General features: G+C 38.5%; 55 protein-coding genes, 1 pseudogene and 1 other annotated feature (1 of these 57 running past the window's edge). Of the genes and pseudogenes, 8 read left to right on the top strand and 48 right to left on the bottom strand.

Annotated features, from left to right (window positions below; all coding sequences use genetic code 11):
- The 23 genes from O3670_RS01110 to pepV all read right to left on the bottom strand — a co-directional run.
- Positions 1 to 511, bottom strand: partial view of a polymerase gene (locus tag O3670_RS01110; protein WP_070577192.1) — the 5' portion only. 656 nt of this gene lie to the left of the window's left edge; the window shows 511 of its 1167 coding nt (coding positions 1-511); the start codon lies at positions 509 to 511; the stop codon falls past the left edge of the window.
- Positions 512 to 542: 31 nt separating this feature from the next.
- On the bottom strand, positions 543 to 1532 hold the full coding sequence (locus O3670_RS01105) for a glycosyltransferase family 2 protein (RefSeq protein WP_070577191.1): 990 nt from the start codon (positions 1530 to 1532) through the stop codon (positions 543 to 545).
- Positions 1533 to 1551: 19 nt separating this feature from the next.
- On the bottom strand, positions 1552 to 2526 hold the full coding sequence (locus O3670_RS01100; RefSeq protein ID WP_371482049.1) for a glycosyltransferase: 975 nt from the start codon (positions 2524 to 2526) through the stop codon (positions 1552 to 1554).
- Between the two features lie 24 nt (positions 2527 to 2550).
- Positions 2551 to 3186, bottom strand: a complete 636-nt coding sequence (locus tag O3670_RS01095; protein ID WP_371595694.1) for a DUF1919 domain-containing protein — start codon at positions 3184 to 3186, stop codon at positions 2551 to 2553.
- A gap of 1 nt (position 3187) precedes the next feature.
- Positions 3188 to 4336 (bottom strand): glycosyltransferase family 4 protein, encoded by a 1149-nt coding sequence (locus O3670_RS01090; RefSeq protein WP_073950425.1) that lies wholly within the window; start codon positions 4334 to 4336, stop codon positions 3188 to 3190.
- 2 nt (positions 4337 to 4338) lie between these two features.
- Entirely contained in the window at positions 4339 to 5511 is a 1173-nt protein-coding gene (gene cps2T / locus O3670_RS01085) for a beta 1-4 rhamnosyltransferase Cps2T (protein WP_371595693.1), read from the bottom strand.
- Positions 5512 to 5543: 32 nt separating this feature from the next.
- Complete coding sequence (locus O3670_RS01080) at positions 5544 to 6911, bottom strand: sugar transferase (RefSeq protein ID WP_195950578.1); 1368 nt, start codon at positions 6909 to 6911, stop codon at positions 5544 to 5546.
- A 56-nt stretch (positions 6912 to 6967) separates the two neighbouring features.
- Positions 6968 to 7708 carry a tyrosine-protein kinase gene (locus O3670_RS01075; RefSeq protein WP_002890888.1) on the bottom strand — a complete coding sequence of 247 codons (741 nt, stop codon included), beginning with the start codon at positions 7706 to 7708 and terminating at the stop codon, positions 6968 to 6970.
- Between the two features lie 9 nt (positions 7709 to 7717).
- Positions 7718 to 8410 (bottom strand): capsular polysaccharide biosynthesis protein, encoded by a 693-nt coding sequence (locus O3670_RS01070; protein WP_048790943.1) that lies wholly within the window; start codon positions 8408 to 8410, stop codon positions 7718 to 7720.
- An 8-nt stretch (positions 8411 to 8418) separates the two neighbouring features.
- Positions 8419 to 9150, bottom strand: a complete 732-nt coding sequence (cps4B, locus tag O3670_RS01065) for a capsular polysaccharide biosynthesis protein Cps4B (protein ID WP_048790944.1) — start codon at positions 9148 to 9150, stop codon at positions 8419 to 8421.
- Complete coding sequence (cpsA, locus tag O3670_RS01060; protein WP_073685935.1) at positions 9151 to 10611, bottom strand: LCP family glycopolymer transferase CpsA; 1461 nt, start codon at positions 10609 to 10611, stop codon at positions 9151 to 9153.
- Between the two features lie 340 nt (positions 10612 to 10951).
- Positions 10952 to 11662, bottom strand: a complete 711-nt coding sequence (gene deoD / locus O3670_RS01055; protein WP_014634439.1) for a purine-nucleoside phosphorylase — start codon at positions 11660 to 11662, stop codon at positions 10952 to 10954.
- Between the two features lie 398 nt (positions 11663 to 12060).
- Complete coding sequence (locus O3670_RS01050; RefSeq protein WP_037601325.1) at positions 12061 to 12774, bottom strand: type 1 glutamine amidotransferase; 714 nt, start codon at positions 12772 to 12774, stop codon at positions 12061 to 12063.
- Entirely contained in the window at positions 12771 to 14018 is a 1248-nt protein-coding gene (locus O3670_RS01045; RefSeq protein WP_371595692.1) for a chloride channel protein, read from the bottom strand. The genes O3670_RS01050 and O3670_RS01045 overlap by 4 nt, the downstream gene beginning before the upstream one ends.
- Positions 14019 to 14200: 182 nt before the next feature.
- Complete coding sequence (locus O3670_RS01040) at positions 14201 to 14914, bottom strand: LemA family protein (protein WP_049545878.1); 714 nt, start codon at positions 14912 to 14914, stop codon at positions 14201 to 14203.
- Between the two features lie 13 nt (positions 14915 to 14927).
- Positions 14928 to 15737 carry a purine-nucleoside phosphorylase gene (locus tag O3670_RS01035; protein ID WP_037601228.1) on the bottom strand — a complete coding sequence of 270 codons (810 nt, stop codon included), beginning with the start codon at positions 15735 to 15737 and terminating at the stop codon, positions 14928 to 14930.
- Positions 15738 to 15755: 18 nt separating this feature from the next.
- The gene (locus O3670_RS01030) at positions 15756 to 16301 is read right to left on the bottom strand and encodes a DUF1697 domain-containing protein (protein ID WP_155123987.1); all 546 of its coding nucleotides are present in this window, start codon (positions 16299 to 16301) and stop codon (positions 15756 to 15758) included.
- Between the two features lies 1 nt (position 16302).
- Positions 16303 to 17514 (bottom strand): phosphopentomutase, encoded by a 1212-nt coding sequence (locus O3670_RS01025; RefSeq protein WP_155123988.1) that lies wholly within the window; start codon positions 17512 to 17514, stop codon positions 16303 to 16305.
- A gap of 121 nt (positions 17515 to 17635) precedes the next feature.
- The gene (gene rpiA / locus O3670_RS01020) at positions 17636 to 18316 is read right to left on the bottom strand and encodes a ribose-5-phosphate isomerase RpiA (protein WP_014634433.1); all 681 of its coding nucleotides are present in this window, start codon (positions 18314 to 18316) and stop codon (positions 17636 to 17638) included.
- A 159-nt stretch (positions 18317 to 18475) separates the two neighbouring features.
- A complete protein-coding gene (locus O3670_RS01015) occupies positions 18476 to 21586 on the bottom strand; it encodes an LPXTG cell wall anchor domain-containing protein (protein ID WP_371595691.1) in 3111 nt (1036 codons plus the stop codon).
- Positions 21587 to 22045: 459 nt separating this feature from the next.
- Positions 22046 to 25834, bottom strand: coding sequence for a GbpC/Spa domain-containing protein (locus O3670_RS01010; protein WP_371595690.1), 3789 nt, complete (start codon positions 25832 to 25834; stop codon positions 22046 to 22048).
- A 374-nt stretch (positions 25835 to 26208) separates the two neighbouring features.
- The gene (locus O3670_RS01005; RefSeq protein WP_371595689.1) at positions 26209 to 26793 is read right to left on the bottom strand and encodes a uracil-DNA glycosylase family protein; all 585 of its coding nucleotides are present in this window, start codon (positions 26791 to 26793) and stop codon (positions 26209 to 26211) included.
- 40 nt (positions 26794 to 26833) lie between these two features.
- Positions 26834 to 28240, bottom strand: coding sequence for a dipeptidase PepV (gene pepV, locus O3670_RS01000; protein ID WP_371595688.1), 1407 nt, complete (start codon positions 28238 to 28240; stop codon positions 26834 to 26836).
- Between the two features lie 228 nt (positions 28241 to 28468).
- On the opposite strand from pepV, the gene O3670_RS00995 reads away from it, so the two are divergent.
- The gene (locus tag O3670_RS00995; protein WP_002950885.1) at positions 28469 to 28654 is read left to right on the top strand and encodes a 4-oxalocrotonate tautomerase; all 186 of its coding nucleotides are present in this window, start codon (positions 28469 to 28471) and stop codon (positions 28652 to 28654) included.
- 76 nt (positions 28655 to 28730) lie between these two features.
- On the opposite strand, the gene O3670_RS00990 is transcribed toward O3670_RS00995, so the two are convergent.
- From O3670_RS00990 to O3670_RS00965, 6 genes are all read right to left on the bottom strand, one after another.
- Positions 28731 to 29204 carry a GNAT family N-acetyltransferase gene (locus O3670_RS00990; RefSeq protein WP_175057577.1) on the bottom strand — a complete coding sequence of 158 codons (474 nt, stop codon included), beginning with the start codon at positions 29202 to 29204 and terminating at the stop codon, positions 28731 to 28733.
- Positions 29205 to 29247: 43 nt separating this feature from the next.
- The gene (gene rplT / locus O3670_RS00985; RefSeq protein WP_002885090.1) at positions 29248 to 29607 is read right to left on the bottom strand and encodes a 50S ribosomal protein L20; all 360 of its coding nucleotides are present in this window, start codon (positions 29605 to 29607) and stop codon (positions 29248 to 29250) included.
- Positions 29608 to 29663: 56 nt separating this feature from the next.
- Positions 29664 to 29864, bottom strand: coding sequence for a 50S ribosomal protein L35 (gene rpmI / locus O3670_RS00980; protein WP_002885093.1), 201 nt, complete (start codon positions 29862 to 29864; stop codon positions 29664 to 29666).
- A 38-nt stretch (positions 29865 to 29902) separates the two neighbouring features.
- Positions 29903 to 30433 (bottom strand): translation initiation factor IF-3, encoded by a 531-nt coding sequence (infC, locus tag O3670_RS00975; protein ID WP_002885108.1) that lies wholly within the window; start codon positions 30431 to 30433, stop codon positions 29903 to 29905.
- Between the two features lie 13 nt (positions 30434 to 30446).
- Positions 30447 to 30569 (bottom strand) — a sequence feature (ribosomal protein L20 leader region).
- Between the two features lie 23 nt (positions 30570 to 30592).
- On the bottom strand, positions 30593 to 31273 hold the full coding sequence (gene cmk / locus O3670_RS00970) for a (d)CMP kinase (RefSeq protein ID WP_022496338.1): 681 nt from the start codon (positions 31271 to 31273) through the stop codon (positions 30593 to 30595).
- Positions 31274 to 31294: 21 nt separating this feature from the next.
- Entirely contained in the window at positions 31295 to 31945 is a 651-nt protein-coding gene (locus tag O3670_RS00965) for an SAG1386/EF1546 family surface-associated protein (protein ID WP_002885112.1), read from the bottom strand.
- A gap of 45 nt (positions 31946 to 31990) precedes the next feature.
- Here O3670_RS00965 and O3670_RS00960 point away from each other — a divergent pair, with 45 nt between their 5' ends.
- Entirely contained in the window at positions 31991 to 32188 is a 198-nt protein-coding gene (locus O3670_RS00960) for a ferredoxin (RefSeq protein ID WP_002884882.1), read from the top strand.
- Here the strand turns inward: O3670_RS00960 and O3670_RS00955 are convergent.
- From O3670_RS00955 to queG, 11 genes are all read right to left on the bottom strand, one after another.
- On the bottom strand, positions 32172 to 32672 hold the full coding sequence (locus O3670_RS00955; RefSeq protein ID WP_002884906.1) for an EbsA family protein: 501 nt from the start codon (positions 32670 to 32672) through the stop codon (positions 32172 to 32174). The two genes, O3670_RS00960 and O3670_RS00955, sit on opposite strands and share 17 nt — an antisense overlap.
- Before the next feature lie 56 nt (positions 32673 to 32728).
- Complete coding sequence (gene pepT / locus O3670_RS00950) at positions 32729 to 33952, bottom strand: peptidase T (protein ID WP_371595687.1); 1224 nt, start codon at positions 33950 to 33952, stop codon at positions 32729 to 32731.
- Between the two features lie 79 nt (positions 33953 to 34031).
- A complete protein-coding gene (locus O3670_RS00945) occupies positions 34032 to 36158 on the bottom strand; it encodes an N-acetylmuramoyl-L-alanine amidase (RefSeq protein ID WP_371595686.1) in 2127 nt (708 codons plus the stop codon).
- A gap of 158 nt (positions 36159 to 36316) precedes the next feature.
- The gene (gene lepB / locus O3670_RS00940; RefSeq protein ID WP_002884860.1) at positions 36317 to 36874 is read right to left on the bottom strand and encodes a signal peptidase I; all 558 of its coding nucleotides are present in this window, start codon (positions 36872 to 36874) and stop codon (positions 36317 to 36319) included.
- A 121-nt stretch (positions 36875 to 36995) separates the two neighbouring features.
- On the bottom strand, positions 36996 to 38225 hold the full coding sequence (locus O3670_RS00935; RefSeq protein WP_371595685.1) for a tetratricopeptide repeat protein: 1230 nt from the start codon (positions 38223 to 38225) through the stop codon (positions 36996 to 36998).
- Positions 38215 to 39393, bottom strand: coding sequence for an AI-2E family transporter (locus tag O3670_RS00930; RefSeq protein ID WP_270316865.1), 1179 nt, complete (start codon positions 39391 to 39393; stop codon positions 38215 to 38217). Before O3670_RS00930 ends, O3670_RS00935 begins: the two co-directional genes overlap by 11 nt.
- Before the next feature lie 9 nt (positions 39394 to 39402).
- A complete protein-coding gene (locus O3670_RS00925; protein WP_270316864.1) occupies positions 39403 to 39885 on the bottom strand; it encodes an NUDIX hydrolase in 483 nt (160 codons plus the stop codon).
- Positions 39886 to 40039: 154 nt separating this feature from the next.
- Positions 40040 to 40969 (bottom strand): permease-like cell division protein FtsX, encoded by a 930-nt coding sequence (gene ftsX / locus O3670_RS00920; protein WP_003092823.1) that lies wholly within the window; start codon positions 40967 to 40969, stop codon positions 40040 to 40042.
- Positions 40962 to 41654, bottom strand: a complete 693-nt coding sequence (gene ftsE, locus O3670_RS00915) for a cell division ATP-binding protein FtsE (protein WP_013990672.1) — start codon at positions 41652 to 41654, stop codon at positions 40962 to 40964. The genes ftsX and ftsE overlap by 8 nt, the downstream gene beginning before the upstream one ends.
- Before the next feature lie 86 nt (positions 41655 to 41740).
- Positions 41741 to 42839, bottom strand: a protein-coding gene (prfB, locus tag O3670_RS00910) for a peptide chain release factor 2 (RefSeq protein WP_371595684.1) whose coding sequence is annotated in 2 segments (ribosomal slippage) — positions 41741 to 42766 and positions 42768 to 42839 — 1098 coding nt in all. Because the reading frame shifts where the segments join, the coding sequence is not laid out codon by codon here.
- 52 nt (positions 42840 to 42891) lie between these two features.
- The gene (gene queG / locus O3670_RS00905; protein WP_371595683.1) at positions 42892 to 44010 is read right to left on the bottom strand and encodes a tRNA epoxyqueuosine(34) reductase QueG; all 1119 of its coding nucleotides are present in this window, start codon (positions 44008 to 44010) and stop codon (positions 42892 to 42894) included.
- A gap of 93 nt (positions 44011 to 44103) precedes the next feature.
- On the opposite strand from queG, the gene O3670_RS00900 reads away from it, so the two are divergent.
- Positions 44104 to 44961, top strand: coding sequence for a metallophosphoesterase (locus O3670_RS00900; protein ID WP_371595682.1), 858 nt, complete (start codon positions 44104 to 44106; stop codon positions 44959 to 44961).
- 25 nt (positions 44962 to 44986) lie between these two features.
- Here O3670_RS00900 and O3670_RS00895 read toward each other — a convergent pair whose 3' ends face one another.
- The 4 genes from O3670_RS00895 to O3670_RS00880 all read right to left on the bottom strand — a co-directional run bounded on the left by O3670_RS00895 (position 44987) and on the right by O3670_RS00880 (position 50127).
- Entirely contained in the window at positions 44987 to 45733 is a 747-nt protein-coding gene (locus tag O3670_RS00895) for an NADPH-dependent oxidoreductase (protein WP_048675063.1), read from the bottom strand.
- A 109-nt stretch (positions 45734 to 45842) separates the two neighbouring features.
- Complete coding sequence (locus O3670_RS00890) at positions 45843 to 48527, bottom strand: cation-translocating P-type ATPase (protein ID WP_371595681.1); 2685 nt, start codon at positions 48525 to 48527, stop codon at positions 45843 to 45845.
- 264 nt (positions 48528 to 48791) lie between these two features.
- On the bottom strand, positions 48792 to 49178 hold the full coding sequence (locus O3670_RS00885; protein ID WP_037600507.1) for a YwiB family protein: 387 nt from the start codon (positions 49176 to 49178) through the stop codon (positions 48792 to 48794).
- An 82-nt stretch (positions 49179 to 49260) separates the two neighbouring features.
- Positions 49261 to 50127, bottom strand: coding sequence for a GNAT family N-acetyltransferase (locus O3670_RS00880; protein ID WP_038675894.1), 867 nt, complete (start codon positions 50125 to 50127; stop codon positions 49261 to 49263).
- Between the two features lie 177 nt (positions 50128 to 50304).
- Between O3670_RS00880 and yidA the strand changes: the two genes are divergently transcribed.
- Complete coding sequence (yidA, locus tag O3670_RS00875; protein ID WP_371595680.1) at positions 50305 to 51114, top strand: sugar-phosphatase; 810 nt, start codon at positions 50305 to 50307, stop codon at positions 51112 to 51114.
- A 1-nt stretch (position 51115) separates the two neighbouring features.
- Positions 51116 to 52330, top strand: coding sequence for an aminoacyltransferase (locus O3670_RS00870; protein WP_371595679.1), 1215 nt, complete (start codon positions 51116 to 51118; stop codon positions 52328 to 52330).
- 51 nt (positions 52331 to 52381) lie between these two features.
- Here O3670_RS00870 and O3670_RS00865 read toward each other — a convergent pair whose 3' ends face one another.
- The 4 genes from O3670_RS00865 to vicR are packed head-to-tail and all read right to left on the bottom strand — an operon-like array spanning position 52382 to position 55658.
- Positions 52382 to 52741, bottom strand: coding sequence for a YbaN family protein (locus O3670_RS00865; RefSeq protein ID WP_371595678.1), 360 nt, complete (start codon positions 52739 to 52741; stop codon positions 52382 to 52384).
- 58 nt (positions 52742 to 52799) lie between these two features.
- Positions 52800 to 53612: an exodeoxyribonuclease WalJ gene (gene walJ, locus O3670_RS00860; RefSeq protein WP_371595677.1), complete on the bottom strand. Its 813-nt coding sequence runs from the start codon at positions 53610 to 53612 to the stop codon at positions 52800 to 52802.
- A gap of 5 nt (positions 53613 to 53617) precedes the next feature.
- On the bottom strand, positions 53618 to 54958 hold the full coding sequence (vicK, locus tag O3670_RS00855; protein ID WP_002885062.1) for a cell wall metabolism sensor histidine kinase VicK: 1341 nt from the start codon (positions 54956 to 54958) through the stop codon (positions 53618 to 53620).
- The gene (gene vicR / locus O3670_RS00850) at positions 54951 to 55658 is read right to left on the bottom strand and encodes a cell wall metabolism response regulator VicR (RefSeq protein WP_002884978.1); all 708 of its coding nucleotides are present in this window, start codon (positions 55656 to 55658) and stop codon (positions 54951 to 54953) included. The genes vicK and vicR overlap by 8 nt, the downstream gene beginning before the upstream one ends.
- Before the next feature lie 284 nt (positions 55659 to 55942).
- On the opposite strand from vicR, the gene O3670_RS00845 reads away from it, so the two are divergent.
- The 3 genes and pseudogenes from O3670_RS00845 to O3670_RS00835 form a co-directional block, all read left to right on the top strand.
- The gene (locus O3670_RS00845) at positions 55943 to 56710 is read left to right on the top strand and encodes an amino acid ABC transporter ATP-binding protein (RefSeq protein WP_002885036.1); all 768 of its coding nucleotides are present in this window, start codon (positions 55943 to 55945) and stop codon (positions 56708 to 56710) included.
- Positions 56711 to 56719: 9 nt separating this feature from the next.
- Positions 56720 to 57553 (top strand): transporter substrate-binding domain-containing protein, encoded by an 834-nt coding sequence (locus O3670_RS00840; RefSeq protein ID WP_037611665.1) that lies wholly within the window; start codon positions 56720 to 56722, stop codon positions 57551 to 57553.
- Positions 57554 to 57570: 17 nt separating this feature from the next.
- Positions 57571 to 57671: pseudogene (locus O3670_RS00835) on the top strand (amino acid ABC transporter permease); the annotation flags it as partial.

Raw genomic sequence — 57671 nt, 5'->3', positions numbered from 1 at the left:
TACATAGGGCAAAAAACATACGTTGAGAAGCAAAGGAAACATAGTTAAATCCTAAACTATAACGATAACCACTATCAGCACTCATCAACATATTAGAAATAATGCCCATCTTACTAGCTAGAATAGTTACAAACAGCACTAAAAAGGTGGCGAAGGAGAAAGTCCCTAATAACTTCTTGAACTCTATATCCCTAGCTGAAAAAACCAACAGCAAAACGTTAATATCAGGAAGACCATCTCGATTTTTTGACACAATTAACATGGTCAAGGTAAATAATAGGAAAATTATTAATTCCTTCAAGTGGTATCTGAAATAATTTATGGTATCAGGAAGATTAATGAGTTCCTTTATCGTAATCATAACTATTGTAAAATATAACAAGATACGATAGAGGGACAAAAGACCATCCACCCTTACAAAATAAGTTGTAGTTACCAGAGATGCAAATAATACCCAAATAAAAAGAGTAAATAAATAGATTTTCTCTGAGATAAAGCGACTGCTATTCACAAGTACTTTCCATACCTTTCAATTATTCTTATTAATGTTGTAATATCATCTGCATTTTTTTGAGGTAAATCAAAAAAATATACATTCGACATCTTAACAACATTTTTATGAGGGGATTTAATATTGAAGAATCATTCCTAATAAAATCTGCCATATCTTTACTTTTACAAATTTCTTTAACGAGCTTAACTTTTTTTGTAACTAGTAATTTTTGCTTAGAAATATTGTAAATATTGCCCATCAATATTCTTGCCTTAACAGTATTATCAAGATTTGAACTATCTATATGCCAATCCTTTAGTAAGCTATCAACCAACTTCAACTCTTGAAGCTGATACTGAAGACGCTTAGGGTTATATCCCGACATAGCAGAACCTTTCCTGCCGATAACATAAACATAGTAGGAATCTTGAGAAAGATAAACCTTGTTCACATTACGATAAACATTGAGATTGAAGCGCACATCTTCACCCAACTCATACTTCTCAAAAGAAATATTAGTTTTGATAAGAAATTCTCTCCGATAAAACTTATTCCAAACAGTATAAAGCATATCCGATAAGAATAAGTCTGTAAATATCTTGATAAAATCATTTTTATCGTATAGCCCACTATAAGGAAGACACTTTTTTGTACGATTCCTCTCAGTCAGTTCCTGTTCAAAAGAATTATAGTAGCTAAATACAAGTAAATCTAAATCAGGCACAAGCTTATCTTCAAACTCAGCAAAGAGATTACCAACAAGATAATCATCACTATCAACGAAGTAGATAAACTCTCCCCTGGCTTTGGATAAGCCAAAATTACGGGCCGAACCAACACCATGGTTTTCGATATGATAGACAGAGATATTTGCGTACTCATTAGCATAAATATCACAAATACTACCACTACGATCTGTAGAACCGTTATCTATCAATATAATTTCCAAGTCATTATAACGCTGAGAAAGAATACTTTTTACACAACGATTTATGTACTTTTCAACGTTATAGACTGGAATAATAACAGAGTATTTCAAATTAAACTCCTAAATCATTTCAGAAAATGTTTTGAATACTGAAGGCTAGTCTTAATACTTTAAGTCTAAACAGTATATATTTTAACTTATTTGGTTGGTCTTTCATTTGAGAAAGAGAAACACTATTCTTAACTAATTCTTGTTTTACTTGATTAGTAATGTCTATATATTTTTTATCTAATTTAGATTTATATAAACTTGCCAAGATATGAGTCAAGCCATTCACATAATATAGCTGTAAAATTTGTATTTCTTCTTGATTCAATTGAGAACGAACAAAATCAGAATAGAAAATATCTTTATAAAATCCAAACATATCACTAAACTTCTGCTCATTCCAAGACTGTGTAATGGAATCAGGATTATCAATTAAATAGTGATAATACTTTTGATTGGTAGCAAAGACATTTTTGGCTGAAAGAAAAAGCTTGTAATTCGTTCCCAAATCTTCATAATATTTTCCTTTTGGAAAAGAAATATTATTATCAATAAATAGAGACTTTTTATATATTTTGTCGTTGGCAAAACCTGTGATATAACTATGCTTGAGCATTTGGACAAAAGCATCTTTACCTTCAAACACTTGAGTTACTAATGGATCTGAAACTATAGCATCTTCTTCACCCTTCACAAACTCACGGTTAAAAGAAACAATCTCAAACTCTTGAGATTCCAGCACCTCTGCTAATTCTTTAAAAGTTTGTGGTTCAAGCCAGTCATCAGAATCAGGGAAATAAACATAGTCACCCTTCGCATGTAAAATCCCTGTATTGCGAGCTTCAGAAAGCCCTCCATTTTCTTTATGAATTACTGAGATAAAGTCATAAGCTTTAACATAATCATCACAGATTTGAGGAGAACTATCAGAACTTCCATCATCTACAAGTAAAATATCATAATTATTCCACTCTTGGACAAGAACGCTTTCTACACAACGTTTTAAATACTTTTCGACATTATATACTGGAATTACAACAGTTAAAAGTGGTTTCATGGATTCTTCACCTAAATTTTTATTTTATGTTAAATCTTCCCCACCCTTATTCAACCAGGTAACAGCATTAAAATAGCGGTGGTAAGTTTTCAAATCAATCCCAACATGTCCTTGCTTCTCTGCTGATTTGAAATGAACCAAGGAAGGTAGATCACTATAATTCTTAGAAGAGAAGATGACCTTACTCTTATATGGAAGTTCTTCAAACTCTTTCATCAGCTCGTAAGTACAAGCATCATTATCATTGAACTTGAAATACAAATTATCCCAATGAATTCTTTCTAAACGACGGTTCCATTTTTGAGTTGCTTCTTCCTCATCTGCATAATGCAGGAAATGAAGTTCAATATCATCAAGAAGTGCTAGAGGATAGGCATTATCAAAGTCTTTGATGTATTTCGATTCCTTAACAAATGTCAAAGGAATATTACCAGTCAAATAGTGTTTTAAATTCTTTAGCATGATGTAATCAGGAGAAAAGACAAACATCCCTACAAATGGAGTTTGATAAGGTAAGCCCAATTCCTGATAGACTTTTCCAGCCCAACAATTATCACAAATGATCGTAAAATTTTTATTCTTAAGTCTTCGTCTAGGAATAAAATTAATAATTGGATAAACGATTGGTTTTAATTTATTTTTTAGTGTTTCACTGTTCATATTAGTACTTCTTATATAGTTCTGAGAAATTACGAATATAACTTTGTAAAGAGAATAGTTCTTTTTGGCGTTTAACAGAGGCCTTGCCAAATTGCTCTCTCTTCTCAGTGTTATCAGCCAATTCTTGGATGGCCTTAGACAATTCTGCAGGCTGGTTTGGTGTGGCAAGAAGACCGTTTTCACCCTCCTTAACCATTTCACAGACACCACCATGACGGTAGCCGACTACAGGTTTGCCACAAGCCATTGATTCGAGAACTACGGTTGGTAGGGGATCTGGATTGGTACTTGGCAAGACAAAGATATCAAACATATTATAGAGCTCTGTTGTCTTACTATAATAATCGATACGCTTGATTTGTCCAGCTACTGGTGAGTCTGATATTGCCTTTTCCAACTCATCAACACGCCACTCTTCACCTTCAAAAGCACTCCCTGCCAGAAAGGCTACTGCTTTTGGATTAGCCTTTAAGATTGGAGTCACTGCTTCCAAGAAATCGCCTTGACCTTTCCAAGCATTCACTCGACCAACCATTCCGATAACCAAAGCATCCTGTGCGATACCAAACTGGTCTCGAACTGCGCTGGCATCCATTTCATGATAGACGGCATTGTCAACACCATTATAGATGACCTGAACTTGGTCATTTTTTACAAAGCGAGACTGCTTCACGTGGTTGGCCACAGCATTTGAAACTGTCACAATCGTATCAGCATAACGTCCCATCAAAAAGTTGATGAAATCAGAGATTGCTTTTGGTTTGACGATAATCTCGTGAACATGCCAAATTAAAGGAAGTTTCAACTTACGTTTGAGATAAATTCCCTCAAGTACCGCAGTCGTATTATTGTGAATAAGAGTAATGCCATTTTCCTTAGCATATTTAGCAATTTGCTTTGAATAACGATTATAAGAGCCAAAATACTCAAGAATTCCCTTAGGATTAAAATACTTCCGGCGCAAGATTGGATAATCGATAACTTTTACCTTAGCACCAACCTCTTCCAATGCACCCACTAAGACGCCATCGTTGGGCAAGATGACATGAGCCTCAAAGGCTTCTTTATCCAATCCTTTAATAAGCTCCAACAAAACCTTATCAGCACCATACATTTCGGCACCAGCGTGAAGATATAAAATTTTCTGCATTTCTATCCTTTAAATACTTTCTCGTAGTCTGTAACAATTTTTTCCCAAGTAAAGGCTTCTTCGATACGTTTACTTGATTTTTGATTGAGGTCTGCGATAGCTTGTTCATCCAATTGTTCAGCTTGATTAATGACACTTGCCAATTGGTCTTTTTTCCAATAGAGAGCACCATCTTCACCGACTTCACGGTTAAAGCCAACATCCAACAAGAGATTGAGCTTAGTTGACTCAAGCGCCTCAAGAAGTGATGGATTGGTTCCACCTACCTCATGACCATGGAAATAAGCAAAGGCATTCTCACGAATGTACTTGAGCAATTCTTGGTCATAAACAGTTCCGACAAACTTCACACGAGGATCCTTGTCAAAACCAGTTTCCTGGCGCAACTTGTCGTAAAATTTGTTTTCTTCAACATTGGTAATGAGAACAAAATCCTTATCGGAGCTAGATGCCATAAAACCACGAATCATAGCCTCATAGTTATTTTCAGGCACAAAACGTCCTACAACAAGATAATAATTGTTTTCAATAACTCCCTTTTCGAAGTACCATGTGCGTACCTTATCATCAACCTTAGTCAATCGAGATTTAGTTGTATCTGTTCCATAGGCAATATAGGTTGTTTGAGGACGATACTTCGCATAATCATTTTGAATATAAGATTCAATGTTTTTACTATCACAAATCAAGAGATCTGCATGTTTAACCATGAGTTGCTCTGAAATTTTCCAATACTTACGAACAGGAAGACTCCACTTTGCACGAAGCCATTCATGACCATCCGGGTTAACCATAAGGGTACCACCGATAGCCTTGATTTTCTTTTTAATACCTGAGATAAATGGACCAATTCGGCAGGCCAAAACATAGAAGATTGGTGCTTGATCATTATTTTCCTTAGCAATCTCAATGGCCTTATTAAGAGCTGCGATATCATAAGCGATGGCACGTGCAGGCCCGATATTTGGGACGTCGATATTGTAGCATTTAGCACCGTTATGTTCAAAAGTATCTGCTGTTATACCTGATTTAGCAGAGTTTTCACGCATACAAGCTACATAATATTGGATATCTTTGTCTTGTTGGAACTCTGTTAACTTCTCAACAAAGGTTTCAAATCCACCATATTTTGCTGGAATTCCCTTAGAACCAACGATATAAACTGATTTTGTCATTTAATCACCATTAAAAGAAATGGAGAAAGCCATCACTTTGCTCCATCCTTCATTACTACTACTTTGATTGTTTTCAATAAGATTTTGATATCGCGCCAGATTGTCCATCCGTCCATATAAGCAACGTCTAGTTTTACAACTTCATCAAAATCCGTAATTTCACTTCGACCGCTTACTTGCCAAAGACCAGTAATACCTGGTTTAAAGCTGAGGCGACGTTTTTGTTCAGGTGTATAAGATTCGTACTCATCCAATGTTGGTGGACGTGTTCCAACCAAGCTCATATCACCTTTTAGAACATTCCAAAATTGTGGAAGTTCATCAAGACTCGTTTTACGAATGAAATGTCCGATTTTAGTAATACGAGGATCATTGTCCATCTTAAACATACCACCAGACATTTGATTCTGTGCCATCAAATTCTTCTTGATTTCTTCAGCATCTACTCTCATAGAACGGAATTTATAAAACTTGAAGATACGTCCATTCTCACCCACACGGTCTTGAGCAAAAATGGCTGGCCCACCATCTTTACGAATAAGTGGATAAAGGAAGATTCCAACAATCCCACAGAGCACCAAACCAACTAAGGCTCCACAGATATCGAGGAAGCGTTTCGCCAAGATATCTCCATAGCTATAAAAATGCGTTGAAAACGTAACAACCTTGAAAGGACCCAATTGTTGGATACGTTTTTCACCTTGACTCATAAATTCAAGGGCATTCAAATTAATGGATACTGGAATTCCCATGAGCTCAAAAGGTGATGCATAATCCCAAATCTTATACTGCTCACTTGGCAGATTAATCAAAACTTGGTCTACTACTGAGTGTGTCGCATATTCGATTAAATTTTCAGGTTTAACACTCTTGATAAAAGGATCAGTGAAATAAGGATTATCCAAGACACAAACGGCTGTAATCCTACCATCCATATTGTCTTTCATACGAAACAAAACATTTTCAAGACGTGCCTGATCAGAAATCAAGAGAATATTCTTGTTACTTTTACGACGTGTATAAATTGATGAGCGGAAATACTTAAGAACAGTATTTGTAACGTATAAGAGAACACCTGAAATCAGGGTGACGTAAAGAAGTCCGCGACGTGAGATTGAAAAACTTCCATCTGCAAAAAATGAGAGGAAAGTTGCAATTAGAGCAAATATGAAACAATATTTGACAGTTGCAATGAGTTCATCCAAGTAGCCTCTATACTTAAGATTTTCATAATAACTACTGATATAGTAAGACACTACATGTACGACACCTAAAAGGACAATGCTTCCTTGGGTAATCTCTGTATAAGGTATTTTACTAGCTACCATGGCTGCGAAAACAACCACAACCAACTGTATAATACCAATTTCAATGCGACGAATTTCTTGTTTTTCTTTCACTCTAAACCCCTTTTTAATCTGTTAAGGTATAAGGAGCCGCATCATCCCCATTAATGCTATCCTTTTCTACGACGATGTGCTCTTGAATGACCTTCTTTTTGGTCTGATTTTTTCCCGTACTCACCATATGAGCCATAAGAACCATATGATCCATACTTATCAACTGTCATATCCACTTTATTAAGGACGACACCTAAGAACTGAGAACCACTTTGTTCCAATTGTTCAACAGCCTTAGTTACGAAGCGACGTTTGATTTTCCCAGCTGCTGTAACCAAAAGACTAGCGTCAGCCTGATGGGCAATAATAACAGCATCAATGACCAAACCAATTGGTGGCGTATCAATTATGACATAATCATAACGACTACGAGCAACTTCCATCAAATGTCTAAAATTGTCATTTTGCAAAAGACTTGTTGGATTAGGTGGTACAGGACCAGATGCAATGACATCTAAACCAGAAATATCAGTTTGGCAAATCGTTTCATTTAAATCAGCATTTCCAGAAAGGAAATTTGAAAGGCCTTTATAAGGCTCATTTGATTTAAATGTACCTGACAAAACAGAGTTACGGGTATCCGCATCAATGAGAAGTGTTCGGAGCCCAACACTAGCAAATGAAATCGCCAAGTTAACAGATGTCGTTGATTTTCCTTCACCAGCTTCAACAGAGCTAACCGCAATCACTTTCATCTGAGCACCAGAAAATTGAATATTTGTGCGAATGGCATTGTAATACTCTTCTGTTTGTTTGGCAAAGTTTTCTTTAGATTTTACTAACTTTAATAGAGGCATTTCTTCTCCTTAAATTTTATCTGTATCAGGGACAATTCCAAGAAGTGTCATTCCAAGGGCATCTTCCACATCTTCTGGACGGCGAATGCGATCATCTAGGATTTCACGTACCAATACACCAACCACTGCAAGGAATCCTCCAAGCACTGCTCCAAGAAGCACATTACGTTTGATATTTGGTGAAGATGGTGACTCTGGCAATTTAGCTTCTTCAAGCGTTGTAACATCTTCAACTTTTGTCACGTTCTTGATTTTTTCTGAAGCAACTTCACGAACCTTATTGGCAAGTGTTTGCGCATCTTGACCAGTTTTAGCATTAACAGAAATTGAAATAAGACGAGTATCAGTAGGAATATTAACTGAAATCATTTTAGCAAGTTCTGCTTCTGTCATATTCAACTTTTCATCTTTGATAACTTCTGACAAGACATCGTTTGATGTAATAATTTCTTTGTAGTCTTTTGTCAAAAATGTACCGGCCTGCAAATCTTGAGCAGAAAGGTTTTTGCCATCATTAGCTTGATTAACCACATAAATACGTGTAGACGATGTATATGTTGGCTGAATGAGGAAGTAAGTTCCCAAGAAGGCAAAGACAGCGACATAAAAGGCTGTAAATAAAATAAATACTTTTTTAGTCCAAAGTTTTTGCAATAGTGCAAGTACATCGATTTCAACACGCTTCGTGTTTTCCTGAGTCATAGTTTCTCCTATATATATTGATTTTCAAGTAGTGTTTGTGGATTTTCGATAAAAAGGTTACGAGCACGTCTCGTTCCGTAAGTCTTTTCGATAATAGCGTAAGCATCTTTCATAAATGGTGGTCTTGGACCAAGATTATGCATGTCACTAGCAACCATATGAACCAAATTTTTCTCCAAGAAATAACGAACACGTTTTTTTCTTACTTTATCTTTATCTCCAAAGAGCTTTGGTTTTAGAACATGAGAGCTATTAACTTGAGTATAGCACCCCATGTTGATGATTTCTCGAACACGGTCAGCATTTTCTTCAAGGGCATCATAGCGCTCAATATGAGCAACAATAGGCGTTACCCCCGCTCGCAAAACATTACTAAGCCCACTATGAATTTCTTTCCAAGATGTGCGAGCACTAAACTCAATCAAAGCAAATTGAGTGTTGTGCATACGCGGAATAAGATTCTTTTCAAGTTTCTCCACAATGTCTGAGGTGTAATAAAGTTCACCACCATAATAAATAGTTAAGTCTGGATAAAGTGCTTCTGCTTCTGCTTTTACCTTAGAAAAGTTGGCAAAAATTTTATCCTCTGGAGTCTCAAACATCCCCTTACGACGGTGAGATGTTGAAACAATCTTACGTACCCCTTGGGCATAGCTTTCACCAATGAGGTCTAAACTTTCTTCTAAAGTTTTAGGACCATCATCAACATCAAAAACAATATGTGAGTGAACGTCAATCACTTATTTTTCCTCCATCAGATTTTTGATAGCTTGAGAGGCACTTGCCACACTCGAATCATCTAGTTTCATCATATAAAGACTAGAATTTGGCATAGCATAAGAGGTCAATTGACCAGTAGAACCAGTACCAGTTACTGCTTGAGACGTTACTGTAAATTTAGAGCCTGAATCAAGTTGTGTATTAGCCAAAGCATTAATGGTATCCAACGACATATTTGTCTGAACAGAGTCTTGGAGATTATTAACGATTGAAGTAAAGTTTGATACAGATTTTAGAGAAGCCAACTTGTTTACAATCGCAGAAATAACTTTCTCCTGGTTTTTACCACGGTCATTATCTCCGCCATCGAGACTATAGCGTTCACGAACAAATCCAAGTGCTTGCTCTGAATTCATTTGGATATCACCAACTGGGAAATCAAACTTCCCATGAAGACTTGTGAAAGCTTGATCATTATGGACTGTCACACCACCAAGTTGGTCAATCAACTTAAGGAAAGATGTGAAGTTAATTCGTGCATAGTAATCAATCTTAATACCATATAGATTTTCCAGAGTTTGTTCAGATGTTTCAACACCATAAATACCTGCATGGGTTAATTTATCATACTGGTCTGCCCCACCACCAGGAATCTTAACGTATGCATCACGTGGAGTAGTCGTCAAGAGAATCTTATGTGTATTCATGTTTACTGTCATAATGATATTGACATCTGAACGTGACACTGTTGAAATCGAACCGTAGGTATCAATACCACTAATATAAATATTGAAGACTTTTGAATCTACTTGTTTTGCAGAGTTGCTATTCTTCTTTTTAATTTTATAAGTATAAATTGTTTTTAGATTTGAAGCATAATTACTATCGACAGACTCTAATAGGCTAGCATAAGAGCCACTCAAGACCATAGCTTTAGATTTGCCAGACTTAAGATTATCATAAGCTTCTTGATATGAGGCAACATCATCAACTTTAACATCAACTTTTTTATCTTTTTTGAGAGCTGACATCAAGGTCTCGATATTGTTCTTATCAACCTTAGTAGGTGCCTGTACGCTAGTAAGCTGGCTCACATCTTTGATGTCACTTTCCTTAGGAACCACGATGCTCATTTCAACTTCAGAAAATGCTGCCGTCTGATTCATACGGTTAGTGATGTCAATCATTTGTTTAAAACCAAAAATACCAACCAGAGAAACTAGCGAGAAGATAACCAGTACAACCGTTGTCACTAGTGCTGATTTCTTAGTCTTCTGAAGGAAGATGCTAATAGCAAGAACTACCAACAAACCAATGGTGATAATGATGTTCAAAAACCTAAAGGATAGGAAATTATAATTGAACATGGTGAATAATAAGACCAATGCTAAAATAGCATACAGAATGGTCAACCCAACGTTGACCATCCCCCACGATCTATTACTCGTACGTTTTTGCTTACGATTCGTACGCGAACTCATATAAATTGCTCCTATAAATTAAAATTAGACATTTCCCATTATTATTATAACATTACTATAACTTCATTTCAATTGTCATTCTTTTTAAAAAAGAAGAAACCGTTTTTCATTATGATATCAAGCATTTAATTTCTATCATTTTTCATTGTTTTGTAAGTTCTTTTTCACATTTTTAGCGGTTGTTTTTTAAATTGTCGGATATTTACTTATTCCTTAAAAGCATCTTTCTTTCGAATATTTTTATTTTTTTCTAGTAGTTTGAAAAATTTTAACCCATTGTCACTTCGAATAGATATTAGCTACAACACAAAAGGACGACCAAATGGCGTCCTTTTACAAACTAGTCTGCAATTAATGTTTCAAGACCAACTTTCATCATATCAGTGAAAGTATTTTGACGTTCCTCAGCTGTTGTGTCCTCATCTGGATTAACCAAACTATCAGAAATAGTCATGATGGCAAGAGCATCTACTTGGTGTTGAGCTGCAAGGTAGTAAAGTGCTGCTGCTTCCATTTCTACAGCTTTCACACCCCATTTACCAAGCTCGATGTTCTTTTCACCATAGTTCGAATAGAAGACGTCAGAAGACAAGACATTACCAACATGTGTAGTCATACCAAGCTCTTTAGCAATGTGGTAAGCCTTATCTAAGAGATTGAAACTTGCAATTTGTGGGAAATCGTATTGTGGCCAATCGTTACGAATAATGTTAGAGTTTGTCGCTGCCGCTTGCGCTAGAACTAACTCACGAACGTGAACATCCTCATTCAATGAACCAGCAGTTCCCACACGAATCAATTTTTTAACCCCGTAGTCAACAATAAGCTCACGAGCATAGATAGAGATAGATGGCATCCCCATTCCAGTTCCCATTACTGAGACACGTTCACCTTTGTATGTTCCTGTGTAACCAAACATATTACGAACTTCATTGAAACATACAGCGTCTTCGAGGAAATTCTCGGCAATGAATTTCGCACGTAAAGGATCTCCAGGTAGGAGAATTTTATCAGCAATTTCACCTTGCTTAGCAGCAATATGGATAGACATAATATAAGATACCAAGGGCGTTAAAGAGGCAAAGTAAAAATAGGAAATCCGACAAAGATGCTTCGCATCTAGGAGGATTTATCTTTTTTACACAGCCTCTAGCCCGGGTTCAGTTTCAAACCCGAACTACCCTTCCTTTCATTTTTTATATACAGGAGAGGCGACAGAGAACAAAGTAATAATAGGAAACTGACGACGCCTTATAAATGCTAGACAGTTTATCTTTTTACTTCGTTCTCCGCCCGTATTCATTTTAGTGAATACAGTTAACCCGTCCTTTCTATTTTTTGATGGTAAAAGAGCAACCTGAACACACTATCTACCATTCTTAATTTTTATTTTTAAATAATTTATCCACTATTATATAGTTGATAAATTATTACTTTTTTAAAAGTGGATTAAGCTTGAGTCAATGAATCAAGAAAATCATATAACTTCTTGTTCATTTCTGAATAATCGTTGGTACGCAATTGTTCAGGTGTTTGAACAAAAGGTAACTCCTTATTTTGCTTACGCAAGTGTTCTTCGCCATCCGCAGCTATGAGCAAATCAATAGCTTGGGAATCAAACTCTAGGTGTGCTTGGAAGGCATAGTGTTTAGGACTAAAGCGAATAATTTGACGTGGACAACCTTGACTAGTAGCAAGAACAACTGCATTATCAGTCAATCCAGGCATATCACCATGCCAGTGGCCAGTATTGAGAGTTGTGCCAAAACCTTTGACATGCTCATCAGCTAATCCATCATCCGTAAGTGTTATTGGAAACACACCAATTTCGCGTTCTGGACTATGCTCATACTTACCACCATAGGCTACAGACAGAAGCTGAGCTCCCAAACATACACCAACAATATAGATATCAGCAGCAATTGCTTTTTGCATAAATGCAATCTCAGCATTTGGGTCATAATAAGGAAAGGTCTGACGATCCTCATCAGGTGACTGAGGACCACCCATCACAATTAGAAAATCAATACCTTCAACGGTTTCAGGAAGGACCTCTTCCTCATATACCTTGGTTGATGTGATATTATGCCCACGGTCTTGAGCCCATTTTAAATAGGCTCCTGGAACTTCAAACGTTTCGTGTAAGATAAAATGAATATTCATTGTTTTTTCTTCCATCTATTATTAATTATCCTTGATAGTAGACCCGCTAAGATTAGAGGAACTGCTACCAGCCCTCCTTGACCGGTAAAACCTAGAACTAAGGCTATTCCCGTCAGAGGAGCATCCAAAGTTGTTACTAAAAAAATGGTTGCGCCAAGTAACATTCCTAGATTAGGATTTAGGGACAAACCAAAAGTCTCAAGACACCTTGTTAATAAGAAACCCGATCCGACACCTAAAGTAAACGAAGGCGTCAGTGTCCCTCCATAAGTACCTGACCATAGCAACAAGCACACAATAAGCCCTTTGATTACCAGCAAAATCGGAAGGTATTCCGAAGTTCCTCCAGAGAACATCCATTGTGCTAGAACCTGACCATTTCCCATGATTATAGGATAGAAAGCTACAATACCACCTAATATTATAAAAGAGACGGGCATGGTCCAGAGAATATGTTTATCTGTTATACGACTTTTACTCGCCTTTTTAGCTAAAACTTTAAATATAAGAGCAAGCGGAGTTACAAACAGCGTCAAAACAAGAATCTGTATCAAACTAGTAGGATGTAAGCTTACTTTATCAACTAAATATATAGCTTTCCCACCAACAATTGGACGAGCACAATAAGCTGACAAATAGGTTGTCACAAGAATGATACCAATGTTTTTCAGTTTCCAAGCAACTCCCAAAGTTTCCAAAACAAACAGTATACTGGCAAAGGGAACTTGGTAAACCGCAGCTAAACCTGCTCCTGCACCACATGCAATCATGAGTTGTCTTTCAGGAATTTCTAAACCCAGTTTTTTTGATAAACTGCCAGCACATAAGGCACCTAATTCTCGTGGAGCTGCTTCCTTGCCTACTGAAGCACCTGCTCCAACGATTGCTACTTGCACCAAAGCATGTAGACTTTGGCCAAGAAAATTTGGACTCTTCTTGCCAACGAGTTGCTTAGCCTTTCTAATGGAAAGAAGGGAGACTCGACGCTGAAGGAAATACCAAAAGATGCTAGCTAAGACACCAGCTACCACTATAACTACGAAGCGTCGATAAGCACTTACAGAATTAAATTGTAACAAGAGATCTGTCGTATCATTGCCAAAAGTAAGAAATTTTATAAAATCTAAAAGATAATGGCAAAGAATACCAATCAAACCAGAAGCTATTCCGGTTGTCAAAACAGCTAAACTTAACCTAGTCGACTTGGGGAGCCAAGTCAAACTCTTTCTTTCTTGATTACCCATATATTAGAGTATGACTAAAATTGCTTTAACCAACTTTTCCTACTGTCTTTAGAGTAGGGTCAATCCCTTCTTTGTTTTTATTTCATAGTAAGGCAATCTCGTGTTGAATTAGGAAAACTAAAACTAGCATTCATTCTTTTACCTTTTTAACTATATTCTAGTCTTAATGATTTTGTTCTTTGTTATAAGTAGTTTATCTCTGAATGACCTAAAGTTGTTCTTAACAAAGCAAGTGGCAAACTATAAATTGTTTTATTATATTGCGACACCATTTCATTGTAGTATAATTTTTGATTAGCAACAAGTACTTCTGACTCTTTAATCTCAGCAATCAAATCCTTTATACTTTGATCAGCTGTAATATTTGTATCTCTTTCGATTTTCTCTATAATTTTATTCTTCGTTTCCTCTAGTTTAGTAGAGTATTCATGTTTAGAAAAATTGCCAGACTCACCGTAAGACTTCCGCTTAGATTCTGAATGATTAGCTTTGTTTTCATCGTTAGTCAAATTGTTGACAGACTTTTTTTCCTCTAACAATTCTGAAACATTTTTTCTAACAGACATTTTTAACTCATGGTCTACAATCTTATCAGTCAGTTCTCGCAGTTGTACAATCAATTTTTCCACATACTGTTCTTTAATTTCAATTGCACTGTATGATGATTTAATTGACTCTTTTAAGTTAACAACTTTATGGTATTGAAATAGGAACACTATTATGATATAGCTTAAAACTGCAAATACGATAGATGCTCCTTGAAATGGTTCATAGTCTATCTCACTACCACTTGTATCTATAGCAGAAAATATAACCAACCAAACCATGGTCAGGAAAGCAATTATAAAAACTCCACGAATGATACGAAATAATGGATTATTCATTAAGTTTGACATCAATTATTCCTTTTTAAAGTTCAGCCAAAATAGCTTTCAGCAAGCCTTTGAAATCCCCTTTAACACGTTCTGTCACTTCCACAACTTCTTCGTGATTGAGTTCTTCTTGGAAACCAGCCGCAAAGTTGGTAATACATGAAATACCAAGAACTTTCAAACCAGAATGTGCTGCAACAATGACTTCAGGGACAGTTGACATCCCAACAGCATCTGCACCAAGAGTCTTATAAGCACGAATTTCAGCTGGAGTTTCGTAAGTTGGACCAGTCACACCGATATAGACACCATCATCTAATTTAATGCCCAATTTGTCAGCAACTCGATGTGCAGTCTCACGGTATTCTGGAGTATACGATTTAGACATATCAGGGAAACGAGGACCAAAATCATCCAAGTTTTCACCAATCAATGGGTTTTGACCAGTCATGTTGATGTGGTCAGTGATGGCCATCAAAGTGCCTGGACCAAAGCCGATACCACCTGCTGCATTGGTTACAACAACTCCTTCGCATCCAAGAGCTTTCATAACACGTACAGGGAAAGTAACTACTTCAAGCGGATTTCCTTCATAAAAATGGAAACGTCCTTGAAGAGCTAAAACCTTACGTCCAGACAAAGTTCCATAAACAAGTTTTCCAGCATGACCGACAACCGTTGATTGTCCCCAGTTTGGAATATCCGCATAGTCAATGACAACTGCGTCTTCAACTTCTTCAGCCAACTCACCAAGTCCAGAACCCAAAATTAAACCAAACTCAGGTTTTTCAATTCCTTTACTTTCCAAAAATGCTTGAGTAACTCTAATTTTTTCAAGTAGCGACATGTTAATTCTCCCTTAATTTTATTTCATTCTTAAAAACTGACCAATTTTTGAAAAAGTTCTTGCATTTCGAATGGTTATAGAAGGATAAAAAGGTGCTTTCAATAGCTTCTTATGATAAGCCGTTTGGTTATAGCTTGATTTATCAAATTTACCCCAGTAGATCCCAAGTTGACCAAGATGAATAATTTCATCTCCTAACTCTAAAGACTCAATAACATTCCTCATTTCGTTCTTATCAAGTCTTTCAGTATATAAGAGGACATCTTTTCTATAGAAATCATTTTCCCACCACTTAGGTAAAGATGCCACTTCATTTTGGTAATCTTCTAGAGTAAAAAGAGAAAACACCTTAATAAATGGATAAGTCTTATTAAGAAATCTCTCTAAAACTAAGAGGAGTTCCACTTTCATCAAGGATGAATCGAAGAAAAAATTTCCACTATTTATATAGGAAGAAACATTTGACATCCCAAGTTCTTTTAACTCATGACAAAATTCTTCCATGACTACCTTGTGACGACCACCAACGTTTATTCCACGAACCAAAAATGCATAGCGCTTCATTTTAGACAAGTTTATCCAAGAAGCTTTCACCAATCATGGCTTTATCTACACCAAAGTTTTCAGCGACAGTTGCTGAGATGTCAGAGAAATGACCTACTGGAATAAGTCCATTTCCTTTGAATGATGGGCTATAAGCCAAGAAAGGAATATATTCACGAGTATGGTCTGTACCTGCATAAGTTGGATCATTTCCGTGGTCTGCTGTAATCATCAAGAGATCATCTTCACGCATGGCAGCAATGATTTCAGGCAAACGTTGGTCAAATTCGTGCAAACAATCACGATATCCATGTGGATCACGACGGTGTCCATAAAGGGCGTCGAAGTCTACCAAGTTTGTGAATGAGAAGCCATGTTTGAAATTTTCAGAAGTCATAGCTTTAATCAAATTATCAATACCATGGCTATTTGATTTGTTGTGGCCCATATCGTGGTTAATACCAGCTCCGTTGAAAATATCATTGATTTTACCAACGGCATAAGTATCAATACCAGCTTCATTCAATTTATCCAAAACAGTTGGTGCAAATGGTGAAACAGCCAAATCTCGACGATTAGATGTACGAGTGAAGTTTCCAGGCTCACCAACGTAAGGACGAGCAATGATACGCCCTAGAAGAGCTGGACGCTCAAGGGTAATTGAACGCGCATATTCACAAATACGATACAACTCATCCAATGGAATAATGTCTTCGTGTGCAGCAATTTGAAGAACTGGGTCAGCTGAAGTGTAAATAATCAATTCACCAGTTTCCATTTGACGAGGTCCAAAGTCTTCAATAACAGCTGTACCTGAGTATGGTTTATTAGCTTCACGAATGACTTTACGGCCTGAGAATTCTTCAATTTTAGTGAGAATTTCTTCTGGGAATCCGTTCCAGAAGGTATCAAAAGGTTCAGTAATATTGAGACCCATGATTTCCCAGTGACCAGTCATCGTATCCTTACCAAGAGAAACTTCCTGCAATTTTGTTGCATAACCAGTTGGGTTACTTTCTGCTGGTACTGTTTTCAAAGGTGTTTCACGAGGAATATTTCCTAGACCAAGCTTAGCCATATTTGGCACATTCAATCCTACTGATTTAGAGATATGACCAAGGGTATCTGAAGCACCATCTGGCACACCTGCATTGACAAAGTCATTGGCATCTGGAGCAGCACCAATTCCTACTGAATCAAGAACGACTAAATGCATTCGGTTAAATTTGGACATAATAACACCACAAAGAGATAAAATCTTTTCGAAATTACCTCTTGCCTTTCTATATTATTTAATAGTTTGACAAAAATTAATTAGTCTTCCTCATTAAAAGTGAGGGGAAATCAAAATTGGACTAGGCCTTGACTTCAACGACCTTAACACCGTCTTTTCCTGCAACGATGACTTTGTTAACCATACCATTGAATAATCCATGATCGACAACACCTGTCATAGCTTTTAGTTCTTCACCAAGAGCTACTGGATTTTCAATCTTACCTAAATCAAGATCGATGATATAGTTCTTCATATCTGTAACAAAGCGATTACCTTCCTCCGTAAGTCGGAATGATGGCTTATAGCCCTTCGACTCAAAGACACGATAGAGACGATCAGCACCATATTGAACCACTTCAACTGGTAATTTGAAAGCACCTAATTGATTAACCATTTTTGACTCATCCACCACCCAGATATATTCTTTCGTAGGTGTAGCGACGATTTTTTCCATCAGAAGGGCACCACCGCCACCTTTAATCCCATTGAGTTGAGGGTCTACTTCGTCGGCGCCATCAACAGTAACATCAATACTGTCAATATCATCCACTGCCTTCAAAGGAATACCTAAACCTTCAGCTTGTTTAGTGGTTTGACTGGATGTCGTTACTCCAACAACACTAAGGCCTTCTTCCTTAATACGACGGCCAATTTCCTCCACGAAGAAATAAGCTGTTGACCCTGTACCGAGTCCAACAACCATTCCATCTTCAACGTATTTGGCAGCGGTTACGCCAGCGATTTTCTTAAGTTCTTCCATGCTCGTCTCCTTGCATCTTTCTATAATAGTCGTTCAAAATAATTATAACATGTTTCAACAGTAAATAGAAATGATACGAGGGAGTAAAACCTAGCAAAAATAAAAACTAGATTCTAAATAGAATCTAGTTTTGATGGGGAACTAATTTAATAGCACCACTTAATCTTCTTTACGACGTTTGAAGAATCCTACAAAGGCTGCAAAAATCATTGAAAGAAGTCCAATAAATCCAGCATTGCTAGTGTGCTCACCAGTTTGTGGCAACTCAGCTTGAGGCACTACAGGAACTTCAGTATCTGGAGTTGGTGTAGTTGGCGGTGTCACTGGAGTTGGAGGAGTAACAGGTGTTGGTGGTGTTTGTGGAGTCGGTGGTGTTGGTGGTACCACGTGAGACTCTCTCTCAACGACATAGTTCTTGTGCCATACAACACTTGGTTTTTCAGGAGTTTTAGGTTCTACTGGTTTAGCAGGAACTTCAACTACTTTCGGTGTTGGTGGCGTTGGTGCCGTTGGACCTGTTGGTGGTGTTGGTTCAACCGGTTTTTCTGGAACTTCAACCACTTTTGGTGTTGGTGGCGTTGGTGCCGTTGGACCTGTTGGTGGTGTTGGTTCTTGTGGTTTACCAGGTACTTCAACTACCTTTGGAGTTGGTGGCGTTGGTGCCACTGGCTCTTTTGGTGGTGTTGGTGGTGTTGGTTCTTGTGGATTGATACCAACTGTTTTAATAACTGGTTTAACCGGTGCTGTTGGTGGTGTTGGTGCCTTAGGTTCTTCAGGTTTTTCACCTGGATTCTTAGGCAAACCAAGATTAGAGTTGATTGCGAACCAATATACTGTTGGTGCACCATCAGCATTTGCACCTTCAGCAGTAAATACCAAGTGACCATTTGTCATCTTGATACCTGCACCTCCATAATAGAGGTAAGGTGAATCAGCGTTATCCCAACCTGTCAATTCAGACGTTGTCTCACCATTAAAGACTGCACCATGGTCAATGTATTGGTTATCATTGACTGATGTTACTTCTTTAGTAGCAGCATCATAAGTAACTGATGATTTTGGAATAGCGATGAATTGGTTATCACCAATATTTACATATTCTTGGTGACGTGTTGATTGGTATTTTTTCTTAGGTGTGAATGTAATCAAACCAGTTTCAGCAGAAACGCTGTACGAACCAATAACATCATCTTTATCGCCAAATGTATAATCTTGGTTACCAAGAGCGTGTCCATTACCACTACCTGAAGCATTAAGAGTTGTTACATCAGATGGAATTTCACGTGAGACAACCCATTCTGAACCATTCCAGTCAGTGATAGGAACAACTACCTTAAGTGGGTTCTCATCAGAAATGTTAACAGTAGCGCCACCGAAATCAGCGTATCCAGATTTAGTAACAACTTCACCGTTTTGGATTGCCAAAGTAGAGCCATCTGCGTAAGGATTATATGTACCGCGGACAGTATTACCATTAACGTCTTTCGCTTCTACTGTAAGTGGACGTGGGCGCTCAGATGTTTCAACATAAGCTGCACCATTCCAGTGGTTTAGTGAGTTAAGTGCTACGATAGCATTACGCTCACTAAGGTTGAACATTTTACCATCTTTATCGTAAAACTCAACATCTACTGCTACTTTAACTGGTTTATCTTGATCAGTTGATGCACCAACTGTCATAGTTACTGTTGGATCCTTACTGATTTTCGCGATACCTTTTCCGTCATTTGATGGAAGGCTAACAATTTCGTAGCGGTAAACAACACGTTTGATTGCTGATGCTTCATTCTCAACAATCATGCTTGATTGGTTCAAACCATCATAAGTAACAACAAATTTGTCACCTTCTTTAACTTGAACCCACTCGTCTTCAGTATTTGTCCAAGGGCTATTTGAAACAATGTCAGATGCTTGTAACTTGTTAGAGTCATATTGGAAAACATTACTTGTGTTAAGACGCTCTTGTGCTTCTTTTGTCAAGTAGTTACTTACACCTTCAACTTTGTGTGTTGCATCGTTTTCACGTTGGAAGGTCAATTCTTGAACAACTTCAGCATCTTTAAGGTTACGATATACAGGATCATTCATGTATTTATCGTAAGCTGTTTTAGCTTCTTGATATTGTTTAAGTGCTGTTTGGTAGACAGCTAATTTGTTTTGATACTCAAGGTATTCTTGGTCATATTTAGCTTTTTGCTCATTGTAGACAACCAAGGCTGCTTCGTATTTAGCTTTAGCATCTGCATTGTATTTTTCAATAGCTTGTTTTGTTTCAAGATCTGCTTCATAAGCTGTTTTCTTAGCGTTATAAAGTTCAAGATTCTTGTCATATGCTGCTTTTTCTACATCATATTTAGCTTTTGCTTCATTATATGCTGCTAGCTCAGTTTGATATTTAGCTTCAGCTTCAGCGTTACGTTTTTCAGTAACAACTTTTTCAGCTACTTTATTATCATAATTAGCTTTTTCAGCATTGTATTTGGCTTTATCGCTATTGTACTGTGCAAGAGCTGCTTCATAATCAGCTTTTGCTTGGTTATAAGTTGCCAATTCTGCTTGGTATTTAGCTGCAGACAAGGCATTTTCTTTATCAGCTACTTCTTTTTCTGCTACCTTAGCATCATAAGTAACTTTCTTAGTCTTGTACTCTGAAAGGGCTGAGTCATAAGCTTGCTTAGCAATTTGGTATTGCTCTGAAGCTTTATCATAAGCTGTTTTTTCAGTATCATATTTAGCCTGAGCTTCAGCATTTGTTTTATCAGCAAGTGCTTTCTCAGCTAATTTGGCATCGTAGTTTGCTTTTGCTTTATCATAGTCAGCTTTATCTGACTTGTATTGTTCTTTAGCCGCTTTATAATCTGAAACGACTGTATTGATTTTCTCTGCTTGTGCTTTATTATCTGCAGCAGCTGCTTCAACAGTTTCTTTAGTTTGAGCAGGTTCTTCCTTAACCTCAACCCCTTCGTTAGTTGCAGCTGTTTTTGCAGCTTCTAAGCTTGTATTTGTTACTTCACTCGTTGTAACAGTTGTGTTGCCTTCTTCAGTAACGTTAACAACCTTCTTCTCAGTTGAATCTGCTACGGCAGAAGTGCTTTCTTCAACAGCATCTGTTGCTTCAACTGCTGGTGTTACTGAATCTGTAGATGTTGCCACTTCATCAGCGCTTGCATTTGAAGCTCCTACTGCAAGAACTGCAGTCCCCAAAAGAACAGAAGCTGCACCAAGGCTAGACTTTCTGAGTGAATAACGTTGTAATTCCTTTTTCCCCATTTAAATTACGTCCTTCTATATTTAGTTATGTTCATATTCTAACAAAAGAAAGAACCTTGTCAATTTGAGATATCTCATAAAAACATCCATTCCTTTAAATTCTATTAGATTCTTAAATTCAAATACTTTTTAACATCAAAGTATTTGATAGATAAAACCCTATAATAAATAGTGTTTTCGTTGTAAATAGATGGTTTAATTTTATAATATCCATGATGATTCACTTTAATGTTTTTTTATTGAAAAAATCATGAAAAACAAGCGATAATAAGCTTTCATTTTGATTTTCATTGTGATATTTAGCTTTCGGATAGCTATCTTCCTAGATTCTCTCCTTTATCTTCCTATATTAGTTTTAACATTCAAACTTATTTTAAAAGGCAAACATCTATTAATAAGTAACTAAAAAAGACTAGACGTCTTGCATAACAAAACAACCTAATCTTTTATTTTATCTTATTAATGTTTACGTTTGCGAGCTGACCATAAACCTGTAAGTGCCATTGTAAGCAAGCCTACACCTGTTACAGATGCTAATTTTTGGTTAGAATCACCTGTTTCTGGCAATTGTCCACTATTAGTTCTTTCTGTTTCTTGCTTAGCAATCACAGAAGAAGTTGGTGTTACACTTGGTCCTGTAGGTGTTCCAGGATTTTTTGGTTTTTGAGGAGTTGTTGGTGGCGTTGGCACTGGACGAGTTACTCGCTCAACAAGATAATTTTTATGCCATTTCACCTTAGGAGCTACAAGTTCTTTAGGCGAAACAGGTTTATTAGGAACATTAACTGTAACCATAGTTGGTGGGGTTGGAGCTTTAGGCTCTGTTGGTGGCGTTGGTTTCGTTGGCTCACCAGGTACCTCTACAACTACTGGTGTAGGTGGTGTTGGTGCCTTAGGTTCCACTGGAGCCGTAATCTTACGTGGCTCTGCTGGCACTTCAACTAATGCTGGAGTTGGTGGTGTCGGTGCCTTAGGCTCTGTTGGTGCCTTAGGTTCCTCACTCTCAACTGTAACCACAGTGTAGTTAGGTTCTGTCGGTGGTGTTGGCGCTTTAGGCTCTTCTGGTTTGCTTGGTTCCGCAGGAACTTCAACTACTGTCGGAGTTGGTGGCGTTGGTGCCTTAGGCTCTTTTGGAGCTGTTGGCTCCTCAGCATCAACCGTCACTACTGTATAGTTAGGTTCTGTTGGTGCTGTAGGGGCAGTTGGTGGTGTTGGTTCTGTTGGTACTGCTGGAAGAACTTCCAATGTAATCGTTGGTGGGGTTGGAGCCTTTGGTTCTTCAGGAGCCGTTGGCTCTTTTGGCGCTTCACCTGGATTTTTTGGAATACCAACATTTGAGTTAATCGCAAACCAGTAAACCGTTGGTTGACCAGCAGCATTAGCTCCATTGGCCGTAAATACCAAGTGACCATCAGCCATCTTCAATCCTGCTCCACCATAATAGAGATATGGAGAAGATGGATTATCCCAACCTTCAAGAGTCGTTGAAGATTCACCATTAAAGATTGATCCATGTTCAATGTATTGGTTATCTTTAAATGATGTTACCTCTTTTGTAGCAGAGTCATAAGAAACACTTGAATTTGGAATTGGAATATATTTATTGTTTCCAACATTTGCAGACTCTTGGTGCTCCACATTTTCAAACTTTTTCTTAGGAGTAAAGATGATACGTCCAGAAGTTGGATCAATCGTATAAGAACCGATAACATCATCTTTACCATCTAGAGCGAACTCATCTGTTCCAATAGAGTGACCGTTCCCAGCACCTGAAGCATTGACTGCAGTTGCATCAATCACAGTTTCTTCACTAACTGTAAATTCACTACCATTCCATGTTGCTTTTTGTGCCACAATCTTAAGTGGATTTTCAGCAGAGATAGTGACATCAGCAGTACCAAAGTCAGCTGTTCCATTTTTAACAACAACCGCATTGTTTTCAATGCTCATTGATGAACCATCTGCATACGGATTCCAAGTTCCACGAACAGTGTTACCATCTTTATCTTTGGCTTCTACTGTAAGAGCACGAGGTTTATCCCCACTATCTACATAAGAAGCACCTGTCCAGTGGTTGAGAGAGTTCAAAGCTACAATAGCATTGTGTTGTGTCAAATCAAACTTATTGCCATTACCATCATAGAATTCAATATCAACAGCAACTTTAACGGGTTTATTTTGGTCTGTTGAAGCACCGACTGTAAGTGTTACAGTTGGATCCGAGCTAACAGCTGCAATTCCTTTACCGTCATTTGATGGGAGACTCAAAATCTCATAGCGGTAAATCACGCGCTTGATTGGATGCATATCCGTATCTTCACGCATGCTTGACTGATTCAAGTTATCATAAGTAACAACAAATTTATCGCCTTCTTTAACTTGAATATATTCAGTCTCATTATTAGCCCAAGGACTAGTTGCTACAATATCTGAAGCTTCCAATTTATTGGAATCATACTGATGGACATTGCTAGTATTCAAACGAGCTTGAGCATCACGAGTGAGATAAGCGCTGATGCCATTGATGGTATGAATGGCTCCACCTTCACGTTGGAAGGTCAAATCTTGAACAGTTTCTACATCTTTTAGATCTTGGAAACCATTATCATTCATGTACTTATCATAGGCTGCTTTAGCATCTTTGTACTGTGCCAAAGCTGTTTGATATTCAGCAAGTTTTGTTTGGTAGGTAGCAAAATCTTTGCCGTATTGCTCTAAATCTACATTGTATTTGGCAAGCTCAACTTCGTACTTAGCTTTAGCAGCATCTTCTTCTGCTTTAATAGCAACAAGTTTATCATAGGCTGCTTTATCTTGGTCGTATTGCGTTTTCTTAGCTTGATATTCTTGTAAATCTTTGTCATATTGCGCTTTAGCTGTATTGTAAACAGCCATTTCCGCATCGTACTTAGCTTTTGCATCTGCATTGGCCTTATCAGCAGCTGCTTTTTCTGCTACTTTGGCATCGTAGGCTGCTTTAGCTGTATTATAAGCTGCTAAATCAGTTTGATATTTTTCGTAAGCAGTATTGTAAGTAGCAAGATCTTTTTCATATTGTTTTTGAGCAGCCTTATCTGTAACTTCTGCTTGTGTTTTCTCAGCTACTTTCACATCATAGGCTGCTTTTTTTGTGTTGTATTCAGCTAGAGCTGCATCATACAGAGCCTTATTTGCCTTATATTCAGACAAAGCTGAGTTGTATGTGACCATTTCTGCATCATACTTAGATTTAGCTTTTGCATTAGCTGCATCAGCGGCTACTTTTTCTGCTACTTTAGCATCATAGGCTGCTTTGGCAGTCTTGTAGGCAGCTAAATCGGTTTGATATTTTTCATAAGCGGCATTATACGTAGCTAAATCTTTCTCATACTGCTCTTGAGCAGCCTTGTTTTCGATTTCTGTACGAACTTTTTCAGCTACTTTAGCATCATAAGCTTCCTTCTCAGCATCATATTTTGCCTTGTCTTTGGTATACTGAGCCATAGCAGCTTCATAGTTCTTCTTAGCAGTTTCATAAACAGCCAACTGTACCTTGTAATCGGCTTCTGACTTAGCATTAGCTGCATCGGCTGCTGCTTTTTCGGCTACTTTAGAATCATAAGTTAATTTTTGAGTATTATACTCTTCCAATGCTGCATCATAGGCTTTTTTATCAGCTTGGTACTTAGCTAACCCTTTTTCATAAGCAGCTTGATCAGTATCATACTGTGCTTTAGAAGCAGCGTTTGCTTTATCAGCTGCTGCTTTTTCGGACACTTTAGCATCGTACTCAGCCTTAGCCTTATCATACTCAGCTACATCTTTTTTGTGGCTTTCTTTTGCTTTCTGATAATCAGAAACAACCGTATTAATCTCTTTTGATTGAGCTTGATTGTCAGCAATAGCACCCTCTAAGGATGTATGTGTTTGAGGTGCAGTTTCTTCGACTTCTACCCCTTCTTTTACCGCAGAAGTTTTAGCATCCTCAAGACTATCAGTTGTAACAACACTTGTTGTTACAGTGGTATTTCCTTCTTCTTTGACAGAAACAACTTGCTTCTCTGAATGATCAACAGTCGTTGCCGGATCAGCAGCAGTTTCTGTTAGTACAGAAGCACTAAGTGGTGTATCAGTAGCAGCTGAAGTTGAAACCTCATCTGCATGTACACCAGTTGCCCCCATCGCAAGAATGGTTGTACCCAAAAGAACAGAAGCAGCTCCAAAGCTATACTTCCTGATTGAAAAACGTTGTGAATCTTTTCTTCCCATATCACAAATTTCCTTCTATATTTTCTTAACACCTAAAGTCTATCACTTTTAAACTTTCTGTCAATAGAATTGTCTTAATATTTCCAAAAATTTATATTCATTTTCAATTTGTAAGTATTATTTAATTGATTCTTTAGTTTAAAAGGATAGCTACCTTAATTTTATATGTTACTTCTTCTGAAAATTAGAATTAAATTGTATTATATAAGCTTAGCATTAAATTTTTTGTTAATTATTTTTGCGAATATTTTTGTTAAAGTATCAAAAAGAGCCCCTAGGGGCTCAAATCTTTATAACATCTGGATATGTTCTGAATGTTGCTTCATTAATTTGATAACAATACCTAAAGACACTCCAAGTGCAGATATCAGAAATCATTGACTTAAGATTTTTTTGACCACGTCCTTCAAGTCTGGAACTACTTCTTCCATAAACCATGGATTTTTGGCTTGCCAAATATTATTTCGAGGAGAGGGATGAACGAGAGGGAAAAACTCTGGAAGGAAATCTTTGTAATGCTTAACTGTATCCGTTAATTTTGCCGATGATTTTTGATGCAAATAGTAACGCTGTGCATAGTTACCTACTAAAATCGTCAATTGAATATCAGGAGCTAAAGCAAGAACTTTCTCATGCCACTTGTCTGCAAATCCTTTGCGAGGAGGTAAATCACCTGATTTACCATGACCTGGGAAATAAAAATCCATTGGCACAATAGCAAACATGCCAGATTCATAAAATTTTTCGCGTGAAACACCCATCCAATCCCTGAGATTATCACCGCTAGGATCATTCCAGTAAAGGCCGGACTCTTGGGCACGAATACCAGGAGCTTGTCCTACGATATTAATTCGTGCCGTTTTTGGAATGGTAAACAAGGGTTTTATACCTTGTTCCGTAAAAGCTTTATTTTGTTCATCGGACATGATTGCTTGCGTTAATTCTTCAAGTGTTTCCATATCTTCCTCCTCAAAAAAGAGACAAAACTGTCTCTCTTTTTCATTTGATTAACTCATAGATAGCTTCTGCATAAATGGCAGCAGCACGGTACAAGTCTTCAACCTCAGTAAACTCATTTGCTTGGTGCATCGTGTTAACATAACCAGGGAACATAGCTCCATAGGCAACACCACGTTTGAGGAGACGTCCAAATGTTCCGCCACCAATAATTTGTTCATGACCTTTAAGCCCTGTTTGTTTCTCATAGACTGAAAGAAGAGTCTCTACCATAGGATCATCAACTGGTACATAGTGTGGCACATGACCGTGTTCTGAGAGACTAACCGCCTTAGGACCTTCGAGTTTTTCAAGATCAGCCTTAATAGCGTCCGTATCAACCCCTTGAGGATAGCGGAAATTCAGAGCAATCGTATTATCTTCTGATTCCTTAGAGAAGTTAAATACACCTGCATTCATGGTCAATTCACCCATCTTAGGATCTGTATAGGCAAGACCTGTCTTTTCAGCAAAGAAATCCTTATGAAGTGTTTCAGCAATTAAATCCAAATACGTTTTAGCATTGCCTTGGAAATCAAATTGACTAAGGAAGAGTGCTAAGTAGGTTGCCCCATTAATACCATTTTGAGGCATCATACCATGAGCTGATTTCCCATGAATAGTCACATGGAAAACACCAGCTTCTTCGGTCACTTGACCAGTTACTTCTTGTTCCGCAACAAAGTCTGCTAATTTGGCCTCGAGTTCTTTCAAAGTGATAGGTCCAGTAAAATCTGCACTTGCTGATTCAGGAACCATATTTTCACGCAAACCACCATTAAAGGACACAAGACTAAAGTCCCCATCATTTTGACCTTCAAAATGGAGATAGGCTGTAATATTACCTTTTTCACCATTGATAATTGGGAATTCTGCATCAGGTGAAAAACCAAAATCAGGATCTTTTAATCCATTATGAGCGAAGTAATATTCCATATCGCCCCAACCAGATTCTTCATCAGTACCAACAATGAAGCGCACACGCTTAGATACTGGAAGCTCGAGTTCTTTAATAATTTTCAAGGCATAGTAACAAGCCATTGTTGGGCCTTTATCATCTGATGACCCACGGGCATAAAGTTTGCCATCTTTGATTACAGGTTCATAAGGATCTGTATCCCAACCGCTACCAGCTGGAACCACATCCAAGTGTGCAAAGATACCCAAAACTTCATCACCTTGACCAAATTCAAAGTCACCAGCATAATTATCAATATTACGAGTTTTATAGCCGTCACGTTCTGCTAAAGCAAGAAAATGTTCCAAAGCTTTTACTGGTCCAGGACCAAATGGGTGCTTATCATCAACCTTACTATCATCACGTTCTGAGTTAATACGCAAAAGACCAAAAAGGTCCTCCATCAAGGCATCTTTGCGCTTATCAACTTCGGCACGAAAATCAATTGTCATAATTTACTCCTTACTGTCTCTAGTTAGCACTATTTTACCATTTTTAGAAAGAGTTTTCATCTCTTTGAATATACCAAATTTAAAACGCAAACTGTTTTCTAAGATCACAAGACACCTACCACTTAAAAATAAATCCTAGTCTAGCATTATTTCAAGAATTTCCATAAACTTTAGAATATTCTCTTAATAAATGCTATAATAGGACTATCAAAACTAAGGAGATGCATTATGCCATTTGTAAAAATTGATCTCTTTGAAGGTCGTTCAGAAGAACAAAAGATTGAACTTGCTCGCGAAGTTACTGAGGTTGTATCACGTGTTGCCAAAGCACCTAAAGAAGCCATTCATGTTTTCATTAATGATATGCCAGAGGGAACGTACTACCCACATGGTGAAATGAAAAAGAAAAACTAATCATCAAAAAAGCAGTCACATCTGTGGCTGCTTTTTTGATATAAAAAATAAGTAAAATTCATCTCATGAAAACACATTATTTTAGGATAGTTTCCATTTCTGTATATCTCGGTTTCATACCTAAACGTTCGTAAAAACGTAGAGCATCTGCGTTATCATTCCATACGTGAAGTGTCAAATTATAACAATCTAGCTCCTTAGCATAGTCCAAGGCAAATTGGTAAAGCTTTTCTCCTAATTTTTGACCTCGAGCTTCCTTATCAACACATAAATCATCAATAAAAAGAGTCTTAACAGCCTTTTGTGGACCATCATTTTCAGTTTCTTCTTTAATCATTAAGAAAAGATGGCCCAAGATACGCCCTTCGTCATCCTCGTACACAAAAACAGGTTTTTTTGAATCATTAATTACTGCTTCTAACTCTGCATCTGTAAATTTACTGCCTTTTGACTTAAAAACATCAGGGCGCGCTTGATGATGAACAATAAGAATCTGCTCCAATAACTCCTGTAATCTTGGAATATCTTCAGATTTTGCTAAACGAATCATGATTACCTCCACAAAAAAAGATGGGTAAGACCCACCTTAATTCTTATTTACCAAGTTTTGCTTTAGCTGCATCTGCAAGAGCTGTGAAAGCTGCTGCATCGTTAACTGCCAAATCAGCAAGCATTTTACGGTTAACTTCGATTTCAGCCAATTTCAAACCATGCATCAATTGTGAGTATGACAAACCGTTCAAACGAGCTGCCGCATTGATACGTGTAATCCAAAGTTTACGGAAATCACGTTTCTTTTGACGACGGTCACGGTATGCATAGTAGTAAGAGTTCATTACTTGTTCTTTTGCAGTACGGAACAAGATGTGTTTTGCACCATAGTAACCTTTAGCAAGTTTCAATACACGTTTACGACGTTTGCGTGATACAACGCCACCTTTAACACGAGCCATTTATATATTCCTCCGAATTAATTCTAGTTTAGTTAATTTGTAATGCTTGTAGCGAATTAACGCATTTGTGAAAGCATTGATTTGATACGTTTAAAGTCACCTGAATGTACCATTGACGCTTTACGAAGGTGACGACGTTGTTTTTTAGTTTTACCGTGGAAACGGTGAGATGTGAAGGCACGGAAGCGTTTCAATCCACCTGAACCTGTACGTTTGAAACGTTTAGCTGATGCGCGGTGTGTTTTTTGTTTTGGCATTTTAAAATTCTCCTCTTAAAATAGTGTTAGTTTGACAATTATTTTTTGTCAGGAATTGGTGCAAGTTGCATGAACATTTGACGTCCATCCATCTTCGCTCTTTGCTCAATAATCGCAATATCTTGCGTTTTTTCAGCAAATTCCGCCAAGACCTTAGCTCCGATTTCTTTGTGAGTAATCATACGACCTTTAAATCGGATAGAAACTTTAACCTTGTTTCCTTTTTCAAGGAATTTACGGCCATTACGAAGTTTTGTTTCAAAGTCACCTTTATCAATAACTGGACTCAAACGAACTTCCTTAACGGTAACAACGCTTTGTTTCTTACGTTGTTCTTTTTGTTTCTTTTGATACTCAAATTTGAACTTACCGTAGTCCATAATCTTCGCAACAGGTGGCGTAGCTTGTGGTTGGATGAGAACCAAGTCAACATTTGCATCATCTGCAATAGCTTGTGCTTCTGACAATGGTTTAATTCCCAATTGTTCACCATCAAGACCAACAAGACGAACTTCGCGAACGCGAATTTCATCGTTAATGAATAGATCTTTCTTAGCTATGATCTTCACCTCTTTATTTTTTTAGAGAAAAACAAAGCGGACTTGATATACAAGCCCGCACACATAATATCCCTATAGGGATTTGACATGTTGGGCCAGACAACCTAAGTCGCAAGGCGAGAAGTTCTCACTTCTGCTTTTCTCATTGTTAATAGTATAACAAGTGAGTCATCCTTTGTCAATAATTTTTTTTGCTTTTTCTTGAATAAATTCCACAACACCATCAATAGATACACCTGTAGTGTCAAAAGTGATGGCATCTTCCGCTGGTTTAAGAGGTGAAACTTTACGATGACTATCTTTATAGTCACGTTCAGCAATTTCTTTTTTTAGAGTCTCAAGGTCAGCAGGAATACCTTTTTCGATATTTTCCTTATAACGGCGTTCCGCACGTTCATCAACTGAAGCAATCAAGAAAATCTTAAGTTCTGCATCAGGCAAAACCACGGTCCCAATATCACGTCCATCCATGATAATAGCACCATCTTGAGCAATACGTTGTTGTTGCGCAACAAGTTCTTGGCGCACTTCAGGAATGGCTGCTACCCAAGAAACATTATTTGTGACTTGGTTATCACGAATGGGGTGTGTAATATCAACATCACCAACATAAACTTGCTGACTACCATCTGCTGCTTTTCCGAATGAAATCGGATGTAGAGATAGTTGCTCCAAAATTTCTGGTACATTTTCCTCAGTCAAACCATTCTGCAAGGCCAAATAAGTTGCAGATCGGTACATAGCACCTGTGTCAAGATAAGTATAGCCAAGATTTTTTGCAATAATCTTGGCTACTGTACTTTTTCCACTTGACGCAGGACCATCAATAGCAATTCTAATATCTTTCATGATGTTCCTTTGCTTTTAAAATTATTGAACGTTAACGACGTCACCTGGGTTAGCATACCAGTAACCACTTGTCATGTGATCAGGGTTAAGACGTTCCAACTCATCTACAGAGATACCTGCACGTGCAGCGATAGAACCAGCACCTTCACCAGATTGAACAACAATTGATGAACCATCTGCTGCTGCCGTAGCACTTGATGGTGCTGTCTCAGCTGACTCAGTTGCATCTTCTTTTTCTACATGTTTAGAAGAGCTTGATGCTTTAGTTGAAGATGATTTCTCTTTTGAAGATTTTTCTGTAGTAGATTTCTCACTTTCCTCATCTTTGTTTGAGTCTTTCTTGCTAGATGAAGATTTAACAACTTTGCTAGTTGAAGATGAGTAGAATCCAGATGATTCCTTAGATTCCGCAGTTTTGTTTCCACCAACATTTGAAGTATAGAAAACAAAGAACAAAATACATACAACAATAACAAAGAATAATCCAAGCAAGACTGTCAAGAATGATGAATTAATGAATCCGCCACCTTTTTCGCGTTTTTCATCTGAAGGAGTGACATCCTCTTCTTCTTCATAATCCTCAAACTCATCTTCATCATCTAGAAAATCAGCGTCAACTACTTCTTCCAACTCTTCGTCAGAAACCTTATCTTCCCATGGTTTTTTACTCATGATATTCTCCTTGTAAAAACAATAAATCTATTTTAAAATAATACTATGAAAGTATCATTAATTCCAGAAAAATGTATCGCTTGTGGTTTGTGCCAAACCTACTCTCCCGTCTTTGATTATGATGACGAAGGTATTGTTAGGTTCAGAGACAGCGACCAACTCAATCAAATTATTGAAAATAGCCCTGAGACTTTGACTGCCGTCAAGTCTTGTCCCACTAAAGCCCTTATTTGCGAAGTTTAAGCTTGAGGGCTTTTTTTGATTCCTCATAAAAGGCAAAGTAATCAAAGTTTGTCATATGATCCAATAACTCTACCTCACCTTTGAAATCAGGGTGAAGGGCTAATGCATCTAAGAAATATTTCTTAGGCCACTTTCTCATATAAAACTGACGTTTTTTACCATTTTTAAAAATAAGGCACAAGCCAGTTTTAATCACTTCGACTTTTTCAATATCACTAATTTTCACTTTGCGTGGTCTAAAAATATTGAAAGAAACAATACGCAGAATCCCATGATCTTCAATAATAAAGTATCGATGGAAACCTAAACCAAATAAGGCAACGAAAATAGTGAAGAGCATCAAAATATGTGAGGGCACCGAGTACAACTCGAATAGAAGGGCCGCCGCAATAAAGATTGGCGTAATGGCTAAAGACCAGTAGATAATCAGCCAAGATAATTCGGGTTGCCAATGGTAACGATACTTGCCGAAAATTTTAATCATCTCAGCACCTCCATTACTTCTAATTTTACCATAAAATCAGTATTTAGCAAGCTCAATTAAGGTTTACTGACAATTCCAAGAATAACATCTACGGCTTTTTCCATTGTCTGCAAGGAAACGAACTCATATCGACCATGCATATTTTCGCCACCAGCAAAAAGGTTTGGAGTTGGAATACCCATAAATGAGATTTTTGAGCCATCTGTTCCGCCACGAATAGGTTCAATAACTGGCGTAATATCCAATTCCTCCATAACACCCTTAGCCAACTCAACAGGCGTCATATCTTTTTCAATCACCTGACGCATATTATAGTATTGATCTTTAAGTACCAAATCAACTCGTGTCTGACCGTAAGCTTTATTCATTTCATCGGCAATTTTTTGGAAGACTGCTTTACGATTTTCAAAAGACTCTGTTTCAAAATCACGGATGATATAAGAAGATTTTGCTTCCTCAACAGTACCTGTCATGGTTTGAAGATGGTTGAAACCTTGATAGCCATCTGTCAACTCAGGGCGTTCTTCTGCTGGCAACTGATTATGAAAATCAATTGCCAACTGCAGGGCATTAACCATTTGGTCTTTTGCTGTTCCAGGGTGGACATTGCGTCCGTGGAAGGTAAGTTCTGCTCCTGCTGCAGAGAAGGTTTCATACTGTAATTCACCCAAAGGTCCACCGTCAACTGTGTAGGCAAAATCGACATCAAAATCTTCGACATCAAATTTATCTGCACCGATTCCAATTTCTTCATCAGGACCAAAGCCTACACGAATCTCACAATGTTTGATTTCAGGATGAGCCTTCAAATAAGCCAAGGCTGTCATAATCTCAGCAATACCTGACTTATCATCAGCCCCAAGAAGAGTGGTACCATCTGTCGTAATAAGTTTCTGACCGACATAATTCTTGAGATTTGGAAAATCAGCTGGGTCTAGGTTATAACCTGAATTTCCAAGAGGAATGATACCTCCATCATAAGAGTCAATGACTTGCGGTGACACTCCCTCTGCATTAAAATCAGCGGTATCCATATGAGAGATAAAACCAATCTTACGTGTTAACTGGTCATCGTTAGCCGGAAGGGTTGCCACTAGGTATCCATTACTTTCCAAATAATGGATATTACTTAAACCTAGTTCTTCTAATTCTGGTTTTAAAACCTTCAAGGCAAAATCCACCTGACTTTGTGTTGTTGGCGTTCTTGTTGCATTTTCATCACTACGTGTATTGATTTTTACGTAACGTAAAAAACGCTCTAAGAGTAAATCGTAGGCCATAAGCACTCCTTTTGTTGTATTTAGTATTTACCTCAATTATAGCATAAAAACCCATCATAATGATGGGTTAACGTATAACTTAAACTTTAGATTCTTTTTCGTAGTAAGACTTAATACCTGCCACGATTGCGTTAGCTAAAGTCTCCTGATAAGCAGAGGTATTCAAACGGGCTGCTTCTTGAGGATTTGACAAGAAACCTAGTTCAAGAAGGACTGCTGGCGCTGTTGTCTCACGCAAGACCGCAAAGGTTTGACGTTTCACACCTTGGTTCTGAGCACCAGTCGCATTAATCAGGCTAGACTGGATGGCATTGGCCAAGGTATCACTCATGCTCAATCGAGTTGAATTGGCATGGTAGGTCGCATTAATACGTGATGGGTATTCTGCATAAGGTTGGTAATAATAAGTCTCGATTCCTTGTGCTGCTGAACTTCCTGAAGCATTGATGTGGATACTTACGAAGATATCTGATTCAGAAGCATTGGCTGCACGAGAGCGATCCGTCAAGTCAACATAGGTATCACTTGTGCGAGTGGTTACAACTTGATAGCCTTCTGCTTCTAGTTTAGCTTTCACGCGGCTTTGGATAGCCAAGGTCAAGCTCTTTTCAGAGATACCAAAGTAAGAAGCTCCTGGATCATAGCCACCATGACCAGCATCGAGATAGACAATCTTATTTAAAACATCGTAGTTCCCACTTGATGCTGAACCGATTTTCTTAGGTGCCACCACATCAGCTGAAGTTGCCCCAAAGCCGATATTCTTACCTGAAGCATCAACAATATAGCCATGAACGATGTACTTGCCTGAATTCCACTTGTGTTGGCTTGCTGAAATAGTCACCTTGTAAGAACCATCATCCTGTTTAGTGGCATTATGCCAAACAAGATCATCCTGACCATTTTGCTCAGACCAGACTGGGATAAGGACACCTGAAATACCACTTAGATTCGTCAGATTGGTGATAAGAACATCAAAGGTTCCACGATTTTTATCATTATTGGCAATAGTTAAAGTTCCTTGAGTCTTAGTGATATCAAGTGTTGCTTGTTTGCCACCAAGGCCAATATATTTACCGTCATTATCAACCAAGTAAACATGGGAATTATACAGACCGCTATCACCCTTATGGTTGCTTGAACGAACGGTTACCTTATAGTCTCCATTAGCTTGCTTAGCTGCCTTGTACCAGATGATATCATCTTGACCGTTCTCTTCTGACCAGGTTGGAACCAAGACTTCTTTGAAGCCTCGTGGCGCAACTAAATTTGAAATGACAAGATCATAGCTACCAGTAGCATTGTTGAGACCAGTGATGGCAAGGTCGGCTTTAGGATTTTGACTCTCTACTCCTTCATTTTCTAGGACGGAGTTGGTCGTATTGCTCACTGCATCCCATTCATAAAGTTTATAGGCTTCAATCAAAGAGATAAGTTTTCCAGCGTAACTTGGATCTGTCGCATATCCTGCATTCTTCAGTTCCTGAGCCGCAATGCGATAATCTGTTTCATTCACAACTTTTCGGTAATTGTTTTTTCGCCACTCGGTACTCGTGAAAAATTTTGCATGGTCTACTACGCTATCATTCCATGAGGTATATTTTCGAAAAGCTGCATTGATCTTGATATAGTCACCATTAACATATTCCTGGGTAGGCACAGTCACGATTTCTCCATTCCAGTCTTCTGAATCTTTAATGCCAAAAAGATTATTGTTGGGAGCCTTAGCAAGTTCAGAGCTTCCCCAACCACTTTCTAGGATAGCTTGCGCTGCCGTAATAGAGGGAAGGACTCCTTCCTTGGCTCCATCCATAGCTCCTTGCTTAATGGCACTAAGAAAATGACTTTGATTTTGATTAATTTCGCTAAGATCATCTGCCTCTTGATAAGAGCTTGTGGTCACAGAACTATTGGTTAAGACAGCTATTTTTGAAGAATCTGCCAGACTTGATTGCTTCTCCTCTAATACCCTTTCACTTTGTAGATTCATTTGACTCGTTGAATCATCGTGTACTCCTATTTCAGAATAACTTGTCGCATGATTATCTGTACTTTCTTTCAAAGTTGAAGATGTGTCAGTTGGTGATAACATTTCATCTGCTTTAGCCGAGTGACCAGACATGCCTAAAAATAAGATTGCTAGCATAACACCGCACAGTCCATAAGCTTTGCTTTTCTTAAATCCAAAATGAAATCCTAATTGCATCTTAATTTCCTTTTCTACTTACAATTTCTGCTAATTCATTTTAAGACGATGAAACTATCAGCATCATAAAGTTTTAAAATAAACCTTCACCAATTTATTCGCAAAAAAAAGCTAGAAACTTGTCAAAAGTTCCTAGCTTTTTTAGTAGTATTGAAATATTAATCGACATCAACGAAACCAAAACGTGATAGAGGATACAATCTGAAAGAGATAACACCTTTAATTTGGTCCTTTTCAATAAGACCAAACTTACGACTATCATCTGTATTACGACGGTTATCGTTCAGTACAAGATATTGACCCTTTTCAATCTTAGTTTGTTTATTATCTGTCAATGTTGCAATGGAAAAATCATCAGTGAAGAAGTTTCCAGGTGAAACTGTCGCCAAATAAGCTGATTTATCCTTGCTAATATAGGCTTCGTCAACTGACTTATCATTGACATAAAGGAAATCATCCATAGCTGTCACGCTCTTGCCCTCATCAGCAATAACACGACCAATATATTCCTTGCCATTAACTGTATAAAGAATAAAATCTTTTTTCTGAGGTTCAACATTTTTATTGAAAGTAACATAATCACCAGCATGAATATAGTCATTCGCCTGACCTTCAGTCACACGGTGTGTTGAAAAGACAAATGCTCTTAACAACAAAATCACTACAATGGCAAGAACTGCTATGATAATATTTCGAATTAAATCTCTCTTAACCATACTTACTCCTTATGGGTTCTAATAAAATCATAACATAAATAGAGAAATAAAAAAAGAGGGAGTGAACAAGCTCAATGTATCTCTCCCTCTCTTTAAACCAAGGATTAAAGCCTTTCGCAGCTTAATAATCCTCAAGAAATGTTTGCATATTGACATCATCTGGAACTAAGGCAAGGTATTTTTCTGCTGTTGCACGCGCCTGATCTCTGTAACCAAATTCCCTCAGGATATATGCATAATCATGGAGGAATTCAGGATTTTCAGATAAATCTGTAGCCAAATCTTGATAGATTTGAAAAGCTTCTTCTTCATCATCAAGTGCTTGGTAGGCCTTGGCAATGTTCCAACGAGCCAAAACAGAATCAACTTCGTAATCGGCTAAAGCTACCAGATCCTCGTAACGTTTTTCTTCTAAATAGAGAGTACTTAAACGTAGAACAATCTCATCTTGGTCCTCAGCGAGTGGTAAGGCTTGCTTCAGATAAGATTCAGCAGATTGAGTGTCATGCAACTCGTAGGATAACTGTGATGCTAACAAAAGTAATTGAACATCAAAAGCATTTTTTGAAATCCCTTGTTGTGCCATACGTAATGCTTCTTCAGTTTTATGTTCTGCATGTAAGGACAAGGCGTAAAAATACTCATAACCCTCTAAGTCAGCAGACATGGTTTCTATCTGCTTAAAGTAAAAATTAGCTTTTTGATACTCTTCTTGATCATAGAGCAAAGTGGCTAACTCAAAAGCAATGGTATCATCGTATTCAATTTCAATAGCTTTTTCCAAAAATTCACGAGCAGCTTCAAACTTACCTAGACTGGCATAAGCCTTACCAATGCGTTCATAAGTAGAAACGCCAGTCATTGCCAGGAGGTCACGATTATCCAATTTAGCATAGTATTGAATAGCTTGTTCAAAATTTCCAAGTTCAAATTCCATCTCAGCCAAACCAAAAATAATCAATGAGTCATCTGATAGTTGACTTGCCTCCAACAACTTATCACGTGCCACATCAGTTAGGCCCTCCATTTGGTAGAGGTCTGCCTTTACAATTAAAGCAGACAAATAGTCGTCAGAGTCTTCAGGTATGGCATCCAAATAAAGAAAGGCCTCTTCAATATCGCCATCTTCGGCTGCAATTTGTGCTAGATTGACATTAACCTCTGGAAAATCAAAACGAACTGTTTCGTAAATTTCCTGTGCCTGAGGTAAGAAACCAATAGACTCTAAGTATTGACCTAACTCAACAAGAACCTCTGCAGGATCTTCTCGTAAAGCTTTTTTAAAATATTTGTCTGCGTGGTCTAAATCTTGGTTTCCAATAGAGGCAACCATTTTTTCACTATTTAACATCGTCTTTTTGTCCTTCATTTTCTAAATCATCTTGATAAAGATTACTTACAGAACGGTACCAATCAAAAATCTCTCTAACAACAACCTTGACAGAAGCATAAATTGGAATCCCCAATAAGACGCCCCAAACACCGTAAAGAGAACCTGCTGTCAAGAGAATAAACATAATGGTAATCGGGTGAATACTTAGTTTATTTCCCAAAACGAGTGGAGAAACAAAACGTCCTTCAATAGTTTGCTCAATGACAAAAATGATGAGGACCTTGATCAGCATAGCAGGTCCTTGCACCAGCCCCATGATTACAACTGGTACCATAGCAAGAAAACTTCCTAGATAAGGAACCATGTTTAGAAAACCTGCCATAATACCAAAAGTCACACCATATCGAAGTCCTACAATCTTAAACATAATACAGAACATGATAGCAACGACAATAGCGACTGTAACCTGCCCTTGAACATAGCCTTCGAGCTGACTATTAATATCTGAAAGCATACGAACAGTTGTTTTACGAAAGCGAGTTGGTAAGGCTGAGACAAAGCTATGTTTCATCTTTTGGCTATCTCTTAAAAGGTAGAAGAGAATGAAAGGTGCCAAAATAATAGCTACTGTCACCCTTGCTACTGTGCTCGCAAAAGTCCCAACCCACGTCAAAGCCGATGAAGAAAAGTTCTCAGCATAGTTGACCATTCTCGCTGAGAAATCACTAAGCATGGACTCTAGATTACCGTGGAAGTTGGAAAGAATAGGAAGATTAATCCAACGTTCCGTCTCACTATTGGCACGTGCAATATATGATGGTGCATTTCTTATTAGGATCAAAATTTGATTTTGTAAGCTAGGAATAGCCGTCGAAATCCCCCAAACCAAGAGCAAGCCAAGAATAGCGTAGATGACCAAGATAGACATGGTTCGGTTTAGTCCGGTTCTTTCTACAAGTAGTACCAAAGGTTTTATTAAATAATAAAGGAGCATAGAAATAACCAATGGCAACATTATAATGGTCATAAACTGGATGACGGGTGAAAAAATAGGACTGATCTTGGTGAAAATCAAAACCGTCAAACCAATCAAAAGTAAGATGAAAAAGGCTACAACAGCCTGATTATTCAATATCCACTTAAAAAACCATGTTTCTGAAAAATGTTCTGTTTTTTTACGCTTCATAGTTCCTCCCTATTTATCATAAAAAGTGACACTCTTGTCTACTAAGTTTTGGTTACGATCATAGACAAATTTTGCAGAGAAGAAAGGCTTATCTTCAAGAATCCACTTGAAGATCTCGTAGTCACCTTCCCAAGTTGGTTTAGATAAGACCTCATCATAAGGTACCCATTCAAGCGTTCCTTCACGAGACTCCTCATCTGAGATGAGTTCTCCTTCAAAACCAGTTACCTTAAAGACATAGGTATACCAATCATGACCGGGGGTAAATTCTGGAAAGGTAATCATCCCTTTAAAATCCATCTCAGTCACTGTAAAATGGGTTTCCTCGAGAATTTCACGACGAGCACATTCGTCAGGCGTTTCTCCCTCTTCTAGTTTTCCCCCAACAGAAATCCACTTTCCTTCATGAACATCATTAGGCTTTTTATTACGATGTAGGAGCAAAAGCTCCTTCCCATTGTCAATATAACAAATGGTAGCTAACTTTGTCATAATGCATCTCTTTTCCAATGTTTTTTAATATTATACCAAATATGGGATTGGATTTGGGCTTTGAGCAAACGATTTTGAGATATAGTTGAAAATCTGCTTTTCTGAATCTCCGGACAAACAAAAAGAGAACCAGATTGGTTCTCCTTTAATCTCTTTAGTATTTCAAATAACGGCGCATTGCCATACGTGACCCAATCGAACCGATAATGATACCGACTGCAAAGAGGGTTCCGATAACCGCATAGACAAACCACTCTGGATCATACATCGAAATACCACCTTTGACAAAATCAGGGTTCAAAGATGAGTAAACCATGTGATACAAAAGATAAATAAGGCCAGAAGGAATGATAGCACCAAGTGCACCAATCCAAGCACCCTCCATCAAGTAGGGACGACGAATATATGAATTCTTAGCACCTACCAAACGCATGATTTGAATTTCAGTCGCACGTGACATAATGGTAATACGGATGGTATTTGAAATCAATAGGACAGCCACAATCGTTAAAAGAGCTGTGGCAATGATTCCCCAAAATTGAACACGTTTCATAGTAGACATCAGAATTTCGGTATCTGACCCACCAAAGTTAGCATTATCAACGCCCTGAATGGCTTTAGCTTCCTTAGCAACTCGACTGACATCATCTGGTGATTTCGTTTGAACGATGTAAACATCAGATAGTGGGTTAGCATCCCCAGTCGCTGTCTCGAAACTTGACCCCATTGTTTCAATGAGTTGTTTCTTTTGTTCTTCTTTGCTAGAGAAGGTAACCTTATCTACACCTTTGATTTTGGTCAAAGCATCATAAATCTTATGGTAGTCTTTATTAGCTACAATCTGTCCAGAAAGTTCCTTGACTGTTTTCGAGGCATCTGATGAATCTGGATCCAAATAGACATTGACCTGAATGTTCTTTTCAATATCTGAAGCCAATTTCTGTGTATTCAAGATAACAGAGCCAAAGACACCTAAAAGTGAAAGAACAATCATTACCGAAAATACTGCCGTAAGTGTCGACAACAAATTACGTTTGAGATTCTTAATCGATTCTCCTAAATGGCGGAAAAAGCGTCTAATCATGGTAACCGTACTCTCCTTCCTCTTCATCACGAACAATACGTCCTTCTTCAATCGCTACGACACGATGACGAAGGTTATTAACGATAGTTGAGTTATGGGTTGCCATTATAATGGTAGTCCCTTGCAAGTTAATACGTTCAAGGACTTGCATAATTTCCCATGAAATTTCTGGGTCCAAGTTCCCTGTTGGTTCATCCGCAATCAACACTTTTGGATTATTGACGATAGCACGCGCAATAGCGACACGTTGTTGCTCACCACCAGACAATTGATTTGGGAATGAACGCATCTTGTGTTTAAGACCAACCAACTCGAGAACCTCTGTCACCCGTTTCTTGATATGACGAGGTTTCTCACCAATAACTTCCATGGCATATGCAACGTTTTCAAAAGCCGTTTTCTTTGGAAGGAGTTTATAATCCTGGAAAACAACTCCAATAGAACGTCTCAAGAGTGGAACATCTTTCTTACGAAGTCGAGTTAAATCAAACTCTCCAACCTTCATAGAGCCACTCGTTAATTTTTCTTCTTGGTAGAACAAGCGAATTAAACTTGATTTACCAGCACCAGAAGGGCCGACTAAGTAAACAAACTCCCCAGAGTTAACAGACAAATCAATGTGTCTAAGGGCTGTTGTTGACTTATCATACTTCTTAGTAACATCTTTTAATTCAATAAGAGCCATAATGTCAGTATTCAACTACTAAAATAGCTGAAGCCTTCCTTTCATTGAGATAGAATATCTAAATACTTAAAAATAGTATATCGTTACTATTCTTCCATACGCCACTTGAGGTAGGCATCGATGAAGCCTTCAATATCTCCATCCATTACCTTATCAACCTGGGCAACTTCATAGCCTGTACGGTGATCTTTAACCATGGTATATGGCGTGAAAACGTATGAGCGAATTTGGCTTCCCCAAGTGATTTCTTTCTTATCACCTTTCAAAGCATTCACTTCTTCTGCTTTCTTTTCTTGCTCCATTTGATAGAGCTTAGCTTGAAGCATCTTCATCGCACGGTCGCGGTTTCCGTATTGTGTACGGTCGACCGTTGAAGCTACAACAATACCTGTTGGAATGTGGGTCAAACGCACACCTGTAGACACTTTGTTGACGTTCTGACCACCAGCACCACCTGAGCGGAATGTATCCATCTTGATGTCATCATCACGAATCTCAACTTCAATGGTGTCATCCAATTCAGGCATGACTTCCACTGATGTAAATGAGGTATGACGACGTTTGGCAGAGTCAAATGGTGAAATACGAACCAAACGGTGGACACCCATTTCTGACTTGAGGAAACCATAAGCATTAGGTCCTTCAAAAGCAAGGGTTACAGATTTGATTCCAGCCTCATCACCCGCCTGATAATCCAAAGTTTCGACCTTGAAACCTTTGGCGTTTCCATAACGTTGGTACATACGGAGCAACATATCAGCCCAGTCTTGAGCTTCTGTCCCACCAGAGCCTGGGTGAATTTCCAGGATGGCATTGTTATGGTCATATGGTTCAGACAAGAGCAATGTCATCTCGTAACTTGTCATAATCTTATCAAGTTTTTCGAGTGTTTCTTCAAGCTCTTCTTGAACACTATCATCTTCTTCCAACATTTCTAAATAAAGCTCTGTCTCGTCAGAGAGTTCTTGCATATTGTTGAAAATTTCATATTTCATTTTGAGCTCATTTAACTCTTGTGAGGTCTTTTGAGCTGCAATATTATCATTCCAAAAATCTGGCTCAGTCATTCGGTTTTCGAGGAGCGCAATGTCCTCTTCCAAACGATCTAAGTCAAAGAGACCTCCCGAAGCTCACGAGCTTCTCTTGATTTTCAGAGATTTTTTGGCGAATTTCTGCCACTTCCATGGATAGGTTTCCTCCATTTTATAGTATTATGCTTAATTCTAGCATAAATCACTTAAATTTGCCATTTTGCACACACAAGCTCCCACTCTGCTTGGGATTCTTCATCCTTAGGTGACAGTTCCCTCATGTAATCTAACATAGCCTCATCGGGTTTCTTAACAATCTCACCGAGAGCCCAAATGGCCGTCGCCGTATGAATGGGATTATTATTCTTATCAATTATCTCCATCAGTTTGACAATAGCATTGCGATCATGTAGGTTAGCCAAGGCAATAATAGCATTGCGTTGAAGAATATTCTTTCCGCGCCATGAACCGGCAATCATCCCAAATTTCTCCTTGAAGGATTTGTTGGTCAGCTCAAGAAAAGGAAGTAATTCGGGCATGGCAAGGTCAGGATCAATGTCCGAAGCCAGTGGATTATCGATACCTCTGTTATATGGACAGGAAATCTGACAAATGTCACAACCATAGATAACAGTCTTTATCTTCTTTCGAAACTCCATATCCATCATGCCTTTATCCTGTGTTTGAAAGGATAGGCAACGACGGGCATTCATAGTTCCATCGCCGATGAGACAAGAGGTCGGACAGGCATCCAGACAACGACGGCAATCCCCACAACCATAATCAACTTCTTGGTCTGGTTCAATCTCTAGATTAGTGATAAGCTCGCCAAGATACATGTAGGACCCGTATTCTTTCGAAATAACTAGTCCATTCTTTCCGATAAAGCCAATACCAGCTCGCTTGGCCACTGCTGTATCGACCAGAGCTCCAGTGTCCACCATACCTTTATATTCGAAGTTTTCCGTCAATTTTTCAATGCCTTCTGCCAAGCGTTTTAGTTTGTCCTGCAAAACATAGTGATAATCTAGACCCCATGAATTTGGAGTGATTTTACCACGCTTATATTCTGTTTTTTGGGGTTGTTGTGGCAGCTTATGCGGATAGGCAACTGCAATGGAAATGATGGTTTTAGCTGATTCCAAGGTCAACTTAGGATAAATACGCTCTTCAATATTTTTATGTTCAAAACCTGTTGTTCGCCCTTCTTCGACACCAAGTCGAAGGGATTTTTCCAGATAGGCAAAATCATCAGCGGTTGTAAAACCAATTTTTGAGATGCCAATTTCCTTGGCCATCTTTTGTATTTCTAACTTGATATCCATATTCTTATCATAATGAAAATGTAGTCCAAGGGCAAGTATTTTCCATCATCTTCATTTAGAGACAAGCCTTAACCTTTTTGTTACAATGTTTTTATGACAAGACTTGCAGTAATGAGTGATTTACATATTGATTTGAATCACTTTGAAACATATGAAATCGATACTCTAATAAAGTGCCTAAAAGATCAAGAAGTTAGCCATCTCCATATCGCTGGTGATATTTCTAACCATTATTATGCTGACACAAAACCTTTCCTACGAAAACTGTCCAAGGCGGTCAAGGTTACCTATAATTTAGGCAATCATGATATGCTTGATTTAGATGATGAGCTTATTGATAATCTTGATTTTCAGGTGATTGATTTAGGAAGTAAGACCTTATTGGCTTTTCACGGGTGGTATGATTATTCCTATTCTGATGAAAATTTGGAAAAGATTCTTAATCGTAAGAAGCAACTCTGGTTCGACCGTCGACTTAAGCGTTTAGATACTGATCCGGAAATCTGTCAAAGGAGTCTCAAGAAGCTAGATAATATCTTAAGTGAATTAGACACTAGTAACCTTATAGTTGCCATGCACTTCGTTCCTCATAGTCGTTTCACCATGACGCACGAACGTTTTAAACCTTTTAACGCTTATTTGGGATCTGAACAATTCCATCAGATTTTCGCCAAACATGGTGTTAAAGATGTTGTTTTTGGTCATGCCCACCGCAGTTATGGGAGGGTAACTATTGACGGTGTAACCTATCACTCGCGTCCTCTTGGATACCGACGAGAATGGGACTTAACCATTGACTTTGTTTCCAATCATCCCGAACTCAATCCTACTGGAACATGGAACCTCTCCAAGCGTTACAACCTAGTCAAGAAACGACAAGAGTTTTTAGAATATGAAAAAAAGGAACTAGCAAATGAGTTCCTTTCCTCTATGACACTATTCGATTTGTAGAACGACTCTTATGGGAGTCGTTTTTTTAGTCGATGAAAAATCCCTGCTTTTGAAGATCCTTCAAGGTATTAGCACGATTGGCAACGGATTTATCCATGGTCTTAGCAATCTGAGTCGTAAATTCATCAACCCTATTATTGAGATCGCGGAGATCATAATACTCATGGACTTCAGCGTCGTAATCTTTTAGCTCCTCCAAGGGATTTTCTAAATCCTGATAATAATTTTCCATATGGATAACGTGACGTGGCAAACGAGGTTTAAGCTGTGGTTCCTGATCTGGCCAACCAACTGCTAGGCCTACTGCTGGATAGACATACTTTGGAAGTTTGAGAAGCTCCGAAAGCTTGGCATTATCATTCAAGATACTACCCAAATAAACTGTTCCCATGCCTAAACTCTCAGCAGCTACTACCACATTTTGAGCAGCAATCATTGCATCTGAAAAGGCCGAGATAAAGCGTTCGGGACTACCTTGCACCAAGGCTTCAGCGCCCTTTGCCTCTGCAATCAAAGTATTACGTCTTTGGTCTACAACAAATACAAAAAGATGCCCAGCATTTGGAATATAAGGCTGATTCGCAATTTCAGCAATTTCTTCCTTCAATTTTTGATCAGTAATACTGATAATCGAATAGGATTGTCTAAAATTACTAGTTGCCGTATGTCTGGCAACATCAACCAGAAGGTCAACTTCTTCCTGTGTCAAAGCTAGAGGTTTAAATTGGCGAATACTACGATGATTAAGTTGCGTCTTAATAGTTTCGTTCATGGCTTTCTCCTTACCTAGTGACTACTTTACTTTAATTATAAACAAGACAGTTGGCGAATTCAAGATTTGATAAGAAAAAGCCAGAGACTTAATCTCTGACTCTTATTTGTTAAATAGCATTCTTATCTTTGCCAAGGGCACGTTGACCAGCCTTAACCAATTCAACAAGTACCACAATCAAGAAAGAACCCACAATAACTGCAAGCCATTGTGTCAGACTCAGGTGTGACACATGGAAAAGGTTATTAAATCCAGGAACTACAATAGTTGCCATCAAAAGAACGAAGGCCACTGGAATTGCCCAGTTGAAAGTCTTGTTTCTAAAGAGACCAACTTTAAAGACTGATTGATAAACTGATTTAACGTTAAAGGCATGGAGCAACTGGATTAATCCAAGTGTGGCAAAGGCCATTGTAAGGGCATCCGCATGAATTTCTGCTTGCGTATGGTGCTCTGGGAAGGCAAGGCCCCAACCATATACTGCAAGAACAAGGATAGTTTGGAAGACACCTTGATACATAATCGCTCCGAAGACACCACCATCAAAGAAGTTTGATTGGCGACCACGAGGTTTGTGAGTCATAATACCTGGTTCAGCTGGCTCAACCCCAAGTGCGATAGCTGGAAGTGTATCAGTGACTAGGTTAATCCATAGAAGGTGTACTGGTTGAAGCACATCCCAACCAAACAGTGTAGCAAAGAAGATAATGAAGACTTCGGCCATGTTGGCTGACAAGAGGTATTGGATTGATTTTTGAATATTTGAGAAGACCTTACGTCCTTCTTCTACGGCAACGATAATTGTCGCAAAGTTATCATCGGCAAGAACCATATCTGAAGCACCCTTAGAAACCTCTGTACCTGTAATTCCCATACCGATACCAATATCAGCTGTTTTAAGTGAAGGCGCATCATTAACCCCATCACCTGTCATGGCAACAACCTTGCCATCATTTTGCCAAGCCTTAACGATACGAACCTTGTGTTCAGGAGACACACGCGCATAGACAGAGTACTGTTTGAAGACTTTTTGGAATTCTTCATCAGAAAGCTCATTAAGCTCAGCGCCAGTAAAGACATGATCTTCCGTATCATTTGGATCGATGATACCAAGACGCTTAGCGATTGCTTCTGCTGTATCTTGGTGGTCACCTGTGATCATAATTGGACGGATTCCCGCTTCTTTAGCGACACGGACAGCCTCTGCTGCTTCTGGACGTTCTGGGTCAATCATACCTACCAAACCTGAGAAAATCAAATCAGACTCAACAACTGCAGATTCCAAGGTAGGAATGTCATTCGTTGTCTTATAAGCCATCATCAAGACACGAAGGGCTTGTTTTGCCAAGTCCTTATTAGTTGCAAGGATAGCTTGTTTATCTTCATCTGTGATAGGACGGACCTCACCATTGATTTCAATACGAGTCACACGTTTGAGCAATTGGTCAGGCGCACCTTTAACGGCTACAAAGTATGTACCATCCGCTTCTTTGTGGATAGTAGACATGAGCTTACGGTCAGAGTCAAATGGCAATTCTGCCACACGAGGCTCTGATTTTAAGATGTCACGCACATCAAAATTGTGGTCCAAACCAAATTGAACAAGAGCTGTTTCTGTTGGATCCCCGATCAATTTACCATCAGGGTCCACCTTTGTATCATTGGCAAAGTTCATAATACGAAGGGTTGTATTGTCAGCACCAAGTTCCGTAGAAGCGTTTTGCAATTGACCGTTTGTATAGATTTTTTCAACAGTCATTTGGTTCATGGTTAAGGTACCAGTCTTATCAGATGCGATAATTTCTGTTGAACCAAGGGTTTCAACAGCTGGCAATTTACGAACAATCGAATTGCGTTTAGCAAGGGTCGTTGTCCCAAGTGACAAAAGAATGGTTACAATGGCAGGCAAACCTTCAGGAATGGCTGCAACCGCAAGAGCAACGGCAACCATCAAGCCTTCAAGGGGCTGTTCGCCACGAATGAAGACACTAACCAAGAATGTCACCAAAGCAATAGCGACAATCAGATAGGTCAAGGTCTTAGACAATTGCTCCAAGCTTTGTTTCAATGGCGTTTGTGATTCGTCCGCATTAGCCAACATATCGGCAATCTTACCGACCTCAGTATACATACCAGTATTGGTTACAACTCCAGTACCACGACCATAAGTAACGTTAGAGTTTTGGTAACCCATATTCACACGGTCACCGATACCCGCCTCTGCTTCAACTGTCTCGGTAACGTCCTTTTCAACTGGAACGGATTCACCGGTAAGGGCTGCTTCTTCAATCTTAAGTGAGGCAGCTTCGAGCAAGCGCATATCCGCAGGAACAACATCACCTGCTTCAAGCAAGACGATATCTCCAGGAACCAATTCGCGTGAATCAATTTCAACGACATGGCCATCACGGCGCACACGAGCCATAGGGCTAGACATGTTTTTGAGGGCTTCAATAGCCGCTTCTGCTTGTCCTTCTTGATAAACACCAAAGGCTGCATTCAAAACAACAACGGCTAAAATAATGCAGGCATCCGTCAAACCATGCATACCTTCTGTAATAACAGAAAGGGCGGCAGCGACAAGCAAGATGATAATCATCAAATCTTTAAACTGATCGATGAATTTTGACAAGAGGCTGCGTTTTTCACCTTCATCCAACTCGTTATAGCCATAGGCATCTAAACGTTCCTTGGCTTGTGCAGTAGACAAACCATCAACAGAAGTGTCCAAGTTTTTTAGGACTTCTTCCTCTCCTTGTGTGTAAAACAAGGTTTTACTTTGTTCTTTAGACAAAATAATCTCCTCCTTCTATATAGGGAAAAATGGCTAACAAGACTCTTTTTATATAAAAAATCATACAAAAAGAGACTTGTTTAATAAAAAACAAGTCTCGCTGTTTAAGAATATGCCGGAAATATAAAATTTCGTAATGACGACATAATCGCAACTGTTAATCAAATCTCATGATTACAGTCACCTGCTACTCCCTTATTTGTACTAAACATTTTATCATAAATTATTCTTTATTCAAGCAAAATGATTCTATTTTTTCAAAAATTAAAACCAAGAAACTTCTAATTCATAATCAGCAAAAACATCTTCTGTTTCTGGATGTTTCAATTGATAATGAATATCAACTGTCTGTCCATTAGAGTCATGGGCAAATAAACTAGTGTCTGTCAGAAAATGCTGGGTACCAAGCGGTGTCGGAATGTGGACCAAGGCAGGTACTTTAGCAGAAAAACGCATAATGGATTTAGGATTAGAAAAGCGTGTCATCACTAGCTCATCCTGATTCAACTTAATAACCACTTTTTCTTTCTCGGAATTATGATGAACAAGATAGGTATAATCCCCTTTTTCCATAACCTCACAAGTGTGGATTTCTTCGATAATTTCCGTTTGATCGCCTACTTTAATTTTGTTTTTGATTTTAATTTCCATTGATTACTCCTTTCTGTTCTATAACTACTTTTTACTTAAGACGATAGCAACTCTAACCTCAAAGAGAGTTTCAACATTGCGTTTACCCTTTCTGCTTCAAGTAAACCACCTGGGTTTGTTTGACAAAGCCAATCTTTTCATACAAGCGTTTGGCACCTACATTGCTATCTTCCACTGCAATTTGGAAGGACTTGTCATTTTGCGCAATGAGTTGATTGACGACTGATTTTGCCAGATAGCTTCCATAGCCTTGGCCACGATAGGCTTCTGCTACGGCAAGTCCATAAAGGTAGTTGCTATTCCCAGATAAATCGACCGTACAAACTCCAATCACTTGACCTTCTTTGATGAGGATGTAAAGTAGGCCATCAGAGTCCTTCAATGCCTCTGTAATGTATCTGCGACTTACTTCGAGTGTTTGCTCTGCATCAGAAAAGGCTTGGTGGTGGAGATGGGCAATTGCATCTAGGTAAGAAGGTTCAGCTAAGAGCACCTTGACATCTGAACAGGAATCCAGAGCATATGGTGTTCTGTCTCTCCCTAGCCAGGTTTCCGTCTCTTCATCTTCAACCAAATCCCAATGACTTGCCAAATCAGGATGATGATCGAGAAAAACACGCTCCGTCTGAAAGGTCACTGAGCGAATAGGGTAAGATGCCATTTCTTTTTCAAAGCTTCTATACATCGCATGGGCAATACCCTCGCGACGATGACTAGGGTCCACTAGGATGCTCACTTCAATGTCTTCATCATCCGCATAAACCGTTAATAAGCCAAGCAACTCTCCCTCTTGACAATAGAGGAAAAAGGCCGGCATATTGGAATCAAAATTAAGCATATTGGAGAGATAAGGTTCTCGAAAGGTTTGATCATGGGCTTGGCAGCTAGCAATCAATGCTTTTGCTGACTTCCGTTCTTGCTCCGTCAATTGGTTGGTTGCTCGAATCACTTTATCTCTCCTTTATTTGTCTGACCTTATTTTACCAATTAAAAAGCATTTGGGCAATTCTTACCTAATCTACTTCTTTAAAGAGACAATAATACTTTTCTCAGGAAGAACTATGACAAAGCGCCTAAATTTTAGTAAAATAGAAGGGAAACTAACTAAACGAAACAGGTAATTATTATGTCTATTAAACTTATTGCTGTTGATATTGATGGAACGCTTTTAAATAGCCAACGTCAAGTTACACCGGAAGTCTTTCAAGCGATTCAAGATGCTAAAGCTGCTGGTGTAAAGGTTGTTATTGCGACTGGTCGCCCTATTCCAGGAGTACTTCCACTTCTTGAAGAGCTTAACCTCAACCAAGACGGAGATTATGTTATCACCTTCAATGGTGGGCTTGTCCAAGAGACTTCTACTGGTAATGAATTGATCCGTGAGACACTTTCATACGAAGACTATCTTGACATTGAGGTTTTGGCTAATAAGCTTGGCGTTCATTCTCACGCTATTACTAAAGATGGTATCTACACAAGTAATCGAAACATTGGTCGCTACACAGTTCATGAATCTACACTTGTTCATATGCCAATTTACTACCGTACACCTGAAGAGGTAGTTGACAAGGAATTTGTTAAGGCCATGTATATTGATGAACCTGAAGTCCTCGATGCAGCCATTGCCAAACTTCCACAAGAATTTTATGACCGCTTTACCATTGTAAAATCAACACCATTTTACCTAGAAATTCTCAAGAAAACAGCCAATAAAGGGATTGCTGTAACCCATCTTGCTGAAAAACTCGGTTTTTCTAAAGAAGAGACTATGGCTATCGGTGATGAAGAAAATGACCGTGCTATGCTTGAAGTCGTCGGCTCTCCTGTTGTTATGGAAAATGGTAATCCTGAATTGAAGAAAATTGCGAAACACATCACAAAATCAAATGATGAATCTGGTGTCGCTTACGCTATTAGAAAGTGGGTTCTAGAATAATATGTATACCTATAAAACTGGACTCAGTACTTCTGAGCATGACCGCTTTGTTATAGACAGTCCTCAAACGAATTTATTACAGAGTAGTTCATGGGCAAAAATCAAAGATAGTTGGGGAAATGATCGCCTTGGTTTCTACCAGGACGGTAATCTCGTTGCTGTCGCTAGTATCCTTATTCAGCCACTCCCTCTTGGCTTTTCTATGATTTATATCCCTCGTGGACCTATTATGGACTATCAAGATAAAGAGTTGCTCGCCTTTGTTATGGCTTCGCTTAAAAAATATGCCAAAACAAAGCGTGCCCTCTTTGTGAAATTTGACCCTAGCCTCTTTGTGACTAAAAACTTGATTTCACAAGAAGCTGAAATCCGTAAAGAGACTATGGCAATTGCCAAAGACATCCAAGCTCTTGGTATTGAATGGACAGGCCTCACTGAAGATATGGCTGAGAATATCCAACCTCGCTTCCAGGCTAATATCCATAAGGAAGATTTCACTGAGGAACAACTCTCTAAGAGTACCAAGCAGGCTGTTCGTACTGCTCGAAACAAGGGGATTTCAGTCCAATTTGGTGGCACTGAGCTTCTTGAACAATTCGCATCTTTGATGAAGAAGACAGAGGCCCGTAAGAACATCCACCTTCGTGGCATTGATTATTATGAAAAGTTGTTGACTACCTACCCAGAATCTTCTTACATTACACTCTCAACTCTTGATTTACCAGCTCGTCTCAAAGACCTCAATAAGCAACTCGAAAAGAACCTTGCTGATGCAGCTAAGTTCACTGAAAAAACTAAACCAGGAAAAATCGAGAACAATAAACAAGAGCACAAGAGACTTAAAGAGGAAATTGACTTTCTTCAAGAAAAAGTTGATGCTGGAAATAAGACGGTCCCACTCTCTGGTACACTCGTTCTCGAATTTGGCAAGACGTCTGAGAATATCTATGCAGGAATGGATGAAGATTACCGCCGTTATCAACCGGCTATCCTGACATGGTATGAAACAGCTAATCACGCTTTTGAGCGTGGTGCTGAGTGGCAAAACATGGGAGGAATTGAAAATTCACTAGATGGTGGTTTGTATAATTTCAAGTCCAAATTTAACCCACGTATTGAACAATTCATTGGGGAATTCAATCTTCCAGTTAGCCCTCTATACGGACCAGCCAATTTTGCCTATAAACTCCGTAAGAAATTACGTAGCAAACATTAATAATATATAAAATGAGACTCCATCTTGGAAGTCTCATTTTTTGATGATAACTTAGCCTTTATCAGGAATAACCTTAAAGAGATAATAAGTGATGAAGACCGTCAGGCAAAAGAGTCCGATTTTCACCCAAAAGATAGGTGCAAAAAAGATTGAAATTCCCATTAAAACATATATTTGGATGATAATCTTTTTCTTTCGTTCTTTGGCAATTGATTTGGTTTCTCGAAAATCGGCTACATAACTTTGATACAGCTTAGTTTGATATAACCATTTCTCAAAACGTTTGGAACTTCTAGCAAAGCAAGCAATGGCTAAAAGTAGAAAAGGTGTTGTGGGTAAGATAGGAAGAGGAATCCCAAGAATTCCCAAACCGAGCGAGACAAACCCTAACGAGAGATAAATTACTTTCATAAATACATTCCTTTTAAAAAGCTGCACTAAACGCATTAGTGCAGCTCTTCTGCTATTTTTAAATGTCTGTCAGTGGAGTCGCTGTGTCCGGTGAGGTATCACAAACTTTAAAGTCAGTTCCAACACCAAAGTCAGCACGTGCCAACTGATTTTCCATCGTCATGTGGGCCAACTCCTTGATATTATTTTCTTTAGAAAGGTGACCCAAGTAGATCTTTTTAGTTTTATTACCGATGGTACGAATCATAGCATCCGCTCCATCTTCATTACACAAGTGACCTTGATCAGAGAGAATACGTTGCTTGGTTGACCAAGGATATGAACCTGCTCTAAGGATTTCAACATCATGATTGGACTCAATCAGATAGCCGTCGGCATTCTCAATAATACCTGCCATACGATCAGAAACATAACCCGTATCCGTCAACATAACGAAACTCTTTCCATCTTTCATAAAGCGATAGAACTGTGGATCAATAGCATCGTGACTAACTCCAAAAGACTCAATATCAATGTCTCCAAAGGTCAGAAGCTTATCACGAGAAAAAACATGTTTCTGGCTATTATCAATCTTACCAAGCATATTTTTACTATCCATAATTTGCCAGGTTTTCTCGTTGGCGTATATATCCATGCCATATTTACGAGCTAAAACGCCTACACCATGGATGTGATCCTTGTGTTCATGCGTTACTAAGATTGCATCCAAATCACTCGGATCACGATCAATCTCAGCTAGCAAACTTGTGATTTTCTTACCAGACAAACCAGCATCTACAAGAATCTTCTTCTCTGGAGTTTCCAAGTAAAAGGAATTACCAGTTGACCCTGAAGCCAAAATACTATATTTAAACCCTAAATCTGAGGTCATTTCTACTACATCTCCCATTCATCAACCATCATGGCATCCTTGTCATATGGAAGCACAATTGTAAAAGTTGAACCCTTACCATACTCACTTTTAGCCCAAATAAAGCCCTTATGTTGTTTAATAATTTCTTTTGCAATGGACAAGCCTAGACCAGTTCCACCCTGGGCACGACTTCTGGCCTTATCAACACGGTAAAAACGGTCAAAAATCAAAGGCAAATCTTTCTTAGGAATACCCAAACCTTGGTCAGAAATAGAAACAATCAACTGTGAATCAGTTGTCTTCATAGACACTGTAATCTTACCGCCATCAGGCGAATACTTGATAGCATTATTAAGAATATTATCCACGACCTGGGTCATCTTATCTGTATCAATCTCCACCCAAATTGAGTTTACCGGATAATCGCGAATGATTTCGTAAGTTTTACCTGTATTGGTTTCTTGACTTTTAATCTGATCAAAACGATTCAAGATATAGGTCATGAAGGCCGTGAAATTGGTCATCTCAACGTCAAGTTGGGTACTCTTATTGTCAATACGTGATAGTGCCAAGAGGTCAGAAATCATTCGCATCATACGATTGGTCTCATCCAAAGAAACTTTGATAAAGTTAGGAGCAATCTCTTCGTCGAGAGCACCATCATCAAGTGCCTCCAGATAGGATTTTACAGAAGTCAAAGGTGTACGCAACTCATGACTAACGTTTGAGACGAAGAGTCGACGTTCACGCTCTTCTTTTTCTTGCTCAGTGGCATCGTGAAGAACGGCAACCAGACCTGAGATAAAACCTGATTCTTTACGAATAAGGGCAAAATTAACACGTAAGGTCACAAACTCATCGTTGGCATCTCGACGTGACAAATGAATTTCAGGAGTCTTAGAGAGCAATTCACTATAAGTATAGGGATTTTCGCCATCTAATAAATCTAAAATGGACATCTGTGTCGCTGTTTCATAATCTAGATTCAACAAACGCTGAGCTGTGCTATTAATCATGGTAATTTGACCACGGCGATTTGTCGCAATAACTCCATCACTCATGTAAGAGAGGACTGATGATAAGCGGTTTTTTTCCTGGGCTAGATTTTCATGCGTCAAACGAAAGACATCCGATAAATCATTCAAGCTGTCAGCTAGCTCTAAAAGCTCTGGATCACCCTTTAAGCGTAACTCCTCGTTATAGTTACCTGCCATTAAGGACTTGACCCTCTTGGTCAACTTTCGAATATTTTTGACTCGTCGATAATCACGATATGCAAGAAAAATAAAGTAGAAAGCCACAAAGAGGAGCGTAAAGAGTAAGGCTAGTTCAAAGCTTGTGATGTTTAAGCCAATACTAGTCATAATTCTTCATATAATAACCAACACCACGACGCGTCAAAATATATTCAGGACGACTAGGTGTATCTTCAATTTTTTCACGGAGACGACGAATGGTTACGTCAACCGTACGAACATCACCAAAATAGTCATAACCCCAAACAGTTTCAAGTAAATGCTCACGCGTCATCACTTGTCCCATGTGAGTTGCCAGATGGAAAAGCAACTCAAATTCACGGTGTGTGAGCTCGACTTCATTTCCACGTTTTTTAGCAACAAATGCATCTGGAACAATAATCAACTCACCAATTGAAATCTCCTGCTTGCCAGAGTTAGAGCTTTCTTCTGCTGCTGTTTCAATAGTCTCTGTACGACGCAAGTGAGCTTTGATACGTGCCAACAATTCACGATTAGAAAATGGTTTCGTCACATAGTCGTCCGCCCCAATTTCTAGCCCGATAACCTTATCAAACTCGCTATCCTTAGCGGAAAGCATGATAATCGGTGTGTGACTTGTCTTTCGAATTTCCTTAGCAACTTCTAAACCATCTAGTTCAGGCAACATCAAGTCCAGGATGACCAAGTCTGGCTTTTCAGCTTCAAACTGCTCCAAAGCTTCACGACCATCAAAGGCTGTAACCACTTCATAACCTTCTTTAGTTAGATTAAACTTGATGATATCCGAAATCGGTCTTTCATCATCAACAACTAGAATTTTTTTCATATAAACACCTCATCGGTTTTCTTAAGTCATTCAATTTGTAAAGTAGAAAACTTTACGTATCAAACATATTATACCAAAAAATAGGTTAAGGACCAAGTTTCTACTATAGATATTGAGCTGATATACAAGCTTTCCTTCTTTTTTGAGATACCTTTGCAATGTGTAATCGGTTAAAAGGCGAACATTATGATTGAATTTTCAAACATTTTTGACATTTACCGATATATATAGTAAAATACACACTTGTTGTTACATATATAAATGTAAAATTTTAGGAGGCTCTTATGGCACTTATCGAATTTAAAAATGTCAATAAATATTACGGAGATTATCATGCACTTCGTGACATTAATCTAGAAATTGAAAAAGGACAAGTTGTGGTTCTCTTGGGACCTTCTGGATCAGGGAAGTCTACCCTTATCCGTACAATCAACGCCTTGGAATCAATCGATAACGGTACGCTTATCGTTAACGGACATAATGTGACGGAAGCTTCTGCCAAAGATTTGGTTGAGCTTCGTAAGGAAGCGGGTATGGTATTCCAACACTTTAACCTCTACCCGCACAAAACCGTTCTTGAAAATGTTACCTTGGCACCTATCAAGGTTCTTGGAATCAGTAAGGCAGAGGCTGAAAAGACTGCTGAAAAATTCCTTCGCTACGTTAACATGTGGGACAAGAAGGATTCATACCCTGGTATGCTTTCTGGTGGGCAAAAACAACGTATCGCTATTGCACGTGGTCTTGCCATGAATCCTGAGCTCTTGCTCTTTGACGAACCAACGTCAGCCCTTGACCCAGAGACTATCGGTGACGTGCTTGCGGTTATGCAAAACCTTGCCAAAGGTGGCATGAACATGGTTGTCGTAACCCACGAAATGGGCTTCGCCCGCAGTGTGGCTGACCGTATCATTTTCATGGCTGAAGGTCAGGTTCTTGTAGACACTACGGATGTGGATGGTTTCTTCGACAATCCAACTGAACCTCGTGCAGTTCAATTCCTTTCTAAGATTATCGACCACAACTCTGATCGTGTCCAAGTGGACGCCTAAGGAGGGCTTATGTTAATCAAGAAACTTAGTCGCATTTTAGCTATCTCTGTTATAGCTTTTCTAGCAGTTCTCCTCTGGAACACCAAAAGCAGTCAGGCAGATGAAAGCAGTAAACTACTCAATAGTGCTGCAATTCAAAAAATTGTCAAAAAAGGGACACTAAACGTTGGTGTCAAACAGGATGTCCCAAACTTTGGTTACTATTCAGCCAAAACTAATACCTATCAAGGGATGGAAATTGACCTCGCTAAGAAAATTGCCAAAGAACTTAAGGTTAAGGTGAATTTTACAGCGGTTACCCCACAAACTCGTGAAGCCCTTATGGATAACGGAACTATTGACATGCTTATCGCTACTTATACCATTACAGATGAGCGTAAGGCTTCATATGCCATGTCAAATCCTTACTACTACGACCAAATCGGTTTCCTCGTTCAAACCAAATCTGGCTATAAGAAACTTTCTGACCTAAACGGTAAAACTATTGGAGTGTCTCAAGGGTCATCTGCCAAAGCTGCTGTTGAAGAGTACGCTTCAGCTAATAACCTTAAGTTTGACTACGTTCAACTTGGATCTTATCCTGAGTTAGCCGTATCACTCTATGCTTACCGTATTGACGCCTTTGCTGGTGATAAATCAATCTTGTCAGGTTACGAAAGTGATAAAACCAAGATCCTTGATGAAGGTTTCAAAACACAAGAGTACGGTATTGCTTCAAGTAAGTCTAATCAAGAGTTGATTGATTATACCAACGATTTGATTGCTAAATGGCAAAAAGATGGTAGCCTTCAAAAACTCTACGATAAGTATCACTTGAAACCAGCTAAGGCTGAAGATAAATAGAAAGGAGTCCTGAATTTATGTATCTTTTAACTGAAACGGCTAGTCCTTTCGCTCTTGAACGTTGGGCTGCTTTCTTCGCTAACTTTGGGCAATTTGCCAAAGGATTCTTTTACACTCT

This window comes from Streptococcus sp. 27098_8_74, assembly GCF_041431705.1.
Taxonomy (GTDB): Bacteria; Bacillota; Bacilli; order Lactobacillales; family Streptococcaceae; genus Streptococcus; species Streptococcus salivarius_E.
Note: the sequence above shows the minus strand (reverse complement) of the source record. Positions and strands in the feature narration are given on the sequence as shown.

Excerpts from the sequence above, each read along its gene's own strand:
- O3670_RS01100 (WP_371482049.1), bottom strand. The coding sequence starts at position 2,526 with ATGAAACCACTTTTAACTGTTGTAATTCCAGTATATAATGTCGAAAAG.
- O3670_RS01095 (WP_371595694.1), bottom strand. The coding sequence starts at position 3,186 with ATGAACAGTGAAACACTAAAAAATAAATTAAAACCAATCGTTTATCCA.
- O3670_RS01090 (WP_073950425.1), bottom strand. The coding sequence starts at position 4,336 with ATGCAGAAAATTTTATATCTTCACGCTGGTGCCGAAATGTATGGTGCT.
- cps2T (WP_371595693.1), bottom strand. The coding sequence starts at position 5,511 with ATGACAAAATCAGTTTATATCGTTGGTTCTAAGGGAATTCCAGCAAAA.
- O3670_RS01075 (WP_002890888.1), bottom strand. The coding sequence starts at position 7,708 with ATGCCTCTATTAAAGTTAGTAAAATCTAAAGAAAACTTTGCCAAACAA.
- O3670_RS01070 (WP_048790943.1), bottom strand. The coding sequence starts at position 8,410 with ATGACTCAGGAAAACACGAAGCGTGTTGAAATCGATGTACTTGCACTA.
- cpsA (WP_073685935.1), bottom strand. The coding sequence starts at position 10,611 with ATGAGTTCGCGTACGAATCGTAAGCAAAAACGTACGAGTAATAGATCG.
- deoD (WP_014634439.1), bottom strand. The coding sequence starts at position 11,662 with ATGTCTATCCATATTGCTGCTAAGCAAGGTGAAATTGCTGATAAAATT.
- O3670_RS01050 (WP_037601325.1), bottom strand. The coding sequence starts at position 12,774 with ATGAATATTCATTTTATCTTACACGAAACGTTTGAAGTTCCAGGAGCC.
- O3670_RS01045 (WP_371595692.1), bottom strand. The coding sequence starts at position 14,018 with ATGGGTAATCAAGAAAGAAAGAGTTTGACTTGGCTCCCCAAGTCGACT.
- O3670_RS01040 (WP_049545878.1), bottom strand. The coding sequence starts at position 14,914 with ATGTCAAACTTAATGAATAATCCATTATTTCGTATCATTCGTGGAGTT.
- O3670_RS01035 (WP_037601228.1), bottom strand. The coding sequence starts at position 15,737 with ATGTCGCTACTTGAAAAAATTAGAGTTACTCAAGCATTTTTGGAAAGT.
- O3670_RS01030 (WP_155123987.1), bottom strand. The coding sequence starts at position 16,301 with ATGAAGCGCTATGCATTTTTGGTTCGTGGAATAAACGTTGGTGGTCGT.
- O3670_RS01025 (WP_155123988.1), bottom strand. The coding sequence starts at position 17,514 with ATGTCCAAATTTAACCGAATGCATTTAGTCGTTCTTGATTCAGTAGGA.
- rpiA (WP_014634433.1), bottom strand. The coding sequence starts at position 18,316 with ATGGAAGAACTTAAGAAAATCGCTGGCGTAACCGCTGCCAAATACGTT.
- O3670_RS01015 (WP_371595691.1), bottom strand. The coding sequence starts at position 21,586 with ATGGGGAAAAAGGAATTACAACGTTATTCACTCAGAAAGTCTAGCCTT.
- O3670_RS01010 (WP_371595690.1), bottom strand. The coding sequence starts at position 25,834 with ATGGGAAGAAAAGATTCACAACGTTTTTCAATCAGGAAGTATAGCTTT.
- O3670_RS01005 (WP_371595689.1), bottom strand. The coding sequence starts at position 26,793 with ATGGAAACACTTGAAGAATTAACGCAAGCAATCATGTCCGATGAACAA.
- pepV (WP_371595688.1), bottom strand. The coding sequence starts at position 28,240 with ATGACAATTGATTTTCGTGCCGAAGTTGATAAGCGCAAAGATGCCTTG.
- O3670_RS00995 (WP_002950885.1), top strand. The coding sequence starts at position 28,469 with ATGCCATTTGTAAAAATTGATCTCTTTGAAGGTCGTTCAGAAGAACAA.
- O3670_RS00990 (WP_175057577.1), bottom strand. The coding sequence starts at position 29,204 with ATGATTCGTTTAGCAAAATCTGAAGATATTCCAAGATTACAGGAGTTA.
- rplT (WP_002885090.1), bottom strand. The coding sequence starts at position 29,607 with ATGGCTCGTGTTAAAGGTGGCGTTGTATCACGCAAACGTCGTAAACGT.
- rpmI (WP_002885093.1), bottom strand. The coding sequence starts at position 29,864 with ATGCCAAAACAAAAAACACACCGCGCATCAGCTAAACGTTTCAAACGT.
- cmk (WP_022496338.1), bottom strand. The coding sequence starts at position 31,273 with ATGAAAGATATTAGAATTGCTATTGATGGTCCTGCGTCAAGTGGAAAA.
- O3670_RS00965 (WP_002885112.1), bottom strand. The coding sequence starts at position 31,945 with ATGAGTAAAAAACCATGGGAAGATAAGGTTTCTGACGAAGAGTTGGAA.
- O3670_RS00960 (WP_002884882.1), top strand. The coding sequence starts at position 31,991 with ATGAAAGTATCATTAATTCCAGAAAAATGTATCGCTTGTGGTTTGTGC.
- O3670_RS00955 (WP_002884906.1), bottom strand. The coding sequence starts at position 32,672 with ATGATTAAAATTTTCGGCAAGTATCGTTACCATTGGCAACCCGAATTA.
- pepT (WP_371595687.1), bottom strand. The coding sequence starts at position 33,952 with ATGGCCTACGATTTACTCTTAGAGCGTTTTTTACGTTACGTAAAAATC.
- O3670_RS00945 (WP_371595686.1), bottom strand. The coding sequence starts at position 36,158 with ATGCAATTAGGATTTCATTTTGGATTTAAGAAAAGCAAAGCTTATGGA.
- lepB (WP_002884860.1), bottom strand. The coding sequence starts at position 36,874 with ATGGTTAAGAGAGATTTAATTCGAAATATTATCATAGCAGTTCTTGCC.
- O3670_RS00935 (WP_371595685.1), bottom strand. The coding sequence starts at position 38,225 with ATGTTAAATAGTGAAAAAATGGTTGCCTCTATTGGAAACCAAGATTTA.
- O3670_RS00930 (WP_270316865.1), bottom strand. The coding sequence starts at position 39,393 with ATGAAGCGTAAAAAAACAGAACATTTTTCAGAAACATGGTTTTTTAAG.
- O3670_RS00925 (WP_270316864.1), bottom strand. The coding sequence starts at position 39,885 with ATGACAAAGTTAGCTACCATTTGTTATATTGACAATGGGAAGGAGCTT.
- ftsX (WP_003092823.1), bottom strand. The coding sequence starts at position 40,969 with ATGATTAGACGCTTTTTCCGCCATTTAGGAGAATCGATTAAGAATCTC.
- ftsE (WP_013990672.1), bottom strand. The coding sequence starts at position 41,654 with ATGGCTCTTATTGAATTAAAAGATGTTACTAAGAAGTATGATAAGTCA.
- queG (WP_371595683.1), bottom strand. The coding sequence starts at position 44,010 with ATGGATATCAAGTTAGAAATACAAAAGATGGCCAAGGAAATTGGCATC.
- O3670_RS00900 (WP_371595682.1), top strand. The coding sequence starts at position 44,104 with ATGACAAGACTTGCAGTAATGAGTGATTTACATATTGATTTGAATCAC.
- O3670_RS00895 (WP_048675063.1), bottom strand. The coding sequence starts at position 45,733 with ATGAACGAAACTATTAAGACGCAACTTAATCATCGTAGTATTCGCCAA.
- O3670_RS00885 (WP_037600507.1), bottom strand. The coding sequence starts at position 49,178 with ATGGAAATTAAAATCAAAAACAAAATTAAAGTAGGCGATCAAACGGAA.
- yidA (WP_371595680.1), top strand. The coding sequence starts at position 50,305 with ATGTCTATTAAACTTATTGCTGTTGATATTGATGGAACGCTTTTAAAT.
- O3670_RS00870 (WP_371595679.1), top strand. The coding sequence starts at position 51,116 with ATGTATACCTATAAAACTGGACTCAGTACTTCTGAGCATGACCGCTTT.
- O3670_RS00865 (WP_371595678.1), bottom strand. The coding sequence starts at position 52,741 with ATGAAAGTAATTTATCTCTCGTTAGGGTTTGTCTCGCTCGGTTTGGGA.
- walJ (WP_371595677.1), bottom strand. The coding sequence starts at position 53,612 with ATGACCTCAGATTTAGGGTTTAAATATAGTATTTTGGCTTCAGGGTCA.
- vicK (WP_002885062.1), bottom strand. The coding sequence starts at position 54,958 with ATGACTAGTATTGGCTTAAACATCACAAGCTTTGAACTAGCCTTACTC.
- vicR (WP_002884978.1), bottom strand. The coding sequence starts at position 55,658 with ATGAAAAAAATTCTAGTTGTTGATGATGAAAGACCGATTTCGGATATC.
- O3670_RS00845 (WP_002885036.1), top strand. The coding sequence starts at position 55,943 with ATGGCACTTATCGAATTTAAAAATGTCAATAAATATTACGGAGATTAT.
- O3670_RS00840 (WP_037611665.1), top strand. The coding sequence starts at position 56,720 with ATGTTAATCAAGAAACTTAGTCGCATTTTAGCTATCTCTGTTATAGCT.